Raw genomic sequence first — 57506 nt, 5'->3', positions numbered from 1 at the left:
GAAAGCCTGCCGAATTTCCCAATAAAACATAGCCATCGCCATAAAGCTGGTCGGTGGTAACACTGTATCCGCCAATGGCCGACAAGGGCCGGGTTTTTTCAGCCCGGCTTAAAAGTGGCCCCAGCCCGGTTTCGCCCACCAGCCGGTCAAACAAGGCAGTCTCATCGGTTTGCGGGGCGGTGGTGGCACCATCTTGCGGATAAACCACGCCAAGCGAAGATGTGCCATCGGCAAACGGGATCAGCCAATACCAGATGTCCTGGCGGGCCGGATGAACCGTGATCAGGATTTTTTCCCGGTCGTATGTGGCATCGGTAATATTGTCGCGCACATGGGTGAAAAGGGCGCGGCGCGACAGCATGGTGGCGTTATTTGGCTGCCCCAGCAATTTGGGAATAACCCGGCCATATCCACTGGCATCAATGACAAAGCCGGCATGGATTGTGCCGCAGGTGCCCGCGTCATTTTCATAATCGATCTGGCAGTCACCATCGGCGAGGCGGGCATTGATCACCCGGTGGCCAAATCGCACATCGACCCCGGCCTGTGTGACCGCATCCATCAGGATTTTGTCAAAGGCATCGCGTTTGACCTGAAAGGTCGTCCCCCAGCCATCATTTTCAAACCGGTCGCGAAAATCGATGCTGCAATGCTGATCGCCCCGGGCAAAGGCCGCACCATTTTTAAACTGGAAGGCGGCTTTTTCGGCCTGGTTGATCACGGTTTGCACCAGTCCGCATTTTTCCAGCACATTCATGCAAAAGGGCAGCAGGCTTTCGCCAATAACAAAACGCGGGAAATGTGTTGCCTCTAACACGATCACCGACAGCCCGGCATCGTGCAGGAATTTGGCGCTAACGGCCCCGGCGGGGCCTGCACCGATAATGGCGATATCAAATTTGGCCATGGTTGCTGCCATCCTTGTTTATGGGGGCACTATTGGCCGTTTGGGGGCTATCGTTTTGCGGTGCTGGCACAATACCAACCGGGTTTGCGCTGCGTCTTCCGGCCATGACCGGGGCCAAAATCCAGGCCGCGATCAGGCCGATGGCGATCACGGTGCCAATGTCGCTGACCAGGGGCACCGAACTGGTGGCGAGCAGACCAAAGGCCAAAACGCTGCTGATCAGTGATAACAACACCGCCAGGCTGGTATCCTGGTCGTGGCTGCTATGGCGGCTTTCGGCCAGAAACAGCACGTAATCGGCACCAATGGCAAAAACCAGAAACAGCGCCATGGTGGTGAAAAAGTTATGCGGTACGCCCAGGGCAAAACTGCCGACAAGCGCACATAAAACGGCCCCGGTCGGGGCGCCAAAAACGCAAATGCCATCGCGGAGCCCATAGCGGAAAATCGCCAGCACCAAGGCGGCAAACATGGCAACACCCAGTGCCAGATAAGCCCACTGCCGGTATTGCCCAAACAGGCTGGAAATGGCACTGGCCGGGTCAATCAGGGCGATGTTTTTCATGCCTGACAGGGCCGATTTCAGCGCACTGGCATCCTGCACGCCACGCAGGCGCACAATATCGCTATTGCCTGATTGTAACGTGGCCAGTTCGGGTAAAACATGCAGGCTGGTATCATCGGGCAACAATAATGGCGCTGTGGCCGCATCGGCAGCGGTGATATCGATGGGCAAAATTGACGCCAGTTTTTGCCCATAGGGGACATAAAGCTGTGTTTTCACCAGATCGATATTTTCAGACTGGCGTTTTTGCGACGGAATAATATCGGCCAGGGTCACCAGGCCATCAAGTGCGCCGCTGGCCAGTAGCGGCGACAGGCGGGGGCGCAGGGCTTCTTCGGTTTGCAGGCGGTCTTCGGCGGTGGCACCGTTAACGCGTAAAAACATCGGGCTGGCGCCCATGTCCAAAACCTGACGGATGGTGGTGGTTTGCGCAATCAGGTCGGTGTTGCCACGGCCAAGGTTACGAATATTGTCGTCGCCCTTAATAATAAAGGGGCTGGCACCAAATCCGGCCAGAATAACCGCAACCAGCAACAGCCGCCCCCATGTGGGCGGGGTCATGCGATATTGAACATATTGTAAAATTGCCACGCTGCGGCGGATCGGCAGGTAATTTCGTACCGGCTGCACGGGCAAAAACGGCAGCAGGAAAATCACTGTCAAATAGGCACCAATCAACCCGGACACCGAATAGATCGCAATCTGGGTCAGCAGCAGGGTCGGGCTGATGGACAGGGCGGCAAAGCCGACCACCGATGTGATCAGCCCCAGTGTCAGCCCCGGTAAAATCAGGCGCAACCGTTGCTGTGCGCTGCCTCGTTTCGGATCGATGCTGACATAATGCAGGGCATAATCAACCGCGATGCCAATCAGGCTGGAGCCAAAAACCATTGCAATCGCGTGGATCGTACCAAAAACAAGCGTAATGGCGGTAATGCCTGCCAAAATGCCGCTTGCCAGTGTAATCAGCGCGGCCAGTAACGGCCCCCACGAAAAAAACACCAGACCGACCATAAAGACAATGCCGGTGGTTGCCAAAAGCGCGATGCGCTGCACATCGGCCTTGGCGTGGCTGGCTTCCGCAGCGGCAAAAAACACCTGTCCGGTACGGGCAACGGAAATGTCGTTATCGCGGGTAACGATGTTTGCGGCACTGTTGGCATCGCGCACCCATTGGCCGTCCCGGTCGGCCCCGGCCAGCCGGGGATCAAGCGAAGCCACCACCGGCACGTAATATCGTCCGTTCTTTGATACCACGCCGCCACCTTCGCCCATATATCCGGCCAGAGCCCCCAGAAATTGCGGTAGCAGGGAAAACGGGTCCTGTTGCAGGGACCGGGCACTGACCGTGCTGGTGGGGGAATACAGGTTTTGCACCGCGCGTTGGTAAATTTGCGCGCCTTTGCCAGCCTGCAGGGCTTCACGGTCCTGCGGGGATAAAAGGGCGGCGGCATGGGGCTGCAAAAATGCAATGAGTTCGGGCAGGCGTCCGGCGCGATCATCGGGGGTGGTGACTTTTTCGGTGCCATTGATCCAGGACAGGCGCTGGGCAAGGTCATTTGCGCCATTGCTGGCATGGTCGCGGTTGGGGGCCGATACCATAAAAATTGCCTTGCGGGAATCTTGCGCCAAAATATGACGGACGGCGTTGATATTGTTAAACTCGCCCGTGTCACCGGGGTTTTCCTGGCCGATCAGCGATATGAAATCGGCATCAATGCGGGTGTGCCCGCCGCCAATTTGCCAGGCGCACCAGGTGGCCGCGATGACCAGACATATGATCCAGACTGTGGCGTGGCGGCCTGTCATTCGCCTGCTGCCTTTGGCAAAAGGGCTGCTTTGTCATCGGGCAGCGGCAGGTTTCGGGTTTGCTGTCGGCTTAGGCTGATGTCGTCAAAATCACCGCCGGGTTTGTTCAGGCGCACCTGTTGAACGAAGGTATCGCCGGTGGCGACAATATCGGTGATTTGCCCGCCAATCGCACTTTCACCAAACGGGGTCAGTTTGACCTGCCATGTGTCTTTGCCCGGCGGTGAAAATTCAACATGAAACCGGTTTTCAAGCGCGCTCCAGTTGCCTTCCAGCACCGATGAAATCAAATCGACAAAAATGCCAAACTGGGCTTCGCCAGTGCCCAGTTTGTTGCGGTCGCCATTGGCATCAATATTCACAATGCCGCCCGGTCCTAAAACCGTGGTGCCGGGAAAGGGGGCCGTGGTTTGCCAGATCAGCCCGGCACCGGGAACCAGCACAAAATCCCCCTGCGATTTCAGCCCTTTATCGAACCCGCTTAAATGCCGGTTCAAGGTGAAATCGCCTTGCAAATACTGGCTTTTTTCCAGAGCGACAACACCGGGACGGGCAAGGGCTGCATGGGGTGCGGCCAGGGCACAAAAAACCGACCCGGCCAAAAGCAGGGAACGCACAAAACGGGCAAGGGTCAATTCATCGCCTCCAGCTTGTCGATCAGGAAATCGGGGCTGCGAAACAGCATTTCGCCGCTGGCCTTTTCGACCGCTACCTGAATGGTGAAACCCTTGGTCAGCTTTTCGCTCGTTTGGGCATCGGTAATCAGGTAACCGATTTTCATCCTGTTTTCATATTCGATCAATGTGGCGGTGATTTGTATTTTTTGCCCAAATCGACAGGGCCGAACATATTTTACCCGCATATCGACAACCGGCCAAACATAGCCCGATGCATCCATTTGCGGATAATTGTAATCGATCAGATCCAGAAGCGCGCAGCGCGCCTGTTCAAAAAACTGCACATAATTACCATGCCAAACCACCTTCATCGGGTCGAGGTGATAAAACTGGATGGTTTGTGTCACACAGGCACTGATCATGAGGCGGCCCCATCCGGGGGGGATGTATAAAGCGGCCAGTGACGGGTCTGAATGCGCTCGATCAACTGGCGCAGGGTGCCCTCAAGCGGGCGGTCTTCATCGATAAAGGCAATGTCGTTGCCCAGATCATCGAGGAACGCGCTGACATCTTCGCCCAGTTGGGTGCGGTCAATACTGCCTTGTTGCAAACGCAATATCACGGCCTGACGGACGGTAATCAGCAAGGCCGATGCGACCTGTTCGGTTAATTGCAACACGCGCAAACAGTCGCGTGCGGCAATGGTGCCCATGCTGACCTTGTCCTGGTTGTGGCATTCGGTGGAACGTGAAAACACACTGGCGGGCATGGTGTTTTTAAGGGCCTCGGCCGTCCAGGCGGAAACGCCAATTTGAACAGCCTTCAAACCATGATTGATCGATGCACGTTCCGGTGCCGAGCCAGACAGGTTCGAGGGCAAACCATGATTGAATTTGGTATCGACCATCAGGGCCATTTGCCGGTCCATCAAATCGGCCAGATTGGCGATCAGGGTTTTCATGCCATCGGCAACAAAGGCCACATGTCCGCCGTAAAAATGCCCGCCATGCAAAATGGTTTGCTCATCAATATCAATCAACGGGTTGTCGTTGGCACTGTTTAGCTCGGTTTCCAGCGTGGTTCTGAACGTTGGCATCATATCGGCCAAAACCCCAATCACATGCGGCGCACAGCGAATGGAATAGCGGTCCTGCAAGCGGGCGGGCTGGTATGTTGCCCCCAGATCGGCCAGGTCGCTTGCGATATGGGCCGCAATTTTCGCCTGCCCCGGGTGGGGTTTGGCCGCAAACAGGCGGGCATCAAAATGGGCCGGGTTGCCATGCAAGGCAATGGTGGCAAGCGAGGTGATACGTGCAGTAAGCGCGCATAAATAATCCGCCCGGCGATAGGCCTGACACATAAGGGCTGTCATCACCGATGTGCCATTCATAATTGCCAGGGCTTCTTTGGGGCGCAGGGTTAACGGTGTTAATTTGGCTTTTTCAAGGGCGATGGCGGCAGGCAGGCGTTCACCGCGCATCATCACGTCACGCTCGCCCACCAGGGCGGCGGCAATATAGGAAAGCGGGGTTAAATCGCCACTGGCCCCAACAGATCCTTCTTCGGGAATGACCGGTGTGATGCCATGATCAAAAAAGGCGGTTAACAGTTCCAGCAATTCGGGGCTGACCCCGGAATAACCGCTGCACAGTGACGCCAGGCGCACCGCCAAAACTGCACGGCTGGCCGACGGCGATAATTCATTTCCCAGGCCGCAGCCATGAAAGCGACTAAGATGCAGGGGCAGTTCGCCAACCAGTTCGGGCGGAACACGGCGCAAAACAGAATCACCATATCCCGTCGTCACCCCGTAAATATGGCCATGTTCGCGCAATTCGCGATCCAGAAAATCCACCCCTTTTTGAATGCGGGCGCGAAAATCGGGGTCGGTGGACAAAACGGCATTTGCCCGCCCTTCGGCCAGATTAACAACATCTTCGATGGTCAGTTTCTGGCGGCCAAATTCAACATTCGAGACGGGATTATTATTGTTGTTCTTATTGGTCATCTTTATCCTTTGGGCGGGCCCAGAAATCGAAAAAATTGTACCACTGCATCGGATGGGCGCGGACCTTTGGTTCCAGCCAGGCCATATATTGGCTGGCATATGCCGTGATTGCTTCAACGCGGCCACCACGGGGCAGAACCAGTTTGTCGGTCAGTTTTTCCCACGCCACTTCAAACCGGCCGTTATTACGCCAGGCGGCGGCCATATAAACCGGGCATCCCAGCAAATGGGCCAAAATAAACGGCCCTTGTGGCAGGGGGGCCGGGTCGCCCAGAAACGGCACCATCACGGTTTTGTCGCGCGCGCCAATGGCCACGCGGTCGGCGGCAATCACCACCCATTCGCCCTGTTCTACCTTCTGGCTGAGCATCATGGCGGTGTCAGGGCCGATCTCGCTGACCTCGATCAGGTTAACCTGCGATTCCGGGGCCAGCTTTTGTAAAACCTTGCCAAAACGGGCGGCATTTTTTTGGTGCAGCAACACATTGACGCGAAAATTGCGTTCGCGGCTGGCAAGGGCGCGGATCATTTCAATATTGCCAAAATGCGACACCAGTAAAACAATTGCCTCGTCCCTGGGTAAATAGGAAAACACGCCGTTTTGCCCATTGGGAAAAACGACATCATCCATTTTTACATCGCCGGACCACCCGGCGATCTTGTCCAGGGCGGCCTCGCCGAAATGCCGGAAATGGCGAAAACTGTCGCGCCATGTCGGCGGGGCTGTGCCGTTTACCCGTGCCATTTTGCGCAAATATTTCCGCGATGCCTTGCGCGCGGTTTCGCCAGTTAAAAAGAAATAGACGATCACCGGCATCATCACGCCAAGGCATAAAAAACGGCCCCCGGTTTTATAAATCCAGCCTAAAAACCGCATGCCCCAATATATGCCGCGTTCGTCCATATCGGCCCAGTGCGGGGTGCCTCGGTTATGGGGGCCGTGCGATGCGGGTGCATGGGGGATGCCTGTTTTTGTATTTTCCCGGTCTGGGTGCCATTTGCCCCCCGCAATGACAAAGGCGGGCAGGCGGGCCAACATGCCAAAAACCAGCCGGGTATGCATCAGGGTAATCAGGACATTGTCGTCCCACAGGCGAAAATTGGATATATTGCCATCCGGGTAAATCACCCGAACGGGAATGCTGATAACATCCACCCCGCGCCAGAACAGCCGCACCAGGATTTCGGTGTCGAAATCCATTTTGGCACCCGCCCCTTCGCGTTTCCACACATCCAGGCAGGCATGAACCGGATAAACGCGAAACCCGCACATGCTGTCGCGAATGGTCAGCGACAGGGTTTCAATCCATACCCACACATGCGTTGCCCAGCGGCCAATTTTGCGCCCGGTCGGGATGCTGTCATCGTAAACGGGTTGGCCGGTAATGACGGCATCGGGGTGCTGGCGGGCAGCGGTTAACAGATCGGGAATGCGCTCAAGGTCGTGTTGGCCGTCGGCATCGACTTGCAGGACATGGCTGTAACCGTGGCGTTGGGCGATGGCCAACCCGGTTATCACGGCAATGCCTTTACCGCCATTTTCATCCAGCCGATGCACGAAAACATCGTTTTGCGGGGCATGAAGGGCGGCAATGGCATCGCGTGCCAGCACATCCGAGCCATCATCAACGATAATAACCGGCAGGCCGCAAACACGCACCGCAGCCACCACATCGGCCAGGGCCGTATGGTGATTATGGGTCGGGATAACCGCGCAAATCTGCATCAATCGGCCTTTGAAAACGTGATGATACCACTGGAATAATGGGTGTCCGTGCCAGCATAGCTGAATTTAATCTGGCCTCGAATGCGGTTGCATTCCAAAAGAAGGTGGATCTGGTCCTGCGGGGTTATGACGTTGCGGTATTTTAGCTGGGTTATCGTGTGGGGTGTGATCACAATGTTGAAAGCGATGCCGGCATAATGAACGGCCCAATGTAATTGTACAACACCGGGCAATACCGGCGATCCGTCAAAATGGCCCTGAAAATAAAGCAGACCGGGTTCCAGGCGCATGTCAATTCGCGCCTGATCCTTTTTTATTGATCGGGCGATAATAGTGGGGAATTGGGCCGGACTGCTTTCTGCGGGGGCTGTTATATGGGGCATTTGTGTTGTGGCTGTTTCCGGTACGTTTTTGTCAAACAGGGTGCGCAACAAATGAAGCGGCTTTTTACCCTGGCTATCGGTTGGCAGGGTGTTCACAAATCGCCAGCGATGAGGCAGGGCCGCGTCATCTTCGTGATGGGCAATATGATTGCGCAAAACACGCCCGGTTCGAAAGGCACCCGCTGATGCAAGCTGTGCCTTGCCCTGCGGGGTTAAAACCACAATTGCCGCCAATCTGCGATCGGCTTCATCGGGCAGCAGGGCCACGGCGTCGTCAACCCAGTCATGGCCTTTCAAATGCGTTTCAACCCGGCTGAGCGATATGCGCTTGCCTTCAATTTTCACCACCCGGTCGGCTCGGCCCCGCAGGCGAAACCGGCGTGATTCCGGCGTCGGGTCAAAGATAACGCGGTCTTCGGTATGGTGCCAGTTTGCCCCGTCAATATGCGGGGCGGCCACCATAAGGCAGCCCGCATCATTGATGGCGGCTTTTACATCGGGCAGCGGGGTCCAGGGGGCATCCGGTGTGGTTTGTTGGCGCCAGGCAATGCCGCCGGTTTCGGTGCTGCCCAGTATTTCGGTGGGCCAAACGCCAAATGCCGCGTGGCTGTGTGCCGCCGATGGCTGGTCCAGCGGCCCGCCGGAACAAAAAATACGGGCCGGGCGCTGTGCCTGTGCCAAATCGGGGTGCAGGCGTTGCAAATGGGCCGGGCTGGCAATGATGATGTCACCTTCTTCAAGGTCAACCATGATGTCTTCCCAGAACCGGGCCTGGGTTGCAACAAAGACCCGCCCGGTCATCACCGGCCAAATCACACGAAACAACAAACCGTATATATGTTGATGTGATACCAGCCCCAAAATGCGGGCATCATCGTGCAGGCCCGGTTGCCATAACGGGGTTTGCATTGCCATTTCGGCTTCAAGCTGGGCCAGGGTTTTGGCAATGGCCTTGGGCGCGCCGGTCGAACCGGATGTATAAAATGTTGCCCGGCAATTTTCCGCTGCGGGCAGGGTCGCATTATTGCCGGTTGGCACCGGGGCAATGGATGCCAGAATTTCTTCGAGTTTGGCATCGTCAAGAAACAGGTCAAACTGGTGGGCAATTTCGCCAAGATACCCGGCACGGTCGCTGGCGGGTAAAACAGCATGGCAACCGGCCTGCCAGATGGCGGCAAGTCCGGTTAAAAACAGTCGGGCTGAGCGGCAATGCAGGGCAATGTTTTTAGCCCCGCTTTGGCCGATATACTGACCAAGACGGCGAATATCGCCCGCAACCTGATCGCGGTGAAAGCAGGTTTCACCATCGATGCAAATGACGGTTTCCGGGGTGTTTTGTGTTATCAGGGCTGTTAAAAAGCCGGTCATTCGCCCGGTTTCCTGTTTTCATAGCGTTGACGCAGCCAATGGCGCACCGGCCATTCGCCGATAAACAGAATGCCAATCAACACATAGGAAACAATGCCATTATAAATGGTCCATTGTTCCAGGGTGCCCCATATAACAGTGGCGGCAGCGAGGGTGGCATTGCCGATAAAAAATGCAACCCAAACCTTGGTTAAGGCACGGGTATAAGCAACCCCGTAGGCATCAAGATCGGGGTGGCGCAGGCGGGCAAACCGTTCGATCATGGCGGGGGGATATTTAAGTGTGGCGGCAAATATCCCGGCTAGAACAAGGCTGATCAATACCGGATAGACCCGCAAGGCATGCAGTTCGGCGTAATAGCCTGTCACGCCAATAACCACGGCGATGGACAGGGCAACACTGGCCGCCCCCAACCGGGATGACGCCAGAAACAATGCCGCGCGCGCCAGGATTAATGCCAGCAAAATCCACAGCACATAACGGGCTGAAAAATGGGTCAGCCCGTAATAGGCCAATACCGGATAGGCAAAGCCGATCAATGCCAGTGCGATGGCAATGATCCGTTTAGGTATTGACCAGGGCATGGATTTTTTCGACCACGTCATCAACAGTGCGTACCGATTTAAATTCCATTGCCGGAATTTTCTTGCCAACCTTTTCCTGGAATTTGACGATCAGATCAACGGCATCAATGCTGTCAAGATCGAGATCTTCCATCAGGCGCGCTTCGGGTGTTATGGCCTCGCTTGGCACTTCAAACAGGTCGACCAGATAGTTATGCAGTTGCTGGTAAACGTCCTGACGCGATTTCAAATTTGCCACAGTCATGACGTGCTCCGCGACATTTCAATGAATTTTGCCAGGTTGTGAACCGATGCAAAATGGTTTTTGACATCATCACTTTTGGCATCAATTCGGACGTTATATTTTTTTTGCAGGGCAACACCCAGTTCCAGGGCATCGATTGAATCAAGGCCCAACCCTTCGATAAACAAGGCCTCGTTGCTGTCGATATCCTCGACATCGAGATCCTCAAGGTTGAGGGTCTCGATAATGAAAGATTTAAGCTCGGTCTCAAGCGTGGTCATGGTGTAGCCTGTCGCAGAAATAGTGTTTTATGACTGTCGTCAGGGCGCGCGACCGGCGGGCGCGCGCGTCTGACGGGTCACTTCCCCCCGTAGCGGATATGGTTGATCCGACACGAACATTATACTGTATTCTAGATGGTGGTATATTGTACCACGGCGTCCCCTTTTTGAGGGTATCGTGATTACAGCGCACGACCACAGGAATCAAGTCGGCAGGTGCACTGATTGCAATATTGGCAACACCGCGTTGCAGATGGCCCAGTTTTTCGCCGCTGGCGGTGCGTGTGCCTTCGGGGAAAATCATCACGCAATCGCCTGCGCGTAAATGCCGGGCGGCATCGGCAACCAGTTTTTCGGGGTCATCATCATTGCGGATAAACCCCGCTGCCCGCACGACCCCGGCCATAAACGGGTTGCGAAACAGTTGATGTTTGACCACGCACTGGCAACGATCCATCTGGGCAAGAATAATGACGACATCCAATAATGTCGGGTGATTGGCGATAATCAGTTTGCCCTTTGCAGCCAGCAGTTTTTCGCTTCCTTCAAACTGCACCGATGCCACACCGGCAATTTCAAGAATAAAGCAAAACAGCCGAAACCCGCGGCAGATAACAAACTGTGCGGCGTTGCGCCGTTTAACCCGGTTTTGCAACACCAGCATCAGCAGCGGAAACAATGTGACGGCCAGTAAAACCGCCCCCACGCCAAAGATGCAAAAGGCCATGCCCGTCGCCAACAGACGCCAGGCCTGGCTCGCCTTGCAGGCAAGGTGCGACATCAGTGGGCGTATTTTATTCATTGCGCAGCACGTTCCAGGCAAAGCTGCGCCCGGCTAAAAGGCATGTTGACGGGGCATTTTCTTTTTCGACCTTTAAAAAACGGGCCATCATGCAGGCATGGGTCCGGGCAAATGTTTCGGTTGTTTCCGTCACATCAGTGGGCGATACCGGACGGGGTTCAAAGGTAAAACCGGCATTTGTCGCAACGCTTTCATCCGTTTGCATCAGCATGGCAAAGGCGGTGCCGGTCATGTCTGCCGGGTCGTTGCGGGCATAAATATCGGGCAGGGGCAAATCAACATAAACAATCGCAACCGGGCTTTGTCGGTCATCGGTCAGTTGCGCCAGCGCTTCGGTCAGGGCGGCGATAAAGCTGTCATTTCCGGCAGAAATGGCACTGTGTGATTGCGTGATTGCCCAGTTGATCGAGGCAACCCCGACCAGCGCATTATGAACCGACATGCTAAAATCAGCTGGCGAAGGAATTTCCGCGCGGGCAATTTGGCCCAGAAGTTTCAGGGTCCGTTCGATATTGCCATGCCGCGAGGCAAAAATAACCCGTGTATTGCGAAGCTGATTTTCGGGTAACCCGACCAGAATTTGGCTTAAAACCTCGGCACTGGCGCGACCGAACAGATCCAGCCGCCGTCGCCAGACCGGGGCGATGTCGCGTGCCAGGTCTTTTGTGTCTATCCCGATTGGCCTGTTGCCAGACTGTTGCGTCATCAGGGTTGGCTGGGCAGCATGATCCTGCCACAGCGCCCATTTGGGGATAAAAACCGGGATAGACTGCATTTGGGACTGCTTTCCTTACGAAGACCGTGCCGCCTTGGCGGCAACTTCGCGCTGGATATCAACTTTCAGGTTATTGACCCAACGATTGTAATTTTTGTGAATGGTGCCGCTACTATATTTCAGGTTGGTGCTATCAACATACAGAATTGAAAAATCATGCCGGGTAAAATCAATTTCGACCTTGGCAACATGGTTGCGCGGGGCGTAGGTCGCGATCAGTTTGCCGGTGGCGAGTTTTGTTACCGTCCATTCACGCGCAGATGCCGCGGTGATGATGGCGTTTTCAATCTGGTCCATGCTCAGGTTTTGCGCATCGTCGGGAAACGGTTGCCGTTCGACCTGGGTAATCGGGGCTGTGCAGGCAACAACCAGCATCGTTAACATGCCAAGCAGGACAATTTTGAGTGAACGCATCATAAGGTATGGCTCCTTGATTGGAAACGTTTGAACATTGCATATAAAAATATGCGTTTGTACAGATGTGGTCACATCTATTTGATAACTTGTTGTAGAGCATTGAAACAGAACAGGTAAACAGGGCAGGCATGTGACCGGTTTGACAATTGGAAAAATGGAAGGCCGCAATGCAGATTGAAACCGCCTTTGATGGCAACGTTTTCTGGACATGGAAAAGGCTGGAAAATTTGCCGCCAGACCGGATTTTACGCCGCAAGATGATTTCAAATCAGGCGCGTTTGGCCTTGTGTGATCTGGCGGGAACCGTCACGGGTGAGCCCGGATTGACCTATATACGCGCAGATAGCGGAAAACCTGCCTTGCAGCGGTCAAACGGGGCGGGGCAATATGGCGCCAGTATTACCCATAGCGGTGATATTTTCGCTGTGGCCTTTTGCCCGATTGGCCAAATCGGCATTGATATTGAATATCGCGATCTTGCCCGCAACGTTGCCCGGCTGGAAAAATGGTTGTTTGGCGTCGAGCGGCGCGTTGACCCCAACCAGTTTGATCCGGATCGGATGCACCAGATTGAAAATGATCCGCGCCGGTTTGATTTTTACCAGCAATGGTGTGTGTATGAAGCCATTTTCAAATGTACTTCCATCAATGATCCGGCCTTAAGGCTGCCATCCGATACGTTTTATCTTGATAACTGGCCCGATTATGCCGGGGCACTGGTGTGGCAGTCGATGTTGACTTTATAACTGACCCGTTGTGGTGTGCCCGGCCTTGCCGATTTTATGTCGCCTTCTCAACCCGCAGGCCTTCGGCATCGAAAATGTGCCAGTTATCCGGCGTTGCAACCGACAGGTTTACGCGCTCGCCAATGCGGACCGGAACGATCCCGGCAAAGCGTACATTGATGTCGCTTTGCGCCGGGTCGCCAAATCCGCAGTGAAGCTGAACAAATGTATCCGAGCCCAGATGTTCGACCGATAAAACAGTGCCTTGCAAGGCCGACATGCCATCGTCGGCGGCCAAAACAAGATGTTCGGGGCGCACGCCAACCGTCACGGGCTGATGTGCGGCCAGTTTGCGCGGCAATGACAGGGCCGTGCCCGATGGCACCACCAGATCACCGTTTTCATCGGTTGTGGCCGACCAGAAATTCATTCTTGGCGAGCCAATAAAACCAGCCACAAACTGGTTAACCGGTGTCAGATAAAGCTCCAGCGGGGAGCCAACCTGTTCGACGATCCCGTCGCGCAGCACCACAATCCGGTCGGCCATGGTCATGGCTTCGACCTGGTCATGGGTGACGTAAATCATGGTGGCTTTCAGGTCACGATGCAGGCGGGCCAGTTCCATGCGCATGTCAACACGCAGGGCGGCATCAAGGTTTGACAAGGGTTCGTCTAGCAGAATAATTTGCGGATCGCGCGCCAGGGCCCGGCCAATGGCGACACGCTGGCGCTGCCCGCCCGACAATTGTTTGGGGGTTCGGTCAAACAGCGGCAGCAATTGCAGGATGGTGCCGATTTCGTGCGTTTTTGCCTGGATCTCGGCCCTGGATTTGCCCGCCATTTTAAGGGGGAAGCCAATATTTTCCGCTACCGTCATATGCGGATACAGCGCATAGGACTGAAACACCATGGCGATATCGCGGCTGGATGCGGAAAGGTGATCAACCCGCTTTTCATCCAGGTGAATTTGCCCGCTGGTTATTTCCTCCAGCCCGGAAATCAGGCGCAGCAATGTTGATTTCCCGCAGCCCGACGGTCCGACAAAAACAACCAGTTCCCCATCGTCGATAGACAGATTAACGCCTTTGATGATGTTGGCATCCCCAAAGGTCTTGGTGACATTTGACAATGATATTGATGACATCTCAGCCGTTCTCCACTTGATCGAAGGTCTTGTGATTGTTTGTTGGTCGGGGGTGAGGGGCCGATGTTAGCAATGTGCGAATGCGGGCATTTAAATCGGCAAGGGTTGGGTATCGGCGCGGATGGCTGGCAATGGCTTTGCCCGCCACGTCGATCCCGGTATGCAGACAATCAACCAGATCGACCCCGCGCTGAAATGCCAGCAGGAAGCCTGCGTTAAAACAGTCGCCCGCCCCAACTGTATCAATGACGTTGATTTTTTCAAAGGGGGCGGCATGAAGCACATGTTCACCCGTGCAGGCCGAGGCACCCTGGCTGCCGCGTTTGACAACAACAATCGCACCCGGTGCCAGTTTCGGACTGATCGCGCGCATATGGGCATCAACATTGGCGGTAAAATCATCACTGGTGATGCCCAGCAATCCGGCGGCTTCGGCCTCGTTGATCAAAAGGATATCAACTTGCGGCAACCAGTTTTGCAGATGGTCCTGAACGGTATCGGTCCAGCCGCCTGTGGGCCATGCGGTATCAAGGGCGACAATCGCACCTGCGTCGCGCAGATCGCATAACAGGGCCGTGCAATCGGGGACCAGACGTGGCATCAGAAAATTGCCCACCAAAAGGGCGATTGATCCGTCCAGCTTGGCATGTTTCAGCATTTTTCGCGCCATGTTGGCATCAAAAAGTGCGCTGTGCCCTTCGTTGGACAGAAATGTTCGTTCCTTGTCGGAATGGGTCAGGCCGATGGTCACTGATGTAACGGTCTTGCTGTGATGCCAGTGATCGGCAAGCGGGCCGAATTGCGATTTAAGCCACTGCCCCATTTCATCATTGCCAATATTGACCACCATGCGCTGATGGGCACCAAGGGCCAGCAGGGCCGCACCAAATATGCCGCCGCCGCCGCCAACCCGCATTTCGTAATCGGGGTAAACGGTTTCGGTGCCGCGATCGGGCCAATGGTCAACCGGGCCCAGCAATTGGTCGATATTGATTGTCCCGATTGAAATGATGTCGCGGGCCGGGTCGGGGTGAAGGGTTTTGGGTGTTTTAGGCATGACATTCATCCCTTGACACTGCCACTGGCCAGCCCTGAAACTAGGGTTTTTTGCATGAAAAAGGCCAAAATAACCGGCGGTACGGCGGCCAGAATACCGGCTGCGGAAATCAGGCCATAATCGGCAACGCGCCCGGCGGCCAGGTCGGCAATGGCGACCGTGATGGTTTTGGAACGGATGTCGTTGGTGAACAAAAGGCCATAGAAAAACTCGTCCCAGGCCAGCAGAACCGACATCATGACAGCGGCCCCCAATGCCGGGCGGGCGATGGGCAGGATGACATACCAGATCGCCTGTAACCGGTTGGCCCCGTCAATGATGGGGGCTTCGTCCAGATCGCCGGGGATCGCGTCGAAATTGCTTTTTAAAAGCCATGTGGCAAAGGGCAGCAGGATGGAGCAATACACAATGATCAATGCAAAATGCGTATTTAAAAGCCCCAAAGCATTCATCACCGTATAAAGCGGTAACACAAGGGCCACCGGGGGCAACATGAAGATGGCGATTACGGCATAAAGCAGGTTTTTGCGACGCGGGCCGGGCATACGCGAAAAGCTGTATGCGGCGGGAATGGCCGCACAAATGGATATCCCGGTTGCGGCAAGGGCGATGAAAATGCTGTTGCGGATCGCATAAAGGAAACTTTGCGACGGGCTGTTTTCCGCATAGATCAGCAAGCTGCGGTAATTTTCCAAAGTCGGGCTATCGGGCCACCATTGCAGGGGCAGCGTTGTCAGGTGGGTTGAGGAACTGATGCTCATGATAAACAGCCAAAGCACGGGCAGGGCAATGACCAGTGCCAGCAAGGCCGCGCCCAGATAGATGGATATTTTCCTGGCCAGGGATGTTTGCATGATCAGGCCTCTCCGTGTTTGCGGATCAGATACATGTAACCGGCAATCAGGCAGGCGCTGATCAGCACCACGATCAGGGCATAGGATGCCCCCGATCCGACCCGCATATAGGCGAAGGCCTCCTGATAGACGTAAAAACTGACGGTTTTTGTGCTGCTGGCCGGGCCGCCCCGCGTCATGATATAGATAATGTCAAAAACCTTGAAGGCCTCGATGGTGCGCAGCACCAGCGCCACGCTGAGCGGCCCCATAATGGCAGGCAGTGTTATGCGCCAGAACCGGTTCCACATCCCTGCACCGTCAAGGGTTGCGGCCTCGTATAGATCTTTGGGGACGGTTTGCAGGGCGGCCAGTGCGATCAGGGCGACCAGGGGGAAGTTTTTCCAGACATCGGCAACAACAACCATATCAAGGGCGGTTGCCGGATCGCCCAGCCAGGATCGGTAGGCATCAAGCACCCCGAATTGTACCAGCACGGCATTAAGGGTGCCGAAATCGGGGTTGTAGATGAGCCGCCACATCATGGCATTGACCACGGTGGGCAGGGCAAGAGGCAGGATCAGCATGGCACGCAGCATGGTGCGGCCAACAAACACCTCGTTTAGCAGCAAGGCCACCATCACGCCGATGATCATTTCCGCGCCGACCGAAATCACCGCAAAATAGGTGGTGTGCCAGATCGCCTCGCGGAAATTGGACGAAGACAAGGCCCGAACATAATTGTGAAACCAGACCCAGCTGTCGGTCAATTCCGGGGCAACCAGTTTGGCGCCCGTCATGCTGAAATAAATTGTTTTGATCAACGGGTATCCGCTGACCCCAAGGATGATCACAATCATCGGGGTCAGCAGCAGCCACGCCGTCACCGTTTTACGATAGGAAATCATAGCGGTGGTTTCGGCTCCGGTTGGAAGTCAGATAACGGCAGACGTGGTTACTGGATATCGGCGATGTTTTTTGCTGCATCATCAAGCGCGTCTGCCGGTGAAACCGTGCCCAGCATCGCATTTTGCAGGGCTTCTTGCAAAACAGCCGATGCTTCCTGATAGGCTGCCATGGTCGGGCGGGGGGCCATGACGGCAAGGCTGGTTTTAGCGGCGTTCACAAACGGTTCCTGGCCTTTGATCACGTCGGGGTCGCTATAGGATGCTTCCCAGATCGGCAGGCTCAGGCGGGCATATTTGTTCTGCACCTTTTCCGAGGTCAGGAACTTGATATATTTCCAGGCTTCTTCCTTGTGCGTGCTTTTGCCGGGAATACCAAGGCCCATCGACCCGTTCACAGCCGATGCCTTTGACATGCCAGCTTCGCCCGGTGCCGGGACAATGCCAACATGGCCCGCAACCTGGCTTTCCTTCGGGTCATTGGCAAGATTGTACATATAGCCCCAGTTAAGCGCGAAAGCAGCTTGCCCGCTTGAAAAGACACGACGCACATCTTCTTCGGCATATTCGCGTGAATTGGGGTTGGTGACACCATCGTTAAGGGTGCCAACCATGTATTGCAGGGCCTTAAGGCCGCCACCGGTGTTGAAAACCGGTTTGCCGTCGGCATCCAGGAACTTGCCGCCCATGGCGGACAGAATGGTGGTGTAATCGCAAATTGCGGCTTCGGATTGTGACCACGACCAGACCAGCGGATAATCGACAATCCCCTTGTCTTTGATGGCTTTTGCCTGGGTTTCAAGTTCTTCCCAGGTGGCTGGCGGATGATCAAACCCGGCCTTTTTCAGCATGTCCTTGTTGTAGAACAGGAACTTTGTGTCGGCAATCCAGGGCATACCATAATATTTGCCGTCATATTCCACCGTGGTCCAGGCACCGCTGAGAACGGCCTTGCGGGTTTTGTCGTCAATGCGGTCTGTTACGTCTTCAAGCAGTTTGTATTGGGCAAATTCTGCGGGCCAGATCACGTCATAAAGAACAACGTCATAGCCATTGGCACTTTGCGACAGAACAATCTTGTCGTGCAGGGCCTCATAGGGGACCAGCTCAACATTGACATCAATACCGGGATTGGCGGCCTTGAAGTCGGCCGTCATGTTGCGGATATCGTCTTCGCTATAAGCGGCCTGGGACATGAACAGCGCATTCAAGGTGACATCGGCGGCGTGCGCGGCCCCGGAAACGGCGAAGATACCGAAAACAGCGCCCTTGAGGACATTTTTGATCTTCATCTTTTTATCTCCCTGATAAATGAGATACGGAACGATTGAAATGTGATCTGTTGGATCACAGGCTTTATTATTAATTCAATTTGATGTAATTAATAATGGAAAAAATGGAGGAAGGCAATGGTGCCAAAAGAAAAACTGTCAGAAAGTGTCACGGGCACCAATCTTCTGCATGCCAAAAGTCATAACCGTCGTGCGATTCTCGATGCGGTTCGGCGCCGTGACGGGTTGTCTCGCGCCGATATTACCCGCATTACCAATCTGTCGGCCCAGGCCGTGTCAAACCTTGTCGCCGAGCTGGAAGAAGCCGGGCTTTTGCTGGCCGGGGAACCGGTGCGCCAAAAACGGGGTCAGCCCGCCCGGCCTTATCGTCTGAACCCGCAAGGCGGTTTTGCCATTGGCTTTCAGCTAAGTGGTACGCAGATAGATGCTGTTTTAGTGGACCTGCTTGGCGAAGAACGCGCCCGTTCCAGCCTGCAAATCAATCATCCCGACCCGCATCAGACCGTTGATCTTCTGGTTGCGGCCAGCCAGGACATTATTGTGACGTCCGGACTGGACCCGGATCGCAATATCGGAATAGGCATTGCCATGCCGGGCCCCGTTGGCATTGCCGGACCAACCGGTATCGCGCCGGGCTGGGAAAGTTTTGATCTTGCCAGCGCCATGACGGCCAAGGCGGGTTGCCCGGTTTTTGTTGAAAATGACGCCGACGCGGCAGCGATTTCGGAAAAGCTGTATGGCATCGCGCGCGAGCTTGATAATTTCGTTTATATCTTTATCGGTCATGGCCTTGGTGCCGGGCTGTTTTTAGACGGGCGGATCATTCGGGGGGCCCAGGGGGCGGCGGGTGAAATCGGCCATATCCCGATCAAGGCCAATGGCCGCAAATGTGGTTGTGGGCGCCAGGGGTGCCTTGAACGGTATGTATCGTTATTGGCGCTGTATGATGAATTTGACGCCGCCCATCGCGATGATCTGGTGCTTGATCACAAGCTAACCCGGCTTTCTGCCATGTCGCCCGATGACATTCCGGTTCGCAACTGGATCGATCAGGCAGCCCCACATCTGGCAACAACATTTCAGATCATTTCAAGCATGCTAAACCCGCAGGCGATTATATTGGGCGGGTTGCTGCCCGAACCGATTTTAACCGCCCTGTGGCGGGAAGTGACAAGATTGCAGGATGCTGGCGGCCCGGCGCCCACCGGCGCGCATGTGCCCGTTCATATTGGCGATGCCAGTACCTATTCGGCGGCACGCGGGGCGGCAGCCTTGCCGATTTATCAGGAAATGATCCCGGATTTCCACAATATGCTGAAAGTTCGCGATTAGGCGGGTTGCAATAAATCCCACTTGTTGCCGTATAAATCTTCAAACACGGCAACAATGCCATAGGGTTCGTGGCGTGGGGCTTCCAAAAAACGAACGCCGTTTTCAGCCATACGGGCATGATCTGTTTTAAAATCATCCGTCATCAGGAAGAAACCGACCCGCCCGCCAGTTTGCTGGCCGACAGCGCGTTTTTGAGTGTCGTTAACCGCCCGGGCCAGCAAAATCCGGGTTGCGTTTACGGGCGCACGTGGCGGTGCGATTAAAACCCAGCGTTTGCCATCGCCCATATCGGTATCTTCAATCAGGTCAAACCCGATCTTATTGCAATAAAAGGCAATTGCATCGTCATAATCATCGACGACAATTGAAAATTGACCAATGACAGGCATTACATAAGCCCCAGCGTTTTAAACGAATTATACCCCGCCTGGCTGATAATGATGTGATCATGTACATTTATATCCATGGCCTTTGCGGCTTCAACAATTTTGCGGGTCATCTCAATATCGCCACGGGATGGTGTGGCATCGCCGCTGGGGTGGTTATGCACCAGAATGAGGGCCGATGCGTGCAGTTCCAACGCGCGTTTGATCACTTCGCGCGGATAAACCGGGGTGTGGTCAACCGTGCCGGTCTGGTGGCATTCATCGGCAATCAGGCGGTTTTTACGATCTAGAAACAGCAAGTGCAATTCTTCGGTTTTGCGGTGGCCCAGCCTTACGCGGCAATAATCAATCAACTGTTCCCACGATGCAATCACCGGCAGTTCCATTGCCCGTTCGCGGGACAAAACCTGGGCGCTGGCCTCGGCAATTTTGATGGCGGCGATTGCAGCTTCGCCAATGCCTTTGCAGCTTGCCAGTTCGGTCTGATCGGCGGTTAGGACCCCGGCCAGATTACCAAAACGGTCAATCAGTGATTTCGCCAGCGGTTTAACATCGCCGCGCGGGATGGCCATGCACAGCAATAGTTCCAGCAATTCATATTCGGCCAGCGCGGCATTTCCGCCTTTTAAAAACCGTTCGCGCAGGCGTTGGCGGTGGCCAAAATAGTGCGGTTTTGGTGGTTTGGCGGGCAATTGCAATTGTGGTGATGCTGCCGCTGTTTCGTCATCGCGGGGATCAGGCGCGAGGCCATCGGTATCGGCCGTGCCAGTGCGGGCCGTGCGCTTTTTTGCCGGGACTTTTTTATCGGTTTTATCCGCAGGGGTGGCCCCTGGCGAGAATGCGCCAGGAGTTCGCGCGCCGTGTGTGGTGCTATCGGCCACTTGTTCCGCAGGATTAAAATAAACCCGGCTACCGTCATCGATGGTGGATTGGGCGGGTTGGCGGGGTTTGTCGGCACTCACGGCGGGCTCCTGCGTTGATGCAATTTGACGTTGCACCGACAGTTTGCGTCGCCCTGCCGTCGCTGTCCAGTGGGCAGCACGTGTTGACGGGGATGATTGCGCAAAATTCCGAATTTGTTTGACTTGTGTATATGCACAAGATAAGCAATCGGAATGATTATGCCATTGCCCGACACCCTGATTGATGAATGTTTGGTGTTAAAAAGCCGCAAGGCGGCGCGTGCAATTACGCGGCGCTATAACGTGTTGCTAAAACCCTATGGTTTGCAATGTACGCAGGCGTCCTTGCTGTTTTGCATCGCCAGGGGTGGTTTTCAATCTATTAGCAATCTTGCCCGTCAACTGGGGCTTGAAAGAAGTGCGTTGACGCGCAACCTTGCCGTATTGCAACGTGACGGTATGATTGCACCCGACCAAACCGGGCAGGGTAAAACGCAGGTTTTTTCTTTGACCGCACAAGGGGCGGAAAAGGTAAGACAAATTGTGCCGGTTTGGGAAAAATTGCAATCCACGACCTATCGCGAGATCGGGGCGGATAACTGGCATGCTACCCAGCAGGCATTGGCCTTAATCGCCAGCATCGGCGGATAATTTTGATCAACATTTTTTATATGAAGACGAGGGTATGATGACACAGCGGATCGTGGTCACAGGAATGGGCCTTGTAACGCCACTGGGATGTGGACTTGATGCTGTGTGGCAACGCCTGATTGCCGGTCAGTCGGGTGTTGTCACCCACAACCGGTTTGACAGCAGCGATTTGCCCACCCGGTTTGCCGGTCTGGTTCCCGATCATACGCAACACCCGGCGGGCTTGAACGAGGGCGAGGTTATTTCTAAAAAAGATCGCAAAAAGGTCGATCTGTTTACGATTTACGCCCTTAGTGCCGCCCGGCAGGCCCTGGCGCAAGCCGGTTGGACCGACCTTGATCAGGATGCAAAAGACCGCACCGCTACCGTGATTGGCACCGGGATTGGTGGTTTGCCGGTGATTACCCATGCCGAGGAAGTTTTGCTTGATCGGGGGCCGTCGCGAATTTCGCCGTTTGTTGTGCCGTCTTTTCTGGCCAATATGGCGGCGGGCAATGTGTCGATCCAGCATGGTTTTCGCGGGCCGATTGGCGCGCCGGTTACCGCCTGTGCTGCTGGCTTGCAGGCAATTGGCGATGGTGTGCGCATGATCAGGTCAGGCGAAGCCGATGTTGTGCTGGCGGGGGGCACCGAAGGCTGTGTTGATCGCCTGTCGATTGGTGGTTTTTCGGCCGTGCGCGCCCTGTCAACCCGCAACGACGCCCCCCAGGAAGCCTCCCGCCCGTTTGATCGCGACCGCGACGGGTTTGTGATGGGCGAGGGGGCCGGTCTGATGGTGATTGAAACGCTGGAACATGCCCGGGCTCGGGGGGCAACACCCCTGGTGGAAGTTACCGGCTATGGCACCAGTGCCGATGCTTATCATCTGACCGCAGGCCCCGAAGATGGATCGGGCTGTGCGCTTGCGATCCAGGCGGCGTTGCGCATGGCGGGGCTTGGCGGGGCCGATATTGGCTATGTTAATGCCCATGCGACATCCACCCCGGTTGGCGACCGGGCTGAAATTGCGGCTTTGCGCCGGGTTTTTGGCCAAGATTTGCCAAATATTCCTGTTTCATCAACCAAGTCGGCCATCGGGCATTTGCTGGGGGCTGCGGGCGGGGTCGAGGCGATCTTTACCGCACTTGCCCTGCGCGATGGCATTCTGCCGCCGACCCTTAACCTTCATCAGGTTGATGACGGCATGGAAGATCTGGATTTTGTGCCCAACCATGCCCGCAAGGCGGACCTGAAACATGCCCTTTGCAACGGGTTTGGTTTTGGCGGTGTGAACGCATCTTTGTTGTTAAGCGCAATTTAATGACACCTGTTTTATGGCGGCCAGCCTTTCGCTTTTGCGGGGCTGGCCGTTTTTATTGTGTTGTGCGCTATGGTTCAGAGCGTTTGGCGCGCTGGTTTTAATCTTTAAAATTGTTGTCGGGCGCGCTTGACAATCTTCGGGCTTGCTCTATTTTTGCTGGTATAGAAAGGTAAACTTGGTAGATTGCCTTTGTATATGAAAGCCACATCATGACAAACGCCGCTCACAAAGCCGACCATACCGCTTCGCCGTCGACGCTTGCCCTTGCCACGGAACTGCACGCCATTATTGGGACGTTGCGGCGCAAATTGCGGGCGCAGGCGCATTTGGGTGATTTGAACTGGACGCAAAAATCGGTATTGCGCCATCTGGAAAAGGATGGCCCGGCCACGGTTACCGTGCTGGCCCGGGCTGAAGGGGTGCGTCCGCAATCGATGGGCCCGCATATTGCCGCGTTGGTCGCCGCCGGGCTGGTTGTGGGCGAACCGGACCCGAATGACGGGCGGCAAACCCTGTTGTCGTTAACCCCGTCGTGTCGGGAATGGATGCAGGCCAGCCGCGCTGTGCGCGAAGACTGGCTGTATCACGCGATTTTGGAAAACTTTTCAAAGCAGGAGCAACAAACACTTTCCGATGCCACCAATCTTTTGCGCCGCATCGTCGATAGCTAGCGCCCCTGGCAAAGACAATGCTGTTTGACTTGCATCTGGTTGCACATTTCGAATTTTGAATGCGCCATGACCGGATCGCCACCGTCCAAAGATGGCTCGCGTCGTTCTTATCTTGCCGTCTCGTCGATCGACCTTACCGTTCCTGCATCCCCGCGATCTGAGTGTTCGATATGACCAGGGCCTCGTTGCGTCCTGTCAAGGTCCGAAATTTGCTCTCCCCGTCTTTCATATTTTACTTCCCCGCCTTCCACTTTCCATTCTCTGCCCGAATACCGTCTTTGTTTCGCCCCAAAAAAAGGATTGCGCCCCATGCCTGTTACCGTCCTTGATCCCCAAACCGCCCTGATCGTGATTGATTTGCAAAAGGGTATTATGGCTTATCCCACCGTTCATAACGTGGGGGGTGTTCTGGCAAAATCGCTAAAGCTGGCAGGTGCGTTTCGGGCGCGCAATTTGCCGGTGGTGTTGGTCAATGTTGCGGGCATGGCGCCGGGGCGAAATGAACAACCGGCCCGCACCGCAACCTTGCCGCCGGACTGGGCCGATCTGGCACCCGAGTTGGCGGGCTGTGCCAGCGACCATCTGGTGACCAAACGCACATGGGGCGCCTTTAGCAACACCGATCTGGCCGATTATCTGGCACAGCACGGCGTCACGCAGGTTGTGATTGCGGGTATCGCGACAAGCATCGGTGTGGAATCCACCGCACGGCAGGCCCATGAACGGGGCCTGAATGTGACGCTGGCAGTTGATGCGATGACCGACATGAACGAAGACGCCCATGTTAATAGTGTGACCCGCATTTTCCCGCGCCTGGGCGAAACCGGCACAGTTGAGGATATTTTGTCCTGTCTTGATGGGGAAGGTCCCCGCAAATGACAGGACAGAAAAAAGGGTCCCGGAAATTTCGGGCCAATCATTATTCCGCCCGATTATGGGGGGCGATGTGATGAAAAATCCGATGAAAGGCACGTTTCGGTCGCTCGCGATTTACAATTACCGGGTCTGGGCCGGTGGGGCGATTGTGTCGAATACGGGCACATGGATGCAGCGCACAGCCCAGGACTGGATCGTTCTGACCGAACTGACCAATCATAATTCAACCGCCGTCGGCATTGTCATGGGCCTGCAATTTGGCCCGCAGCTGTTGATGCTGCCTTTTACCGGCTTTGCGGCCGATTATTTTGACCGCCGCAAATTGCTGATGGTTACGCAATTTTTGATGGGGCTTTTGGGGCTGGGGCTGGGCATTCTAACGCTGACCGGGCTTGTCGCACTTTGGCATGTCTATGTGTTTGCGTTTTTGCTGGGCTGTGTTGCCGCCTTTGATGCTCCGGCCCGGCAAACCTTTGTGTCCGACCTGGTGCCCGAAAGCTATCTTTCCAATGCCATCGCACTCAATTCCACCTCCTTTAACGCCGCCCGCATGATTGGCCCGGCGGTGGCTGGCGTCCTGATTGCGGTGGTGGGAACGGGTTGGGTCTTTTTGCTCAATGCCGCCTCCTTTGCCGGTGTGCTGACCTCGCTTGTGATGATCCGCAAACAGGACCTTAAGGTAACCCGACGGCCTCTGCGCGGGCGCGGCAATCTGGTAAGCGGGTTTCGCTATGTGGCAGGGCGACCGGACCTTGTGGCGATCATGCTGATGCTGTTTTTGATCGGGACTTTCGGGCTGAATTTCCCCATTTTCATTTCGACAATGGCCGTGACGGTTTTTCATTCCGGTGCCGGGCAATTTGGCATGCTGTCCTCGCTCATGGCGGTGGGCACCGTGATGGGGTCGCTGTTTTCCGCGCAGCGGGCAACGCCGCAAATTGGCCTGTTGTTTTATGGGGCGCTGGTTTTCGGGCTGGGATGTATTCTGGCGGCCCTGATGCCCAGCTACGCCCTGTTCGGAGGCGCCCTGGTGGTGATCGGGGTGGCCGCACTGGTGTTTTTAAGTTCCAGCAACGGTTTGATCCAGCTTTCAACCGACCCGATGATGCGCGGACGGGTTATGGCGATTCGCATGGCGATTGTTATGGGCGGCACGCCGATTGGCGCGCCGATTGTGGGCTGGATTGCCGATTATTACGGGCCGCGCTGGGCGCTGGGTGTTGCCGCCCTTTCGGGAATTGCCGCAGCATTGGTGGCGTTGGTTTATCTGTTTAAATATCGCGAAATGCGTATTCGCCGTGTTGACGGGCGATGGCGCATTCTGGTTAACGAGGTCCCCAAGGTTACCCTTGCCGCCGAGTGATGTCAGCCAAACTGAACAAAAAAGGGCAGACCGAAATCAAGCCGGTCTACCCTTTTTGCGAATGAAGGCTGCGTAATTTATTATTCGGCAGCGTCACTGATTTCGTAGGGTGGCTTTTCAAGCCCGGCGGGGGAACGGGTGAAAATTTCGTACCCATCTTCGGTCACCGCCAGCGAATGTTCAAACTGTGCGGAAAGCTTGCGGTCGCGGGTAACGGCTGTCCAGCCATCGGACAGAACCTTGCATTCATAGGTGCCCTGGTTGATCATGGGTTCGATGGTGAAAATCATGCCCGGTTCCAAAACCAGCCCTTCGCCCGGTTTGCCATAATGCAGGATATTGGGCGCATCATGAAAAACCTGCCCCAGACCATGACCGCAAAAATCGCGGACGACCGAAAACCGTTCAGATTCGGCATAGGACTGAATAGCATGGCCAATATCGCCCAATGTCGCGCCGGGCTTTACCGCCCGAATACCGCGCCACAACGCTTCATAGGTCACATCCACTAAACGCTGCGCCATCACCTTGGGGGTGCCCGCAATATACATGCGGCTTGTATCGCCAAACCAGCCATCAAGAATAACGGTAACATCAATATTCATGATGTCGCCATTTTGCAGTTTTTTATCCCCGGGGATGCCGTGGCAAACCACATGATTGATCGATGTGCAGGTTGATTTGGGAAACCCGCGATAGCCAAGGCAGGCTGAAATAGCACCATGATCGCGAATATACTGATCGCACAAATCGTCAAGTTTGCCCGTGGTTACGCCGGGCACGACATAGGGGGTGATGAAGTCCAGTACTTCCGCAGCCAGCCGACCGGCGGCGCGCATGCCTTCAAAGGCTTCGGGGCCGTGAATCTTTACTTTTCCGTTTGCCAACCGAATTCTCCTTGTGTTGGCGGTCCGTATGGGGAAACCCCATGCTCATAAATGCTTGTTTGCAGCTTACTGAAATAATCGTTGTCCAGGCAAGACGCAAGGATTGGGCGCGCAATCATGCCCTAACAAGGGGTTATTGTGCCTTTTTAGGGGGTAAATGGCTTTGTTCTGCATCATGTTTACGGGAAATGGGGCAAAGGGCGAAAAGCGCGCCGTTATGAAGGGTAACTTGCCGATCATATCAAGGTCGGTTCGCGATATGAAAAAGCCCGCCAAAAAGGCGAGCTTAAGGTTATGTGTCCTGCACGAGAATGCAGATCATGCGTATATGGTTAGTTGGGCAGATTGGCGCTTTGCGCCTTTGCTTTTTCCATCACATAACCGATGTCGTCCGGGAGCATATATCCCTGCTTGATCAGGTTCTGTGATGCCGCGCGCACACTGTTTAAATAGTCGGCTTGATTTTGATAGTGTTGCGCAAGGCTTTTGCGGCCATCGCCAGATGCATTGTTTTCAAAAGGCACAAAAAGCCCGGTCAGGCTGCACAATTCGCCCGGGGCATAGCCATCATTGCGCAGGTTCCAGCCGGCATAGGTGCCCAAAGGTGCCGCGACATAGGGCAAGGCAACACCACCGGTCGGGTTGCCATTGGCATCAAGCGGCGGGACATAGGCCGGGTAAGTGGCACCGCGTTTGGGCGGGACGACCGAATGATCCATGACTTGCAGCACGTTATAGGCCGGTACGGGGGCCATGTCGCCAAACATGGGCATTTTGAAATCGGCCAATGGCGTCAATGTACCATCCTTAAGGTTCGGATAGCGGCTGGCAACGGGTGTTTTGCCCTGCGTAATCCAGTTTGCCATTTGTGCATATAAGGCCCGCATGACAGGGGCCGCACTGAGCGGGTTGGTGGGGTAAGCGCAAACCGGGTCCATTTTTGATGCAGTCGCCCAGCCATTGAAATGGGGGGAACCCTCAATAAAATAAAGCCGAACGTTTGCGGGCATATCAAGCGGTTTGCCGTCTGGCGATGTTGAGACCAATGACGCGCGGGCCTGCCAAAACTCGGTCGAGGTATCGGTATGCATGATCTTGGGGCAGGTGTTGGTTTTACCACAGGTTTCAAGAATGGAATCCTGTTTGCCCGTTAAGGGGTCGGTTGTTTTGGTGTAGGTAAAGGGAAACTGGTCGCCGGGATAATCGTGGTCTTCATGCTGGCGTGAATAACGGCCCGGTTGGGCAAAACGGTAATTGGTGTAGGTTTTGCGTGAACCGGCAATGTGGGGCATGGCACCGTCGAAAACCTTGGCGCCGGTTTCGTCGGCATTAAAGCCCTGATAAATAAAATCGCGCAGGAAACGTCCTGATTGCGAAATGCCCAGTCCCAAGGTGTGTTTGATGCCAGTGAGCGGGTCCTGGGCATCGTGGCCCGGATTGCCCCGCAGGAAAGAAACGACATCGCTGGTCGCAACGAAAGAAAGCCCCTGGGGGACCGGATCTTTGGCCGGGTAAACGAAATCGTAAATGGCACCGGCATCCATGCCCTCGGGGCGGGTAATTTCAATTTCGGTGGGGCTTATATATGTAAAAGAAAGCCCGGCGGGCGTTGTGCGGCGATCATTTTCGTTCTCGCGCACGGTTAGAATTGCTTTTGTCGGGTCAAGGTCGGCGGCGGGATAGGTCAGGGTGCCTGTGCCGGTTTTGCCCGGTTTGTCAAAAATGAACTGTTCGCGTGACGGGCCTGTTATGTCGTCAAGCACAGGAAGGTCAAGATTGAGGGCGGATGCGGGCAAATCGCTTTGCCACCCGGACCACACCACCGTATCGCCCCGCAACATCAAAAAGCCATCGCCCGCATCGCCTGCTTTTTGCGGGATATCTGAAGAGGCAGACCGGTTCAAAAGCATAAAGCTGAGATTACGCCCGCGGTTTGGGACCTCATAGAAAAGCAAACCGGATTTTTTAGCGGTGTCTGTCGGCTGTAGAATGGAAACCTCGGTCGAAAATACGATTTCGCCCTGTTTGTTCACCGGGACTTTGTCAATATCGACAATGTTGGCAACGCGCGGTGATTTTGGGTCGATGGCAAAGGTTGCCTTGGCATCAATGCGATCATAGGTGCCGATCTTGGGAAATGGCATGCCTTCAAAAGCAGTGCTTTTTGACGTGATTTCAAAACCGGTGACGCGGGCAAGGGCATCGCTTGACGCGCCGATATTCATAATGCCGAGTGCAAGCAGTGCGGGCAGTGTTATTTTTTTCTGCATTGTTTCCTCCCTTTTTGATTGAATTGTTTCTTGGGATATAAATCATTTGTTGTTTTTGTGTGCAGAGTCAACATTCTTGTATACAAGAGGTAAAAATACGTATGCGGTGTAAGGGTTTATGGGAAGCACATTTCACAAGCTGAGAGACGATATCGAGAACGGGATTCTTACAGGCGATTTTGCGCCCGGCGAACGACTGGACGAAACGCAGTTAGCGGCGCGGTTTGGCGTATCACGCACCCCGATCCGAGAAGCCCTTATGCAATTAAGTGCCATCGGTTTGATTGAGTTTCGACCGCGCCGGGGGGCCGTTGTGGCCGATCACGGCCCCAAATATGTCTTTGAGATGTTTGAGGTGATGGCGGAGCTTGAAGGGATGGCAGGTGCTTTGGCCGCGCGCAGGCATACGCCCGACGATAAGGACTTGCTTTTAAGCGCGCATGATCGATGCCAGGAAGCGGCCAATAACGAGGATACCGACGCCTATTATTATGAAAACGAGGCGTTTCACCATGCGATCTATTCCGCCAGCCAAAACAGCTTTTTGACGGAACAATGTGCGTTTTTGCATCGAAGGCTCAGGCCCTATCGTCGCCTCCAGCTTCGGGTTCGCAACCGGATGAAGGCATCGTTTGATGAACATCAGGCGATCATTGAAAATATTCTGGGCGGCGATGCCGAGGCGACACGCGCCCTTTTGCTGGCCCACGTCAAGGTGCAAGGCGACCGGTTTAGCGATCTGGTTGCCAATCTCGATCACATTCGGATCAAGGCAACAAAAGATCGCTAATGTGCCTGCCAGACCTTTCGCCTTAGCTGGTTGGCAAAACAGGCAGTTTATTGCGCACCGTGACCGATGATGGATCAATGGCGCAATCATAGGCAATGGCTTCAACCCCGCGTGCTGTGGCGGTCTTGAAACGGGCGGCATAATGCGGGTCAATGTCGGCAGCCAGGGTGAAGGCTGCGCAATCGGTGCGCTGGATCAGGTAAAACATCACCGCGCGGTGACCCTGGGCGACCATGTCGGCCATTTCATCAAGGTGCTTTGCCCCGCGTTTTGTGACCGCATCGGGAAATTCGGCAAGGCCGGGAATGGCATTATCGCGTTTTAAATGGACGTTTTTGATTTCGACGTAACACAGGCCTTTATCGGGGTCGGACAGCAAAATATCGATCCGCGAATTCTGCCCGTATTTCACTTCGCGCTTCAGGGTTTGATAGCCCGCCAGTTCGGGGATTTTGCCGCTTTCAATCGCTTCGGCAACGATGGCATTGGGGTGGGATGTGTTAATGCCCACCATCGCCTCGCCCACCTGGCATAATTCCCAGCTATGTTTCAGTTTGCGTTTGGGGTTGTCCGATATTGAAACCCACACTGGCATTCCGGCATCCTTTAGCCCGGTCATCGCACCGGGATTGGCACAATGCGCGGTGATAATATCGCCATTTTCCAGTTCAATATCGGCCAGAAAACGCTTGTATCGCTGGATCAGGCGGCCTCGCAAAAGCGGCTGGGGAAGGTCCATGAATTTAGCCCTGTTTTTCGTTATTGTTTTGGTAAGTCATCGCTCAAAAAATCCACCAGACTAACCTGTCCACTGCCCCGGCGCAGCGGTTTGGGCTGGCTTTCATCAGGTGCCCATGCGGTTAGATATACGACCTGAAAACGGGCATTGACCCGTCCATCGGGCCGGGCGTGGCGGTCGTGATAAATGGCAGCAGCACGGGCAAGGGTGCTGCGTTTGGTGAATTTCTTGCTGCGCTTTAAAATCAGGTTGCTTTCGCCCATACCCGAAAGGTCGCGCATCAGTTTTAGCGCGTCTTGGTAATCGACCGTGATGTCATCAATATCCACCACCGGCAGGGCAAAGCCGCTGCGTTGCAAAAGTGCGCCGGCATCGCGGACATCAATAAACGGCGAAATACGCGGCGATACCCCGCCTTCTTCTTCCGCCTCGGCGGTCATCAGGGCATCGCGCAAATCTTTTAGCGTTTCCCCGCCCAGCATCGATGCCAAAAAGAACCCGTCGGGTTTTAATGCCTGGCGGGCCTGAAGCAACATGCCGGGCAAATCATTCACCCAGTGCAACGACAGGTTCGACAGGATCAAATCTAACGAGCCGCGGGCAAAAGGCAAAAATTCCTCGTCCGCGACAAGGGTGGGGTGTTTGACGGCAGCATTTTGGGCGTTGCGGGCATAACCAGGCGAAATGTCCGATTGAAACAGGGTTTCAATACCGCCGCGTTTGCCAATGATCTGGCCCAGTTCGCCACTGTGACAGCCCAGATCAAGGGCGGTGGGAAAGCGGCGTGTGGTATCGTCCAGCCGGTCTGCCAGTCGTTCGGCGGTTTCGGCAAACAGGAAATTATAGTCCTGCGACCGGGCTGCTGCGCGGTCGCGGCGCATTTTCAGGATACGGCGATCAAACACCGTAATCGGATCGCTCATCAGAGGCTCCATTGTGCGGGAATTGGCAAGTTGGCCCATAAATAGACCGCACAGGGCAGGCGTGCAATGGATCATCGATTTTGGCTGTCTTGATCGGGCAACTGGCGACAAGGCAGGCATATTCAAATTTGTATCATTCAGATATCAAGCACCAGCCTGGTGTTGGCACCTGCGGCAGGCATGGCGCAGCATAAAAAGGCACTATTGGCGTCCCGGCTTGCTGAAGGCTGGCTGGCATAGGCAACATCGCCCTGCACGATCCCGACCTTGCAGCTTCCACAATTTCCACTGCGACACCCGTATTCCGGGCTCAGGCCTGCTGCCTCGGCCAGGTCCAGCAAGGTCTGGTTTTTGTCGGGGTGCCAGGGCGCGGTTTTACCGCTTCTGGCGAAATTAACTTCGACCGGCACATCGGAAATGGTGGCGGGTGGTTTGTCGCCCGAAACACTGTTTGCCGGGTTGGAATCAACGGTGCGGATCACACTGGCGGGGCCAAAGGCCTCGGCATGGATGCGGGCATCGGCAATGTTTTTGCCCCGTAACCCGTCATACATTGCCTGCATAAAACCGGGTGGGCCGCACAGGTAAAAGTCGTAGTCGTCAAACGGCAGGCGGGATTGCAAAAGATCCATATCGATGTGGCCGCTGGCATCATAGTCCTGCCTTGTCAGGGCGTTATCGGTATCGCTTAGAACCCGGATAATGTTAAACATGCCCTGCGATGCTTTTTCCAGATCGGCCAGTTCGCGATCAAAGGCGCGGTCTTCCTTGCTGCGTGCGGCATAAAACAGCCAGCAGGGACGAAAACGCCGGGCACGACGGGCTTCGTAAAGCATGTGGTGCAACATCGCGATCATGGGGGTAATGCCAATGCCGCCAGCCATCATGACGACGGGCCGGTTTGACAGGGCATCTGGCACAAAATTGCCCTGTGGCGCGCGGGCTTCGATGATGTCGCCAACGGCAATCGTCGCATGTAAATGACGCGATACAGTGGTCTGGCGGGCGACACTGATGCGATAATGTTGATCCACCGGTGAGGACGACAAGGTATAGGTGCGAACTGGTGTGCTGTTATCGGGCATCGTGATGCGGATGGGCAGGAACTGCCCGGCGTGCGGCGGAACAAGCCCGGCGGCATCGGTGTTTGTGATATCTTGCCGGTTTTGGGGCGGGGCAAGATAGAATGACCGCACAGAACGGCTTTCATCGACAATGCGGACCACTTCAAGCGGCCGCCACTCAGTTGCCAGCCGTGCCGCACGCGCGCGTTGTGCCGCCTCGTCCCAGTTGCCGGTTAACAGGCTGTTGGGGGATTGGCCTGCATCGCGCGGGTGCCAGCGCAGGGCCAGGGCCTTTTCGCGGATGACGACTTTGGCGGGTATGAAACGCCACAGGCGTTCCGCCCCTTGAAAATGGGCAGTTTCGGGGCTGTCAAGCAGGACTTCCGCCCGGCCTGTCATTTGTAAAACGGTGCCGGTTTCAAAATCGGCAAAAAGCAGCCCGGCACGGCCTGTTTGCAAGATATTGCCCAGCGTGTTGAAAAACAGGTTCCCGGCAAAGTCGGGGATGGTCAGGCCGCCATCATCATCAAGCCGGACAAAGCCGGGCTTGCCGCCCCGGTGCGAGACATCAATTTCGCGCCGCGTGTTCGGGGTGGATTGGGCCGTTGCAGGGCGCGGGGCAATGGCGCGGTCTGCATAGCTGGCGACAAAAAATGTATCGGCGTTTTTGATCAGGTTTTGGCCAAACGTATCGATATGGTCGATATGCCGGATGTTTTCATCAGCCGGATTTTCTGCAACGAAATAATGGTCGCGCAGGCGAATATATTGCGGGCAGTTGCCAAAGCTGTGATGGACAGAAATATCAAACCGGGCCTCGCCAGAATTGGCAATGCTGCCATTCATGCGGTTGCGACGCCGGGTTTCAGGTTCGATCCCCAAAATGCCGATTGCAGAGCCGCTGGAAAGGCCATTTTGCGCCGGGTCATTGCTGTTGGGGGCTACGCTGATTTGTAGTGTTTTGTCGTTTTTTGCCTGCATAAAACCGGGGTTTCCGGTACGGATTGTTGCCCAGGCATTATCCTGATTATCGACTGTTCCCAAAACCACAAAGGGCAGCCTGGCAAAGAAGGTGCGGTGCTGTTCGATCATGTGGTCGCGAATGGCACGTTGACCGATAGCGGCCATTTGCCCGGTAATTCCCATGTGCTGATGAAGGGCAAGCTCCCCTTCATGCCATGTTTCAGATGCGGGCGGAGAATATGACATCGACATGGGAATGACCTTTGTTGGGGATAAAGCACGCAAAAGGCAGCGGCGACCCTGAGAAAGAAGGTTGGGTCGCCTGCCGTGTCGGGCGTTTGAAATATCGGTTGTGAAGGGGGAGGATTAGCTGATCGCGCGCAAACCGGCTTTGCTTGTCGGGAAGGGGACGAAGCCCGGCAAAGCCTCGATCTGGCGGAGCCATTTGGCGACGTCGTGATAGAAGCTGATATCGACATTTCCTTCCGGTGCCTGAACGATATAGCTGTAAAGCGCGATATCGGCGATGGTGGCGCGGTTGGTCACCAGCCAGTCACGGTTGGCCAGTTCGGCGTCGATCAGTGTTAAAATACTGTGCGCCCGGGCAATGACTTCATTGGCGTTAAAATCGGCACCAAATACTGTGACCAGGCGTGCCGCACAGGGACCATAGGCGATTTGCCCGGCCGCAACCGATAACCAGCGCTGGATTTGGGCGGCCTGTTGCGGGTCTTCAGGCAGCCAGTCAGTTTTGCCGTATTTTTTGGCGACATACACCATGATGGCAATTGAATCGGGGACGATAAAACCGTCATCTTCAAGCACGGGCACCTGCCCGAACGGGTTTAGCGCCAGAAAGGGCGGCTTTTTGTGTTCGCCACTGGCAAGGTCGACGGCGACCAGTTCAAAATCCACATCAATCAGCGATAAAAACAGATGCGCACGGTGGGCATGGCCGGAAAGCGGGAAATCATAAAGCTTCATAACATGTGCCTTTGAAAAAGGGGATGGCAGCGGGTGACGAAGCGATTATGATTGTTTCAATGGCGATGATTAAGATAGAGTATTTGGAATTTACTGTTCCGTATGGCGGAATAATAAAAGGCCGTTTTCCGTCATGGTGCATAAAGGCAAATAATGGATCGCTGGCAGGCAATGAAGGTTTTTATCCGCGTGGCCGATTGTGGCAGTTTTGCCCAAGCCGGACGGGATTTGCGTATGAGCCCGCCTGCCGTTACCCGTGCCATTGCCTTTTTGGAAGAAATTACCGGCGCGCGGCTGTTAACCCGCACCACGCGCAGCGTAAAGCTGACCGAAGCCGGGGATCGTTACCTGCGCGATTGCCGCCGCATCCTTGATGATCTGGCCGAAGCGGAAGCCTCAGCGGGTGGTGCCTATGCCACCCCGACCGGCACCTTGACCATTACCGCCCCGGTCTTGTTTGGTAAAATGTTTGTCATGCCGATCCTGATGGCGTTTTTGGATGAAAATCCCGGTATGCGCGGGCAGGTCTTGTTGCTGGACCGGGTGGTAAATGTGGTTGAGGAAGGCATGGACCTGGCGGTGCGGATTGGCCATCTGGCGGATTCAGGCTTAAGTGCGGTGCGGGTTGGTGCGGTTAAACGACTGGTATGTGCGGCACCTGCCTATTTCGCGGCGCATGGCAGACCGGAAAAGCCGGGGGATTTGGCGACACATCGCATTATTGGCACCACCAACCCGCCAACAACGCAGGAATGGCGGTTTGGCCGGGCCGAAAAAATTGCGGTGGCAATACAGCCTACCTTGTTAACCAATGCCACCGATGCCGCCCTGCAAGCCGCGATGGATGGCTGGGGCATTGTCCGGCTGTTGTCCTATCAGGTCAGTCCGGCTTTGGCATCGGGCCAGCTTGAAACGGTGCTGGCGCAATATGACGAAAACCCGGTGCCCATTCATCTGGTTCATCCCGAAGGGCGACGGGCATCGGCCAAGGTGCGGGCCTTTATTGATTTTGCAACGGATCGTTTGCGGACCAATCCGGCGGTTCGCAAATACGAATAATTGTCGTGCCGGGTGGCAGGTGCTTAAATGCCGGGATGACAGGCCGTTTGCGGGTGGGCGCATATGCGGGGGCCGGGGGCAAAATGGATAATTCTGATCAACACGATGACATGCCGGGCTATCGGGCATCGGCGCAAAAGGTCGGTACGGCGATTTGGCAGGCCGTTTTGCGCGGTTTGTTGCCCGCACGGTGCGGCGGATGCGGCATGATCAGCGATGCCCCCCATGCCCTGTGTGCCAGTTGCTGGTCGGCCTTGCGGTTTGTGTCGCCGCCTTTTTGTGCCTGTTGTGGGTATCCGTTTGAATTAATGCCAGTGGAAATGCTGGCCCCGGCCGAGGATGTGGCGGCACAGGGGCGCATATTTGCCGGTGGCGTTTTATGCGGTCCGTGTTTGCGCCATGTACCGCCCTATGACCGGGCCCGGGCGGCCCTGATTTATGATGATGGCAGCCGGGATTATGTGCTGCGCTATAAACATGGTGACCGGACCGATCTAACCCCGCTTTTAACCCGCTGGATGATGCAGGCCGGGCAGGATTTTTGGCTCGATGCGACATTGCTTGTACCTGTCCCGCTGCATCGCAGCCGGTTATTGATGCGCCGTTATAATCAATCGGGGTTGCTGGCGGCGGCGTTATCAAAACAGACCGGCATTTTGTTTGCGCCCGATTTAATCACCCGCAAACGCAAAACCCGCAGCCTGGCCGGTTTGGGCCGATCCTCGCGCCTGCGCGAGGTACAAGGGGCCTTTGCCATATCGGCCAAAATGGCGGCGCGCTACGATGTGGCAGGCCGCAAAATTGTGCTGGTGGACGATGTTTTAACCACAGGGGCCACGGCGGCGGCCTGTGCGCATGTGTTAAAAAAAGCCGGAGCCATGCAGGTGGACCTGATCACAATTGCGCGGGTGGTACGCTGACGAACGGGAAATTATCTGCTATACAGGCCTGAACAAACAGATATTGCGGGTCAGAAGCCCGGGATAAAAGGAATTGAATTGATGGCGAAAATTGAAGTGTACGCAACCGACTGGTGCCCCTATTGCAAGCGGGCGCGCAAGTTGCTTGATGACAAGCACGCAGAATATAACGTGATTGACATCATGATGGAGCCGCGCCGCAAAAAGGAAATGATGGATCGTGCCGGTGGCAGGACCAGTGTGCCGCAGATCTTTATCAATGATCAGCATATTGGTGGCTGTGACGAGCTTATGGCCTTAAACGCCAGGGGCGGCCTGGATAAAATGCTGTCGGCATAATTGACACGCGCTTTTAAAAAGGGGCGGCTGCGCACAATGCGGGCCGTCCTTTTTTGTTTTTGACTTTTTCGCGCCGTTTTTCATGCTTTAAAGCACTTTTCCTTTAATATGACCCATTTTGCCAGCTCAGTCTGCCACCTGGCAAGAAGAAGTCCGCCGGGCGTAATGGGTTTACGGACAAGGATTTCGACGCAGCCAGGCGGCAGACTGAGCTGGCCCACAGGGTTTGTTTTTGGCGGTGTTTGGTGGCGTTACACCGCTCGCCCGATGCGCCGCAGCGCGCTGTGCCTTGCCAAACGACACGCCAAAAACAAACAAAATGGGCCATATTAAAGGAAACGTGCTTTATTGTTCAAAAGCAACAATGACCGGCTTTGTCGGACAAGGAGAATGCACCATGACCCGTTTTACTGCTGCCTGTGTTCAGGTAAACAGCCACGATGACATGCAGGGCAATCTGGCGCGTGCGGCTGTTTATGCGCGCGATGCCCATGCCGCCGGGGCCCGGTTGATCACGTTTCCCGAAAATGTATCGATGATGTCGTTTGGCGGTGAAAAGGTGCGTGCCGCAGCCTTTGCCGAAAAGGATCATCCGGCACTGGCGTTTTTCGTTGATTTGGCACGCGAACTTGAAAGCACGCTGATTGTCGGGTCTCTTCACGTTAGCGTGCCTGGTGAAGACCGCGTTGCCAACCGCTGTTATGCGATTGGCCCGGATGGTGCGGTTTTGGCATCCTATGACAAAATCCACATGTTTGATGTGGACCTTGCCAATGGCGAATCATACCGCGAAAGCAAAACCTTCCGCCCTGGCGATGCCGCCCGGCTGGTTAAAACCGACCAGGCCAATATCGGTTTGGCGATTTGTTATGATGTGCGCTTTCCACATTTGTTTCGCAACTATGCCAAGGCAGGCGCATCGGTGCTTACCGTGCCCGCCGCCTTTACCCGCACAACCGGGCAGGCGCATTGGCATACCTTATTGCGCGCGCGCGCCATTGAAACCGGTTGTTTTGTGATTGCAGCGGCCCAATGCGGCGATCATCCGGGCGGGCGGCAAACATTTGGCCATTCGCTGATGATTGATCCGTGGGGCGTTGTGCTGGCCGATGGCGGCACAGAGCCTGGCTTTATCACCGCCGAAATTGATCTGGAACGGGTGAACGAAGTCCGCGCGATGGTGCCATCCCTGCGCAATGATCATGCTTATCGCCCGGCTTGATCAAAGCCATCTCTAACAAAATAAAGGACCGGCTTTGGAGGCCGGTCCTTTGGTTTTCAGTGGCGTGAGGACATGCGGTTATGACCCGCGCAGGGCCTCGACCACGGGTTTGCGATACAGCATAAAGGCCGGGACCAGGGCCAGGGCAAAGCCGATAATGACAAAGCCAGCCGCAAGGCCAAGTTCCGGCCTGCCGATGGTGGCGGTCATGGACATGCCGGTTTCGGCGGTGAAAACCTGTGACACGGCCTGCGCCACCCCCCAGCCCAGTGCCAGCCCGATGGCCGCCCCGAATACCACCAATATTGCCACATACAACCAGATCGAGCCGAAAATATAGCTGCGTGGGGCACCAAGGGCGCGCAAAACGGCAAACTGTTTGCGGTAGATTTGCATCAAGGCCAGGACAGCGGCCAAAATGGCGGCAACCACCAGCGCCTGTGTGCCCAGCGCCATCCAGCGCATGACCGTGCCCGCATTGCCCAGCATCTGATACATTTCCACCAGCACTTCGGCAGGGAAAAACGCCGTGCTGTGGTCGGTGCGATAGCTGGACCGGATGCCATAGGCACCCGCAACAGATTTGGGGTGCACCACCATTGCCGGAACACCGGGCAGGTCCAGTCCGTCAAATGGCGGGCCAAGTTTTACGGTTTCTTGCTCGTGCTCATGATCTTCATGATCGGCATGTTCTGCGCTGCCGGTGGCGGCGTGATCATGGTCATCGTCATGGTCGTCTTCGGCGTGCCCGCTGGCAAGCGAATGAACTTCCCATACCTGTTCGACCGGCACGATAATGGCGCTGTCCCAAGGGGTGCCGGTGGCATTCATGCGGCCAACAACGGTGATGTTAACGCCGTGATGATGCTGTTCTTCGGCTTCCAAGCCGTGGCCGTGGGCGGGCTCGAATGTGTCGCCAATCTCAAGCGGCACGGCAGCGCCAATCACGGCTTCTTCGTGGTCGGCAAATATGGTGCCATCATGCAGGCCGCCAGAAAGATAGTCGATAAATTGGGCGGTGGAGCCAATGATGCTGTGATCGTGCCAGGAATCGCCAAAGGCCAGCGGCGCGGCAAAATCGACGCGGTCATCATCCAGCAATTTTGACCATATCGGCCCTTCAAGCAGATTGACCGCCGAGGGACGCAGGAAAATGGTGTTCATGACAATGTCGGTATGGCTGCCCGGGGCGGCCACCAGAATATCAAATTTGTCGGCGGCATGGGCGCTGCCCTGGCGCAGGGCGCGTTCCTGGGCGGTAATGCCAACACCAATCGCCACGGCAACGGCAATAAGGGCGATGAATAGTGTATTCATTATCCAATGGCGGCGCAGGCTGGCGAAAACGATGGGGAACGGGTTCATGCGGCCTCCGTTTTGGTTAAAAGTCGGCCTTTGTCAAAATGCAGAACACGGGCACATCGGTCGATCACGGTGTGATCATGGCTGACCACAATTAATGTGCGGTTGTTGTTGCGCGCATAGGTAAACAGGATGTCGGCGCAATTATCGGCGGCAACGGCATCAAGGCTGGCTGTGGGTTCATCGGCCAGCAAAATGGGCGGATCAAACAAAAGCGCGCGGGCAATGGCGACACGTTGCTGTTCGCCGCGCGATAAATCGACCACCGACCCGCGATTGGTGGGCACCCCGACCAGATCCAGCAGGGTGGTTGCGCGCGCGCGTAAATCGGCAGGGATGCGCCAGCCATGAAATCCGGCAGGCAGCAAAACATTTTCCAGCGGGGCCAGTTCGCCGATCAGATGGAAATCCTGAAAAATAAAACCGACATGCTGGCGCCGCCAGGCATCACATGCCCCTTCGGACAAGGATGTCAGGTCCGTATCGCCCCAATGAACCGATCCTTTGCCAGGGCGTAACAGGCCACTGAGCAAATAGAGCAGCGATGACTTCCCCGACCCTGATGGTCCGGCAATGCCCAACAACGTTCCCGGCGCAACCACAAGATGGGGCAAAGACAGGATCGGGGCGGCCTGTTTGCCAAAGCCAAGCGATAAATCGTTTATTTCAAGGGCCGGGCTTTTTCTGGTGTTGTTGTTATCGCCAGTGTCAGTTTTGGCGGCAGATGCGGTTTCAGACGAGGTCGAAGCTGGCATCGACAAGTCGGACGAGGCTGACAAATCCGGTCTCCTGATCTTTGGCAACGCCAAGTTCCAATACACCACGGGCGATGATGGGGCGGTTGAAACGAACGGCATCAAGTTTTTTGTGCATGCGGACAAAGACAATGTCGTTGGGCCAGTCCGCACTGGTTTCACAAAACGGGCACACCGACATCGGCCGTTTGGTCAGAACAAAGAAATTGGCATCAGCTTTAAGCGGAGGTGCCATAAAACCGGGAATTTCAATGTGCTTGCCTGCCAGACGTTTGGCGGTATCGGAAAATTCGTTCTGATTTTTGTAAATATCGCGAATTTTGATGGTTTCGGCGGCACGGGCGGGCAGGGTGCCTGCGGCCAGCCCTAAAAGGGCGGCACTGCTGCCAATAAGAAAGTTGCGACGATCAAGGATCATGGGGGAGCCTCCAAATGAGAAAACCGGCCGCAAAGATTTACGGCCGGTTTTACCTGTACGTGCCGTTACGGGCTTACTTTGCCAACTGGTCTTCAACTTTGGCGGCGTAATCCATGACGTGATAGATGAAGTTCTGTTCAACAACACCGTGGAACAGGTAGGCCGACGGGCCGGTTGCGAAAATCGCAACGTCGTCACCGGCGTGGGTTTCGCTGCTCATCGGTACCAAGGCCTGTTGCAGGAAGTCCGGGTCCTGGGTGTCAACATTGGTCAGATCGGCGCGCAGTTCGTCTTTCAGCGCACCCGGGCCGTTCATATAGCCAAGGGTGGTGTAAGGTTTGCCATCGTCGCCTTTTTCTTCGGACAGGCCCATGATCGGGTTGCCACGCTTGGAATAACCGGAAATGGTCATGGTGTGGCTGTGGTCGGCGGTAACGATCACCAGGGTGTCGTCGGTTTTAACTTTCGACAGGGCCATTTTAACAGCGTCGTTCAGGGCGACGGTATCTTGCAGGGCACGGTAGGCATTGCCTTCGTGATGGGCATGGTCGATACGACCGGCTTCAACCATCAGGAAGAAACCCTTGTCATTCTGCGACAGCATGTCGATGGCTTTGCCGGTCATTTCGGCCAGGCTGGGTTCGCCACCGGCATCCTTGGCGCGGTCGGTTTCATATTTCATGTGCGACCGTTCAAACAGGGCCAGAACGTGCTTGGTCTTGGTCGGGTCAATGGCCTTGAACTGTTCTTCGTTCCAGACAAATGCGCCGTCATTGCCATAGCGTTTGACCCATTCAGCGGTCAAATCGCGACCATCGGTACGTTGGCCGGTTTTGCCCGTGTCTTCCGGATCGGCCATGGTTTTGTCCATGAACATGCGGCGACCGCCGCCAAAGGCAACTTCAAAACCGTCGCCCGGTGCCCAGGCAACAAGCTGTGATGCAATATCGGGGCAGCCATTCTTTTTGGCATCTTCCGGCAGGTCGCCGTCGCTTTCCCAGTTGCGATCAGCGGTGTGGGCATAAACCGCGGCCGGGGTGGCATGGGTCAGGCGGGCGGTGGAAACGATACCGGTGGACATGCCCAGCAGTTCAGCGCGTTCGGCCAGCGAGACGGTCGGCATTTTAAGCTGTGCGGCACAGTCTTTGCGTTTAACGTCGCCGGAAACACCGATGGTGCCGTTATTGGATTTAACGCCACTCATCATGGCAGATGCCGTCGGTGCAGAATCGGCGATCTGGCCGTCATGGGTATAGGTTTTTGACAGGGCCACATTCGGGAACTGACCAAATACCAGGCTGTTGGTTTCTCCTTCAACACCGCGCTGCTGGCCTTCAAAAATGCGCGCTGCGGTGATGGTCGGAATGCTCATGCCATCGCCAACAAACAAAATGATGTTTTTGGCTTTGTTGGTGTTCGGTTTGTCGGCAAGTTTCAGCTGCAATTCCTGCTGAGCGGCCGTGTAATACGGATTTTCGGCCTGCGGCAATTTGTCGGCAGCGAAAGCTGCGGTAGAGCACATGCTGCTGGCAAGTGCGGTAGCCCAAAGAACGCGTTTCATCAATTTTACCCCCTTGTGAAACAATTAAGGGGGCAGGACCCCCTCGGTTCGCGACGGGATTATAGGTGGTATCTGCAACGGTTCTGTGACAGAAAAATGATTGCATGGTGACAATCGTTTTCGGAATTATTCAATCTGATAATGTATTGAAATTGTTGATATAATTTAAATGATCGCGGGTAAATGTGAACTGGTTCACAGTCGTGAAGAGGGCGAGTGATATTTCATCTTCGGTTGTTTTCGGTTTGGCGCTCTTCTTTTTAAAGATTAGGACCAGAACGTGGATAATCCTTGGGGAAATCGACTTGCTGCCATGATGGTGATGGCGCAATTTTATGGCCTTCGCCATAGCGGGTTTCCAATATGTTTAATCCAGGGTTGCGGTATGGGGACGTATGAACGGCCCACGTGTCCCCGTTGGTTTGTTTCAAAGGGCGCGTTTTGGGCGGAGCCTGTCAGCTGGTTGGATTGATTTGCCATGCTTAAACGAAATCATCTGTGAATCATTGCTTGTCGGCACGGTAGTGCTGGTCTTTTTCGATAAAATCGCCATATATCAACCACAGACTTTTCCGTTCACAAACTTTTAACACGACTTGACCAAACGCAATCATGATTCTGTTTCAGCTAAAATGTAACCATGACCACGAATTTGAAGGCTGGTTTCGCGACAGTGCGACATATGAGGCGCAATCGACCAGTGGCGAGCTTTCGTGTCCAATGTGCGGGTCTGACCAGGTGAGCAAGGCCCTGATGGCGCCGCGCCTTAGGACTTCGCGACAAAAGGAAACGGCGGCGGAAAACCGCAAAAAGGCCACCATCGCCGAAGCAACCCACAAAGTTCTGGCCGAATTGCGCCAGCAGGTTGAAAGCAACTGCGAAAATGTCGGTGCCGGCTTTGCCGAGGAAGCCCGCAAGATCTATTATGGCGAAACCGAAAAACGCGGCATCTATGGCGAAGCAACCATTAAGGAAGCTGTCGAACTGGTTGATGAGGGCATTGATGTTCATGCCTTGCCATGGGTCGATGACAAGAGCGAAAAGAACTGAATACCTGGCCCGGTTGATCGGCATCGTATGGGGCGATCAGGGACAAGCTCATTTTTGAGCCGGTCTTGGGTTTTGTCTATTTATGCCTGCGCGGCCATATCGCCGGACCAGTTTTCAAGGCTCAGTCGAACCAGCGGTGTGCCTGATGCGTGATAGGCGGTTGTTGTGCCATCATCGCGCAAGCCGCATTTTGTTAAAACGTGGCGCGACGCGTCATTTTCGGCATCGAATGTTGCCACGATGCTGGGCAGTTTCAGGGTTTCAAAACCATAATTGATCAGACCGGCGGCAATTTCGGTGGCATAGCCCTTGCCCCAGTGCGGCACCAAAAGGCGGTAGCCGACTTCGATGTCGCTGCCATCGGGCAGCGGGCGCAAAATGCCCAGACCGATGACCTGGCTGGTATCGCGCAAACGCACCCCCCAAACCCCTTGCGGGCCATCATCGCGCATCAGGATTTCGCGAATGCGGTTTTTGGCTGATTCGTAATCGGGGCTGGGTTCGCGAATATAGCGCATGACCCGCGCATCCATGTCGGCGCGCGCCAGTGCGGGCACGTGGGCCTCGCCAAAGGGTTCAAGTAACAAGCGTTCGGTGGTAAGGGTCGGTTGCTGGGTCATTATCGGTTTTTCCTGATCCGTGTTGCTTGTATCAGGCAAACGTTTTTGTTGGCCCGTTCTTCCAGTCACTGGCGGTTATCGCCATGACCGGTTTGGCGCTTCCGCCGTGGACAGATGTAGTTCCGGCATCGGACATACCACATTTTTCCAAAACCCGGCGCGAGGCCCGATTGCCCGGCTGGTAAACCCCGCATATCATTGCCAGGTTCAGGGTGTCAAAACCATGGGCAACAATTCTGTGTGCCAGTTCCGATGCATATCCTTTGCCCCAACAGGTGCGGCTTAATCGATAGCCAATTTCAACACCGCGATCATCTGCCAGCCAGCGTAACAGGGCCCGGCCAATAATGATGTTGCTTTCTTTTTCGCGCACTCCCCAATTACCCACAATCTGCGTGCCTGCGGTATCGGCCTGTGCCAGCCGGGCGCGTGCACTGGCCATATCGGGGCTGGGCGGGCGAATGTGGCGCATAACTTCGGCATCCATATCCATGTCGCACCACACCTTTATATGTTCTGGCAACCCGAACGGTTCGAGAACAAGGCGGGGTGTTTCAAGCCGGACCGTGGTTGCAGTATTGGAAATGCATGTGGGCATGGCGGTTGCTGCGGCTGTTTTGTGATTAATCGACGGTCGGTTTTATGGCCATCGCCAGATAATTGATATCCAGATCCCGGGGGGCGGGCAGCCATTTATCCTGGATCGGGTTATAGGAAATGCCGGTAATGTCGGTTAGTTGCAGGCCACAATCGCGAATATAGCGCGACAATTCGGCCGGTTTGACAAATTTGCGCCAGTCATGCGTTCCCGCCGGAACCCAGCGCAAAACATATTCCGCACCGATTTTGGCCAAAGCCAGCGATTTAAGGGTGCGGTTCAAAGTGGCAATAAACATGATGCCACCTGGCTTAAGCAAGGCGGCACAGGCCTGCATGAAAAAGGCCGGATCATCGACATGTTCGATGACTTCCATATTCAACACCACATCAAACTGGCGGCCTTCATCGACCATCGCCTCGGGTGTGCCCAGGCGGTAATCAATGGTCAGTCCGGCTTGCCCAGCATGAATGCGGGCGACATTGATGTTGTTTTCAGCGGCATCAAGGGCGGTTATGTTCGCCCCTAACCGCGCCATCGGTTCAGATAGCAACCCTGCACCGCAGCCAATATCAATAATGTCCAGCCCTTTGAGGACATGGATGTCATTGGCATCGCGGCCAAAATGGGCGGCGATGTGATCGCGCAGCAACTGTAAACGGACCGGGTTGAACTTGTGCAGCGGTTTCATCACCCCTTCCGGGTTCCACCATTCATCCGCCATGGCAGAAAAACGTGAAATTTCGTCAGGGTTGGCAGTGCGATTGGGATGGGCTGACATTGCAGGGCTCCGGCGGCGCGTAACAGGGGGATGTTTTATATCCTTGCCCTGTTTACGCGGGCCGACGGTCTGGCGCAACCATATGCTTGCGCGTGATGTGCTGTTTTGTCGTCGTGGCACGTTTAAAGGGCCGTTATGGCACCTGTTTTTACCCCGGGACAATGGCCGCGCATGGGGCGCTTGGCGGGTTGTTGACGTTTTGCGGGTTATTACGCATGATCATTTCGCAGTTGTCGCAAATTTATGCTCAGATTACGCAGTATTTCAGATTTGGCGACAGATCGACGGTTAAAAATAGCTACAAGGTGGATTAACATTGCCTTCATGCTTGTTTCGCGGCCCTTATGGCAGTATTGATATCGCCGCTCTGATCAGGGGGCTTGCAACCTTGCAGGTCTGTGACCCGAAAACTGGCGGAAACACAAGACCTGGCATTTCGGCTGGCGAGATGTACAGGCAAGCATAACGGGGAATTTTCATGGCCCGTATTGTCATGAAGTTCGGTGGCACATCTGTCGCCGATGTAGAAAAGATCAAAAACGTTGCCCGTCGCGTCAAAAGCGAAGTGGATGCAGGGAACCAGGTTGCGGTTGTTGTTTCGGCGATGTCGGGCAAAACCAACGAACTGGTTGGCTGGGCCGATACCATATCGCCGCTTTATGATGCACGCGAATATGACGTGATTGTTTCGTCGGGTGAACAGGTAACGGTGGGCTTGCTGGCGATGGCCCTGCAAAGCATCGATGTTCCTGCACGTTCGTGGCTGGGGTGGCAAATTCCGATCAAGACCGACGGCGCGCACGCCAAGGCCCGGATCAAATCGATTGACACAACCGAACTTGACAAGCGCCTTGATGGCGGCGAAGTGGTCTGTGTTGCCGGTTTCCAGGGCATTGCGCCAGATAACCGTATTACCACGCTGGGGCGTGGCGGGTCCGATACCTCGGCGGTTGCACTGGCTGCAGCCCTTCGGGCCGACCGGTGCGATATTTATACCGATGTCGAGGGTGTTTACACCACCGACCCGCGGATTGTGCCCAAGGCACGCAAGATTGAAAAAATTACCTACGAAGAAATGCTGGAACTGGCATCGTTAGGGGCAAAGGTTCTGCAAACCCGTTCTGTCGAGATGGCCATGAACCATCGCGTCCGGGTGCAGGTCCGTTCAACCTTTAGTGACGCACCAGGTACACTTGTTGTAGACGAGGATGAAATCGTGGAACAGGAAGTCGTTAGCGGAATTGCCTATAGCCGGGACGAAGCCAAGATCACGCTGGTCAAGGTTGCCGACAAGCCGGGTACGGCAGCAACCATTTTTGGCCCGCTGGCCGAAGCCAATATCAATGTCGATATGATCGTTCAGAACATATCGGAAAATGGCAACAGCACGGACATGACCTTTACCGTACCGCGCGGCGAATTCAAACGCGCGCTTCAGGTGATTGAAGGCAACCGTGAAAAGATTGCCTATCAGGAACTGTTAAGCACCTCGGATGTGACCAAAGTGTCGATCATTGGTGTTGGCATGCGCTCCCATGTCGGGGTGGCGCGGAAAATGTTTGAAACCCTGTCTGACAAGGGCATCAACATTCAGGTTATTTCGACATCGGAAATCAAGGTCAGTGTCCTGATTGCCGAAGAATATACCGAGCTTGCCGTTCGTGCCCTGCACACGGCCTATGGGCTGGATGCCGATTAAAGGAAAAGTGCTTTAGGCCGCACGGGCAAGGTTCTTGCACTGCCTGATTGTTTTGTGCAGTTAAGGTGGTATTAAAGGGCCATTATTTAATACATATCTGGTCTGGAACATTTTGTTTCGACCATTATGATGAAATAGCAGGGACCATGCGGTACCCTGCATTTCTGCATTGGGGTACAACTATATGAACGATCCGAAATTTGCGGCAGCGCGCAACCGTCTGGAAAAATTGTGGGCGCCCGGCAAGGAATTCCTGGGCACTGAATACGCCATTTTGGCCGGTGCGATGTCGTGGGTTTCCGAACGTCACCTTGTTGCTGCGGTATCAAATGCCGGTGGCTTTGGGGTAATTGCCTGCGGGTCGATGGGGCCTGAACTTTTGGCCGCTGAAATTGCCGCGACCAAGGAAATGACACAAAAGCCGTTTGGCGTTAACCTGATCACCATGCACCCCCAACTTGAAGAACTGATTGCGGTGTGCCGGGAACAGAATGTCGGCCATGTTGTGCTGGCCGGTGGCCTTCCGTCGTCCAATTCGATCAAGGCGGTCAAGGAATTTGCCAAGGTTATCTGTTTTGCCCCGGCACTGGTGCTGGCGAAAAAACTGACGCGCTCCGGTGCGGATGCTTTGGTGATTGAAGGCAGCGAAGCGGGCGGGCATGTTGGCCCGGTCTCGCTGAACGTGCTGGCGCAGGAAATTTTGCCCGAGATTCGCGATGTGCCGATTTTCTGTGCAGGCGGCATTGGCCGTGGCGAAGCGATTTCATCGTTTCTGGAAATGGGGGCTTCTGGCGTGCAGGTTGGTACCCGTCTGGTTTGTGCGACCGAATGTATTGCCCATCCGGCCTTTAAAAAGGCGTTTATGCGGGCCAGTGCACGCGAAGCAGTTACAACGGTGCAGCTTGATGGCCGTTTCCCGGTTATTCCTGTTCGGGCCTTGAATAACAAGGGGACCGAGGCATTTATGAATGTACAGCGTGAAGTGATTGAAAAGTTCCGCTCCGGTCAGTTAGAACAGGGGGAAGCGCAGCTTGAAATCGAACATTTCTGGGCTGGTGCCTTGCGGCGTGCGGTGGTTGACGGAGACGTTGAAAACGGATCAGTCATGGCGGGGCAGTCGGTTGGTATGGTAAAGAAAGAACAGCCGACTTCTGAAATTCTGGCAGAACTGGTCGATCAGGCCGTTCAGTCCTTCGTACAAAGAGACATATAAATCTGATGAGCATATCGCCCGCCGCAGTGACTGGTCCGCGCCGCCTGTTAAAACGGGTGCGCGACGTTATGGCCGGACCGGGTACCGCTGAAGAACGCCTAGGCAAGATCGTTACCATTATCGCCGCCGACATGGTTGCGGAAGTGTGTTCGGTCTATGTCATGCGGGCGGGCGAGGTGCTTGAACTTTTTGCCACATGTGGCCTGGCTGCCGAGGCGGTGCATCGCACGCGCCTGCGCACCGGCGAGGGTATTGTCGGTTACGTTGCCGCCCATGCACGGCCGCTTAATTTGCGCGATGCGCAATCGCACCCCAATTTTGCCTATCGCCCGGAAACCGGTGAAGAAATCTATCATTCCATGATCGGCGTGCCGATCTTGCGCGGGGGCCGGATTATTGGTGTGTTGGCGGTGCAGAATCGCACCGAACGCCAATATACCGAAGACGAACAGGAAGCCCTTGAAAACGTCGCCATGGTGCTGGCCGAAATGGTTGCCGGTGGTGAGTTGGTTAACCGCGACGAACTGATCCCGGCTGATGGCATTGCCCTGTTGCCATTGCGCCTGTCTGGTGCCCGTCTGGCACCGGGCATTGGCAAGGGTATTGCGGTTTTGCATGCGCCACGCATTGTCATTGATCGCATGGTGGCCGAAGACCCGGAAGAAGAACTTGCCCGCTTGCGCGAAGCAATGCGGGGCCTGCAAAAGTACCTGGATCGCATGGTCGAGGCGGTGGGCGAATTTGATGTGGGCGGCGGCGATGACCCGGGCGACATCCTTGATGCCTATCGTATGATTGCCAAGGATACCGGCTGGTTAAACCGCATTACCGAAGCGGTGAATACCGGCCTCACGGCTGAAGCCGCCGTGCAAAAGGTGCATGATGATACCCGTGCGCGTATGGCGCAGGTAACGGACCCTTATTTGCGCGAACGCTTGCACGACCTTGAAGATTTGGCCAATCGGCTGTTGCAACATTTGTCCGGACAGTTTCAGTCTCCGGCATTTGGTAATTTGCCCGATGATATTATTCTGGTGGCGCGCAATATCGGCCCGGCAGAACTTCTCGATTATGATCACACCCGTCTGCGCGGCCTTGCTTTGGAAGAAGGATCGCATACATCGCATGTGGCGATTGTGGCGCGTGCCCTTGATATTCCGGTGCTAGGTGGGGTAAAAGGGGTTCTTGACAAGGTTGAGGGGGGGGACCCGTTAATTGTCGATGCCGACAACGCCCAGTTGTTTGTGCGCCCCAGCGAGGATGTGCGCGCTGTTATTGACGGGGCGTTAAAGGCGCGGGCGGAACGCAAGGCGCTTTATGCGCAAATGCGCGATTTGCCAGCACAAACCCGCGACGACATTAACATTTCACTAAACATCAATGCCGGTTTGCTGATTGATGTGCCCCACGTCATTGAAAGCGGGGCCGATGGCATTGGCCTGTACCGGACGGAAATACCGTTCATGGTGCGATCTGCCATGCCCGATATCGAAGATCAGACCCGGCTTTATAACCGTATCTTCGAGCAGGCCGAGGGCCGCCCGGTGGTTTTTCGCACCCTTGATGTTGGCGGTGACAAATTATTGCCCTATTGGCAGGATATGACAGAAGAGAATCCTGCGATGGGGTGGCGGTCGATCCGGATTACACTGGATCGTCCTGCGGTTCTGGTGCACCAGTTGCGTGCCCTGATCCGCGCAGCCCATGATCGGGATTTGCATGTCATGTTCCCGATGATAGCAGAGGTGGCCGAATTTGTGGCCGCCAAAGATCTGCTTGACCGGCAGCTTGAACGCGAAGCATTACGGGGGTTCGTGCCCCGTACGGTCAAGGTTGGTGCGATGCTGGAAGTTCCGGCTTTGGTGTGGCAGGCGAACAGTCTGTTAAGCCGGGTCGACTTTCTGTCGGTAGGAACCAACGACCTGCTTCAGTTCATGTTTGCAGCAGATCGCGGAAATCCGCGCATTGAGGGCCGCTATGATACATTGTCGCCAAGTGTCTTTACCTTTTTAAGGCATCTTGTGCAGTTGTGTGACGACCGCAATGTGCGGTTGACCATTTGCGGCGAAATGGCCGGACGTCCGTTAGAGGCGATGGCTTTGATTGGTCTTGGGATACGGCGCCTGTCAATGGCACCTGCCTCGGTTGGACCGGTCAAGGAAATGGTCAGAAGCATGAACGCGAAGAGTGTTGAACAATATGTTCTCTCGCTCCTCGACAGCCCCAGAAAAAGTCTTAGGTCCCGTCTTAAGGCTTTCGCAATAGATCATGGTGTAAAACTTTAAAAAAAATCGCTTTTGGTTGAGGTATTTGCTAGTTTGTTGCTGGATCGTAACGTGGGGGTGCGGGAGTTGGCGATCGGAAAGCGAAAGGAAGATCATTTGGGAGTGCCACCAAAAGGGCGTCTGCGGTTCAAGCCGCTGCCTGGCAGTGCACCGTCAAATGATATGAGTATGGAACCACAGGTTAATTTTAACGCTGAAGCGGCGAATGTCGGGCGGTTGTTGCGCCATACCCGGACCTCTTATGGGCAAACCATTGAAGGGGTTTCACAGCTTTTGCGGATTCGGAAAGTCTACATCGAAGCCATTGAAAACAGCCAATATGACCTGCTTCCGGGCGGTCCGTATGGCTTGGGCTTTGTCAAGGGCTATGCCGAACATCTGGGGTTGGATGGCAAGGAAATTGTCCGTCGTTTCAGGGAAGAAAGCAACGCGCCGACAGCACGCAGCGAGTTGACGTTTCCCAAGCCGGTGCAGGAAAGCCGGGTGCCTGGTGGCGCCATGATGCTGATCGCGGCGGTTTTGGGTATTGTTGCCTATGGTGGCTGGTATTATCTGTCGAGTCAGGGCAAGACAATTGCCGATCTGGTCGAGCCATTACCTGAGGGAATGAAGGGCTATGCCGCCATTCCCGCTGCGGGTGGGGCCGATAACCAAACCACGCCGGAACGGGAACGAACCCTTGAAAATGCCGCCGAAGCGCACGCTGCCGAGGTTGGGCCGTCTTCCGGTCGGCAAATGGGCGCGTCTCCTTCGGCACAGGCATCTGAAAGCATGACTTCCGCCCCGAATGGCACGGTTGATGGCATGTTTGCCGAACCGGGATTTGATGCCGATATGCAAACCGGAAATGGCCCGGTGGCCAATGGTGATGTAACCGTTGATGGCGTACCGGGCGCGGCATCGGTTGATGGCAATGCCAATGTCGCATTGGCACCCGCACCGGCACCGGCACCGACGACCCAAAATACCGCCCGGTCAAATACGGCTGGTAATGCAGGAACTGATGGCAACGCGACCGTTCCGGCAGGGCAGAGCGCGGCCGTAATGCCCAACAAAGGCAATATTCCGCTGCCGCCGCGGGCCCCCAATGCGTCGCAAACCGCAGGGACGCCAGAAGTGGCGTCGGTTCCGGCAGCACCCGAGGTTGGTGATGCTGGCGGCGGGCGTGTTTTTGGTGCCGTTAATGCCGATAGCCGCGTGACCATTTCGGCCAATGAAACCAGTTGGGTGCGCATCCGCGAGGATGACGGCAATATTTTGCTGACCCGGATGTTAAGTGCGGGGGATGTCTATCGCGTTCCCAATCGCCCGGGGCTTAAACTTGAAGTTGGCAATGCGGGTGCCTTGTCGGTCAGCGTTGATGCCACCAAAAACATCCCGGTTGGCGGCTATGGCCAGGTGATTTCGAATTATTCCCTGAATCCGGATGATGTTTTGGCTTCTGTGGCAGAAAAAAAGACACAATAACAAGCCGTTAAATGGTTTTTGTTCTTTAAGGCGGCCAAACCCCAGGCCGCCTTTTTTCTTGCTGTCATAAAAACACCGCGAAAAACCTGTGTGCGATGGTTTCTTCCGGGCCAGTGATAAGCTATATACAGGCCTACAGTTCACTGTGTTGCAACAAAGGTTACGGATCCGCAAATGAGTGTCCGCCCCTATCGTGATATCGAGCGCCGCAAAAGCCGGAAAATTCGTGTAGGTTCTGTCGAGGTTGGCGGCGATGCGCCGATTACCGTGCAGTCCATGACCAACACGCTGACCACGGATGTCGCGGGTACAGTCGCACAAATTCACCGCCTTGAAGAAGCCGGTGCCGACATTGTGCGTGTTTCCTGCCCGGATCAGGAATCGTCACTGGCCCTGAAAGACATTGTCAAACAGGTGAGCGTGCCGATTGTTGCCGATATTCACTTCCATTATAAACGCGCGATCGAAGCCGCCGAAAGCGGTGCTGCCTGCCTGCGGATCAATCCGGGCAATATCGGGTCAACCGAACGCGTGCGTGAAGTGGTCAAGGCGGCCAAGGATCATGGCTGTTCGATGCGCATTGGGGTCAATGCCGGGTCGCTGGAACGCGAATTGCTGGAAAAATACGGCGAACCTTGCCCCGAGGCGATGGTTGAAAGTGCCATGAACCATGCGCGGATTCTGGAAGATCAGGATTTCCGCGAGTTCAAAATTTCGGTCAAGGCATCGGATGTTTTTCTGGCGGTTGCGGCCTATTATGGCCTTGCCGAGGCCTGCGATTATCCGTTGCATCTGGGTATTACCGAGGCCGGAGGTTTGCGCGGTGGTACGGTAAAATCATCAATTGGCATGGGAAACCTTCTGTGGGCCGGTGTTGGCGATACCTTGCGGGTGTCGCTGTCGGCCGACCCGGTGGAAGAAATCCATGTTGGCTATGACATGTTAAAGTCGCTGGGCTTGCGGACGCGTGGCGTGCAGATCATTTCCTGCCCGTCCTGTGCGCGACAGGGTTTTAATGTGGTCGATACCGTGGCCGAACTTGAAAAACGGCTGGCCCATATTGCAACGCCGATTTCCCTGTCGATCATTGGCTGCATTGTCAATGGACCGGGGGAAGCGCGCGAAACCGATATCGGGCTTACCGGTGGTGGTGGCGGCAACCACAAAATGTATATTTCGGGCAAGCCGGACCATAATATCAGCAGCGAAAAGATGGTCGACCATATCGTGGATCTGGTCGAAGAACGGGCTGCAAAAATTGAAGCCGCCAAGGCTGCGGCAGAATAGCGTGATATTTGCCGAATTAAGGCTTTCCGCCACCCCGGCGGGAGGCTATTTTCGTGCGTATATGACGATCCCTTTATAGAAAAACAGCAAGAATATCGGAGACCAAACGTGGCATCGCTTCAACCCGTCCGTGGCACACATGACCTTTTACCTGACGAAAACCGGGTACAGGACCATATCGCGGAAACCGCCCGCGCCATTGGCGAGCTGTATGGTTATCATCGCATGACCACGCCGATCTTTGAATTTACCGACGTTTTTGCCCGCACCCTGGGCGATACATCCGATGTCGTGACCAAGGAAATGTATACGTTTGAAGATCGCGGGGGCGAAAAAATCACCCTGCGCCCCGAAAACACCGCCGGTATTGCGCGCGCCTATATTTCCAACGGCATGCAGCAAATGTCGCCGGTGAAGGTGTGTTATTACGGGCCGATGTTCCGTTATGAACGCCCGCAAAAAGGCCGTCAGCGCCAGTTCCACCAGATCGGTGTTGAATTGCTTGGCGTTGAACAGGTGGGCGGCGATATCGAGGTGATTGCCTATGGCGCGCATATTCTAAAGGCGCTGGGCCTGTGGGAGAATATCACGCTGGAGCTTAACACCCTTGGCGACCCCGACAGCCGGGCGGCGTATCGCGATGTGCTGGTGGATTATTTCAAAGGCCATTTTGAAAAACTGTCGGAAGACAGCCGCAATCGTCTGGATAAGAACCCGCTACGCATTCTGGATTCCAAAGATGAAGGCGACCGCGAACTGGTGGCAAATGCGCCGTTATTCGCCGAATATCTGAACGAACATTCACAGACCTTTTTCAAACAGCTGACCGACGGGCTGGGCGATATTGGTATTGATTACCAGCTTAATCCGCGTTTGGTGCGCGGGCTGGATTATTATTGCCATACCTGTTTTGAATTTGTCACCAGCACGCTGGGCGCACAGGGCACCGTTATGGCCGGTGGCCGTTATGACGGGCTGATTTCAACCATGGGCGGGCCGCAAACCGCAGGTGTGGGCTGGGCTGCCGGTGTTGAACGTTTGGCCATGATGGTGGGCAATGCCCCGGCGGCAGTAAGACCGGTTGCCTTGATTCCAATGGGCGATGCGGCCGAAAGCCGTTGCCGCACATTGGCGCAGCAATTGCGTGAAGCCGGTATTGCCGTTGAGCTGGGCTATGCGGGCAACATGAAAAAACGCATGAAACGTGCCGATAAGGCCAAGGCCCGCATGGCTGTCATCATTGGCGATGACGAATTGGCAAAAGGTGTTGCCATGGTGCGTGATCTTGATGCAGGTGAGCAGCATGAAGTTGCCATCGACAGCCTGATCGGTGTGATTGGCGAAAGGTAAGTGCCGGGTGAGTGAGGCGGCGGGACGCGACGAAGCCGGAGACTGGCCGCTGGACCGTTTGATGGTGGTTGGGACCAACCACCGGCGATCCAGTGAGGAAACGCGCGACCGCCTTTTTATCGATGAAACCCGTTTGCCCCAGTTCCTTGGCGTGATTGATCAGGCCCGGCTGGGGCAGGCGGTGGTTGTTTCAACCTGCAACCGCACCGAAATTCATTTACTGGCATTTGAGGCCGAGCGGGGCCGCGAACGCGTGATTGATCTTCTGGCCCTGTGGGCCGATCTGGACCGGGACCAGCTGGCAAGCGAACTTTATATTCGGTCCGGGCGAGAAGCCCTAAGGCATGTTTTTGCCGTGGCCGCGTCGCTTGATAGCCTGGTCATTGGCGAACCCGAGGTTTTTGGCCAGATCAAGGAAGCCCATAAAATTGCCCGGATGCATGGGCTGGTGGGCCGGGAACTTGAACAGGTTTATCAAACTGCCTATGCCATTTCCAAACGGGTCCGCAGCCAGACCGGGATCGGGCAGGGGGCTGTTTCGATTGCCGCTGCTGCGCAATCGGTGGCGCGCGACCTGCACGGGGATATTGCCAATTGCACCTTGCTGTTGGCCGGTGCGGGCGATATGGGCGAGTTGATTGCCGCGTCGCTTGCCGAACGCGGCATGGGCCGCATTATGGTGGTGGACCGTTTGGCCGCCCGTGCGCGCCTGGTGGCCAAGCGACTGGAATGCCACTGGTCGGATATGGGGGATCTGGACCGTTTGCTGGCCGAGGCCGATATTGTGCTAACGGCGGGGGGATCGCGGCGCTATCTGATTAATCATGACATTGCGCTGGCGGCGGTTAAACGTCGGCGCTATCGCCCGGTTCTGATGATTGATACCGCGGTTCCCGGCGACATTGACCCGCAGGTTGATGATATTTCCGAGGTGTTTTTTTACCGCCTGGAAGATTTGGAAAATATTGCCGCACAGGGTCGTGGCGGGCGCGAGGAAAAAGCCGACGAAGCCTGGGCCATGGTCGAGGCGGAAGTTGACCATTTTGTGCGCGTGCGCGCCGAACGGGCCGCCGTGCCAGCCCTGGCCGAATTACGCCAGCATTTTGATGCGGTGCGGGCGGCGGCCCTGGCCGAAAGCCACGGCGATGCGGAAAAGGCAACGCGGCTTTTGGTTAATCGCCTGTTGCATGCACCTACACAAGCCCTTAAAGACCTAGCAGCCACCACCGGTGGTGCCGGAACGATGGAATGGGTCAAAGCGCAAAAATTGTTGGGGCGGCTTTTTCCGCTTCAGCCCAATGACGATGATCGTTCTGAGCCGACAGATAAAAATCAGGAGACGAAAGAGTGAGTTTGGACCCAGGTAAACTGCATGGTGTTGTTCGCCGGTTTGACGAGCTTAAATCCCTGTTGTCGGGCGGGGCAGGCGACAATGACAGTTTTGCCAAACTGTCGCGCGAATACGCCGAATTATTGCCCGTTGTTGAAAAAATCGAAGCTTTTCAGCGCTTGCATGATGACATGGCCGGGGTGAAGGAATTGCTGGCTGATCCGCAATCCGACCGCGATATGCGCGAGATGGCCGAGGCGGAACGCCAGGAATTGCTAGAGCAACTGCCGGTGGCCGAACATGCCGTAAAGTTGATGCTTTTGCCCAAGGATTCGGCGGATGAAAAGAACGCCATTCTGGAAATTCGTGCGGGTACCGGCGGCGAGGAAGCGGCCCTGTTTGCCGCCGATCTGTATCGCATGTATCAGCGTTATGCCGAAAACAAAGGCTGGCGGTTCGAATTGATGGACGCCAATGAAAACGACCTTGGCGGGTTTAAGGAAGTTGTCGTCAATGTGTCAGGCGTTGGGGTTTTTGCGCGGTTGAAATATGAAAGCGGTGTGCATCGGGTACAGCGTGTGCCGGTGACCGAAACGGGCGGGCGTATTCATACATCGGCTGCCACGGTTGCCGTTTTGCCCGAAGCCGAAGACGTTGATGTGCATATCGACCCCAAGGATTTACGCATTGACACCTATCGGTCCCAGGGGGCCGGTGGGCAGCATGTGAATACCACCGACAGTGCCGTGCGCGTGACCCATATTCCAAGTGGGGTTGTCGCGGCCTGCCAGGAAGAAAAATCGCAGCATAAGAACAAGGCCAAGGCCATGAAGATGCTGATGACGCGTTTGTATGATCACGAACGCGAAACCAAAGATGCCGCCCGTGCGGCAGATCGCAAGTCGCAGGTGGGCTCGGGGGATCGGTCCGAACGCATTCGGACCTATAACTTCCCGCAAGGTCGGATATCGGATCATCGTATTAACCTGACCCTGTACCGCCTCGATGATTTTTTGACCGGCGGTCCGTCGGTAGATGACATGATTGATGCGCTGATTTCCGAAGATCAGGCCCAAAAACTGGCTGAAATTGAAGGTTGAGCCCAGGGATGAACCCGCAGGATCAACCAACATTAGGGGCGCTGATGGCGTTGGCTACGGCGCAGTTAAAACAGGTCGGGTGCGATACCGCCCGGCTTGATGCCCGCCTTTTGCTGGCAAATGCGTGTCATGTTGACGCCAGTCGCATTATGGCCTGGCCTGAAGACCCGGTTGATTCCGTAAAGGCCGCCGCTTTTCTTGAAATGATTCATCGCCGGGCCTTGCGAGAGCCGGTGTCGCGGATTTTGGGGCAGCGCGATTTTTGGCGCCATTCATTCAAGATTACAGCCGACACCCTGGACCCAAGGCCCGATAGTGAAACGCTGGTTGAATGGGCGATTGCCCAGGCGGGCAATTTTACTCGGCCCGATCTGGTGGATTTTGGCACGGGCACGGGATGTTTGTTATTGTCGGTTCTGGGCGACGTGGCCGACAGTTTTGGGCTCGGCGTCGATATCAGCGCCGGTGCCGTGCAATGTGCCACCGGGAATGCCGTGGCACTGGGCCTTGATCAGCGCTGCCAATTTGTGGTGTCGGACTGGGATCGCGACCTTGATGCGCAGACAAA

General features: G+C 55.3%; 55 protein-coding genes (2 of these 55 cut by a window edge). 22 read left to right on the top strand and 33 right to left on the bottom strand.

The features are described from left to right. The 13 genes in view from AAC086_RS14650 to AAC086_RS14590 are tightly spaced (at most 15 nt apart) and all read right to left on the bottom strand, a layout consistent with a single transcriptional unit that may run on beyond the window. Positions 1–907, bottom strand: partial view of an NAD(P)/FAD-dependent oxidoreductase gene (locus AAC086_RS14650; protein ID WP_339779671.1) — the 5' portion only. The gene continues 332 nt to the left of window position 1, outside the view; only the first 907 of its 1239 coding nucleotides appear in the window; its start codon is at positions 905–907; its stop codon lies off the left edge, out of view. Continuing rightward, positions 894–3281 (bottom strand): hypothetical protein, encoded by a 2388-nt coding sequence (locus tag AAC086_RS14645; protein ID WP_339779669.1) that lies wholly within the window; start codon positions 3279–3281, stop codon positions 894–896. Before AAC086_RS14645 ends, AAC086_RS14650 begins: the two co-directional genes overlap by 14 nt. Continuing rightward, on the bottom strand, positions 3278–3916 hold the full coding sequence (locus AAC086_RS14640) for an outer membrane lipoprotein carrier protein LolA (RefSeq protein ID WP_339779667.1): 639 nt from the start codon (positions 3914–3916) through the stop codon (positions 3278–3280). Before AAC086_RS14640 ends, AAC086_RS14645 begins: the two co-directional genes overlap by 4 nt. Then, complete coding sequence (locus AAC086_RS14635; protein WP_339779665.1) at positions 3913–4320, bottom strand: thioesterase family protein; 408 nt, start codon at positions 4318–4320, stop codon at positions 3913–3915. Before AAC086_RS14635 ends, AAC086_RS14640 begins: the two co-directional genes overlap by 4 nt. Beyond that, positions 4317–5906, bottom strand: a complete 1590-nt coding sequence (locus AAC086_RS14630; RefSeq protein WP_339779663.1) for an aromatic amino acid ammonia-lyase — start codon at positions 5904–5906, stop codon at positions 4317–4319. Before AAC086_RS14630 ends, AAC086_RS14635 begins: the two co-directional genes overlap by 4 nt. Beyond that, positions 5896–7632 carry a glycosyltransferase gene (locus AAC086_RS14625; RefSeq protein ID WP_339779661.1) on the bottom strand — a complete coding sequence of 579 codons (1737 nt, stop codon included), beginning with the start codon at positions 7630–7632 and terminating at the stop codon, positions 5896–5898. Before AAC086_RS14625 ends, AAC086_RS14630 begins: the two co-directional genes overlap by 11 nt. Then, complete coding sequence (locus AAC086_RS14620) at positions 7632–9383, bottom strand: AMP-binding protein (RefSeq protein ID WP_339779659.1); 1752 nt, start codon at positions 9381–9383, stop codon at positions 7632–7634. Before AAC086_RS14620 ends, AAC086_RS14625 begins: the two co-directional genes overlap by 1 nt. Continuing rightward, positions 9380–9967, bottom strand: coding sequence for a hypothetical protein (locus AAC086_RS14615; protein ID WP_339779657.1), 588 nt, complete (start codon positions 9965–9967; stop codon positions 9380–9382). The genes AAC086_RS14620 and AAC086_RS14615 overlap by 4 nt, the downstream gene beginning before the upstream one ends. After that, complete coding sequence (locus AAC086_RS14610; protein ID WP_339779655.1) at positions 9948–10211, bottom strand: acyl carrier protein; 264 nt, start codon at positions 10209–10211, stop codon at positions 9948–9950. Before AAC086_RS14610 ends, AAC086_RS14615 begins: the two co-directional genes overlap by 20 nt. Beyond that, positions 10208–10471: a phosphopantetheine-binding protein gene (locus AAC086_RS14605; RefSeq protein ID WP_339779653.1), complete on the bottom strand. Its 264-nt coding sequence runs from the start codon at positions 10469–10471 to the stop codon at positions 10208–10210. The genes AAC086_RS14610 and AAC086_RS14605 overlap by 4 nt, the downstream gene beginning before the upstream one ends. Further along, the gene (locus tag AAC086_RS14600) at positions 10458–11273 is read right to left on the bottom strand and encodes a lysophospholipid acyltransferase family protein (RefSeq protein WP_339779651.1); all 816 of its coding nucleotides are present in this window, start codon (positions 11271–11273) and stop codon (positions 10458–10460) included. Before AAC086_RS14600 ends, AAC086_RS14605 begins: the two co-directional genes overlap by 14 nt. Then, positions 11266–12048 carry a beta-ketoacyl synthase chain length factor gene (locus AAC086_RS14595; RefSeq protein WP_339779649.1) on the bottom strand — a complete coding sequence of 261 codons (783 nt, stop codon included), beginning with the start codon at positions 12046–12048 and terminating at the stop codon, positions 11266–11268. The genes AAC086_RS14600 and AAC086_RS14595 overlap by 8 nt, the downstream gene beginning before the upstream one ends. A gap of 15 nt (positions 12049–12063) precedes the next feature. After that, entirely contained in the window at positions 12064–12465 is a 402-nt protein-coding gene (locus AAC086_RS14590; RefSeq protein WP_339779648.1) for a hypothetical protein, read from the bottom strand. Between the two features lie 167 nt (positions 12466–12632). Here AAC086_RS14590 and AAC086_RS14585 point away from each other — a divergent pair, with 167 nt between their 5' ends. Further along, the gene (locus tag AAC086_RS14585) at positions 12633–13211 is read left to right on the top strand and encodes a hypothetical protein (RefSeq protein WP_339779646.1); all 579 of its coding nucleotides are present in this window, start codon (positions 12633–12635) and stop codon (positions 13209–13211) included. Positions 13212–13245: 34 nt separating this feature from the next. On the opposite strand, the gene AAC086_RS14580 is transcribed toward AAC086_RS14585, so the two are convergent. From AAC086_RS14580 to AAC086_RS14560, 5 genes are read right to left on the bottom strand one after another with little or no spacing between them, the layout of a single operon-like run. Beyond that, entirely contained in the window at positions 13246–14334 is a 1089-nt protein-coding gene (locus AAC086_RS14580) for an ABC transporter ATP-binding protein (protein ID WP_339779644.1), read from the bottom strand. Between the two features lies 1 nt (position 14335). Further along, positions 14336–15391, bottom strand: coding sequence for a carbohydrate kinase family protein (locus tag AAC086_RS14575; RefSeq protein WP_339779642.1), 1056 nt, complete (start codon positions 15389–15391; stop codon positions 14336–14338). A gap of 5 nt (positions 15392–15396) precedes the next feature. Then, positions 15397–16245 carry a carbohydrate ABC transporter permease gene (locus AAC086_RS14570; protein ID WP_339779640.1) on the bottom strand — a complete coding sequence of 283 codons (849 nt, stop codon included), beginning with the start codon at positions 16243–16245 and terminating at the stop codon, positions 15397–15399. 2 nt (positions 16246–16247) lie between these two features. Continuing rightward, complete coding sequence (locus tag AAC086_RS14565) at positions 16248–17132, bottom strand: sugar ABC transporter permease (RefSeq protein ID WP_339779638.1); 885 nt, start codon at positions 17130–17132, stop codon at positions 16248–16250. Between the two features lie 47 nt (positions 17133–17179). Next, positions 17180–18421 carry an extracellular solute-binding protein gene (locus AAC086_RS14560; protein WP_339779637.1) on the bottom strand — a complete coding sequence of 414 codons (1242 nt, stop codon included), beginning with the start codon at positions 18419–18421 and terminating at the stop codon, positions 17180–17182. A 117-nt stretch (positions 18422–18538) separates the two neighbouring features. On the opposite strand from AAC086_RS14560, the gene AAC086_RS14555 reads away from it, so the two are divergent. After that, positions 18539–19753, top strand: coding sequence for an ROK family transcriptional regulator (locus AAC086_RS14555; RefSeq protein WP_339779636.1), 1215 nt, complete (start codon positions 18539–18541; stop codon positions 19751–19753). Here the strand turns inward: AAC086_RS14555 and AAC086_RS14550 are convergent. Both AAC086_RS14550 and radC read right to left on the bottom strand, forming a co-directional pair. Then, positions 19750–20142: a VOC family protein gene (locus tag AAC086_RS14550; protein WP_339779635.1), complete on the bottom strand. Its 393-nt coding sequence runs from the start codon at positions 20140–20142 to the stop codon at positions 19750–19752. The two genes, AAC086_RS14555 and AAC086_RS14550, sit on opposite strands and share 4 nt — an antisense overlap. Further along, complete coding sequence (gene radC, locus AAC086_RS14545; protein WP_339779634.1) at positions 20142–21101, bottom strand: DNA repair protein RadC; 960 nt, start codon at positions 21099–21101, stop codon at positions 20142–20144. Before radC ends, AAC086_RS14550 begins: the two co-directional genes overlap by 1 nt. A gap of 159 nt (positions 21102–21260) precedes the next feature. Between radC and AAC086_RS14540 the strand changes: the two genes are divergently transcribed. The 5 genes from AAC086_RS14540 (at position 21261) to AAC086_RS14520 (ending at position 25902) form a co-directional block, all read left to right on the top strand. Beyond that, positions 21261–21692: a MarR family winged helix-turn-helix transcriptional regulator gene (locus AAC086_RS14540; RefSeq protein WP_339779633.1), complete on the top strand. Its 432-nt coding sequence runs from the start codon at positions 21261–21263 to the stop codon at positions 21690–21692. A gap of 34 nt (positions 21693–21726) precedes the next feature. Beyond that, positions 21727–22992: a beta-ketoacyl-ACP synthase II gene (gene fabF, locus AAC086_RS14535; protein ID WP_339779632.1), complete on the top strand. Its 1266-nt coding sequence runs from the start codon at positions 21727–21729 to the stop codon at positions 22990–22992. 209 nt (positions 22993–23201) lie between these two features. Then, complete coding sequence (locus tag AAC086_RS14530; RefSeq protein WP_339779631.1) at positions 23202–23663, top strand: MarR family transcriptional regulator; 462 nt, start codon at positions 23202–23204, stop codon at positions 23661–23663. A 309-nt stretch (positions 23664–23972) separates the two neighbouring features. Continuing rightward, a complete protein-coding gene (locus AAC086_RS14525; RefSeq protein WP_339779630.1) occupies positions 23973–24542 on the top strand; it encodes an isochorismatase family protein in 570 nt (189 codons plus the stop codon). Positions 24543–24612: 70 nt separating this feature from the next. Then, positions 24613–25902: an MFS transporter gene (locus AAC086_RS14520; protein ID WP_339779628.1), complete on the top strand. Its 1290-nt coding sequence runs from the start codon at positions 24613–24615 to the stop codon at positions 25900–25902. An 80-nt stretch (positions 25903–25982) separates the two neighbouring features. Here the strand turns inward: AAC086_RS14520 and map are convergent, their stop codons facing one another. Both map and AAC086_RS14510 read right to left on the bottom strand, forming a co-directional pair. Then, positions 25983–26789 (bottom strand): type I methionyl aminopeptidase, encoded by an 807-nt coding sequence (gene map, locus AAC086_RS14515; protein WP_339779627.1) that lies wholly within the window; start codon positions 26787–26789, stop codon positions 25983–25985. A 332-nt stretch (positions 26790–27121) separates the two neighbouring features. Continuing rightward, positions 27122–29059: an alpha/beta hydrolase domain-containing protein gene (locus AAC086_RS14510; RefSeq protein ID WP_339779626.1), complete on the bottom strand. Its 1938-nt coding sequence runs from the start codon at positions 29057–29059 to the stop codon at positions 27122–27124. Positions 29060–29177: 118 nt separating this feature from the next. Between AAC086_RS14510 and AAC086_RS14505 the strand changes: the two genes are divergently transcribed. Beyond that, a complete protein-coding gene (locus tag AAC086_RS14505) occupies positions 29178–29849 on the top strand; it encodes a GntR family transcriptional regulator (protein WP_339779625.1) in 672 nt (223 codons plus the stop codon). A gap of 22 nt (positions 29850–29871) precedes the next feature. On the opposite strand, the gene sfsA is transcribed toward AAC086_RS14505, so the two are convergent. The 4 genes from sfsA to AAC086_RS14485 all read right to left on the bottom strand — a co-directional run bounded on the left by sfsA (position 29872) and on the right by AAC086_RS14485 (position 34522). Next, on the bottom strand, positions 29872–30588 hold the full coding sequence (sfsA, locus tag AAC086_RS14500; RefSeq protein WP_339779623.1) for a DNA/RNA nuclease SfsA: 717 nt from the start codon (positions 30586–30588) through the stop codon (positions 29872–29874). 20 nt (positions 30589–30608) lie between these two features. Further along, positions 30609–31511 (bottom strand): methyltransferase domain-containing protein, encoded by a 903-nt coding sequence (locus AAC086_RS14495; protein WP_339779621.1) that lies wholly within the window; start codon positions 31509–31511, stop codon positions 30609–30611. A 137-nt stretch (positions 31512–31648) separates the two neighbouring features. Then, entirely contained in the window at positions 31649–33790 is a 2142-nt protein-coding gene (locus AAC086_RS14490; protein ID WP_339779619.1) for a pyridoxamine 5'-phosphate oxidase family protein, read from the bottom strand. Between the two features lie 114 nt (positions 33791–33904). Then, positions 33905–34522 carry a glutathione S-transferase gene (locus tag AAC086_RS14485; protein WP_339779617.1) on the bottom strand — a complete coding sequence of 206 codons (618 nt, stop codon included), beginning with the start codon at positions 34520–34522 and terminating at the stop codon, positions 33905–33907. 153 nt (positions 34523–34675) lie between these two features. On the opposite strand from AAC086_RS14485, the gene AAC086_RS14480 reads away from it, so the two are divergent. The 4 genes from AAC086_RS14480 (at position 34676) to AAC086_RS14465 (ending at position 38062) form a co-directional block, all read left to right on the top strand. Further along, the gene (locus tag AAC086_RS14480; protein WP_339779616.1) at positions 34676–35581 is read left to right on the top strand and encodes a LysR family transcriptional regulator; all 906 of its coding nucleotides are present in this window, start codon (positions 34676–34678) and stop codon (positions 35579–35581) included. An 83-nt stretch (positions 35582–35664) separates the two neighbouring features. Beyond that, positions 35665–36501 carry a ComF family protein gene (locus AAC086_RS14475; protein ID WP_339779614.1) on the top strand — a complete coding sequence of 279 codons (837 nt, stop codon included), beginning with the start codon at positions 35665–35667 and terminating at the stop codon, positions 36499–36501. Positions 36502–36582: 81 nt separating this feature from the next. Next, positions 36583–36840, top strand: coding sequence for a glutaredoxin 3 (grxC, locus tag AAC086_RS14470; RefSeq protein WP_339779613.1), 258 nt, complete (start codon positions 36583–36585; stop codon positions 36838–36840). Between the two features lie 397 nt (positions 36841–37237). Continuing rightward, entirely contained in the window at positions 37238–38062 is an 825-nt protein-coding gene (locus AAC086_RS14465; protein ID WP_339779611.1) for a carbon-nitrogen hydrolase family protein, read from the top strand. A 78-nt stretch (positions 38063–38140) separates the two neighbouring features. Here AAC086_RS14465 and AAC086_RS14460 read toward each other — a convergent pair whose 3' ends face one another. From AAC086_RS14460 to AAC086_RS14445, 4 genes are all read right to left on the bottom strand, one after another. Further along, positions 38141–39427 carry an ABC transporter permease gene (locus tag AAC086_RS14460; protein ID WP_339779609.1) on the bottom strand — a complete coding sequence of 429 codons (1287 nt, stop codon included), beginning with the start codon at positions 39425–39427 and terminating at the stop codon, positions 38141–38143. After that, on the bottom strand, positions 39424–40203 hold the full coding sequence (locus tag AAC086_RS14455) for an ATP-binding cassette domain-containing protein (RefSeq protein WP_339779608.1): 780 nt from the start codon (positions 40201–40203) through the stop codon (positions 39424–39426). Before AAC086_RS14455 ends, AAC086_RS14460 begins: the two co-directional genes overlap by 4 nt. Then, on the bottom strand, positions 40157–40597 hold the full coding sequence (locus AAC086_RS14450) for a hypothetical protein (RefSeq protein WP_339779606.1): 441 nt from the start codon (positions 40595–40597) through the stop codon (positions 40157–40159). Before AAC086_RS14450 ends, AAC086_RS14455 begins: the two co-directional genes overlap by 47 nt. A gap of 73 nt (positions 40598–40670) precedes the next feature. Next, positions 40671–42158 carry an alkaline phosphatase gene (locus AAC086_RS14445; protein ID WP_339779604.1) on the bottom strand — a complete coding sequence of 496 codons (1488 nt, stop codon included), beginning with the start codon at positions 42156–42158 and terminating at the stop codon, positions 40671–40673. Positions 42159–42770: 612 nt separating this feature from the next. Between AAC086_RS14445 and AAC086_RS14440 the strand changes: the two genes are divergently transcribed. Beyond that, positions 42771–43208, top strand: a complete 438-nt coding sequence (locus AAC086_RS14440) for a DUF1178 family protein (protein ID WP_339779602.1) — start codon at positions 42771–42773, stop codon at positions 43206–43208. Positions 43209–43288: 80 nt separating this feature from the next. On the opposite strand, the gene AAC086_RS14435 is transcribed toward AAC086_RS14440, so the two are convergent. Genes AAC086_RS14435 through ubiG form a run of 3 tightly spaced genes read right to left on the bottom strand, consistent with a single transcriptional unit; the run spans position 43289 to position 45207 of the window. Further along, a complete protein-coding gene (locus tag AAC086_RS14435; protein WP_339779600.1) occupies positions 43289–43828 on the bottom strand; it encodes a GNAT family N-acetyltransferase in 540 nt (179 codons plus the stop codon). A 31-nt stretch (positions 43829–43859) separates the two neighbouring features. Then, complete coding sequence (locus AAC086_RS14430) at positions 43860–44426, bottom strand: GNAT family N-acetyltransferase (RefSeq protein WP_339779598.1); 567 nt, start codon at positions 44424–44426, stop codon at positions 43860–43862. Positions 44427–44451: 25 nt separating this feature from the next. Beyond that, the gene (gene ubiG / locus AAC086_RS14425; RefSeq protein ID WP_339779597.1) at positions 44452–45207 is read right to left on the bottom strand and encodes a bifunctional 2-polyprenyl-6-hydroxyphenol methylase/3-demethylubiquinol 3-O-methyltransferase UbiG; all 756 of its coding nucleotides are present in this window, start codon (positions 45205–45207) and stop codon (positions 44452–44454) included. A gap of 478 nt (positions 45208–45685) precedes the next feature. Between ubiG and AAC086_RS14420 the strand changes: the two genes are divergently transcribed. The 9 genes from AAC086_RS14420 to prmC form a co-directional block, all read left to right on the top strand. Then, the gene (locus AAC086_RS14420; protein WP_339779596.1) at positions 45686–46906 is read left to right on the top strand and encodes an aspartate kinase; all 1221 of its coding nucleotides are present in this window, start codon (positions 45686–45688) and stop codon (positions 46904–46906) included. Between the two features lie 184 nt (positions 46907–47090). Then, entirely contained in the window at positions 47091–48119 is a 1029-nt protein-coding gene (locus AAC086_RS14415) for a nitronate monooxygenase (RefSeq protein ID WP_339779595.1), read from the top strand. A gap of 5 nt (positions 48120–48124) precedes the next feature. Beyond that, positions 48125–50404 (top strand): phosphoenolpyruvate--protein phosphotransferase, encoded by a 2280-nt coding sequence (gene ptsP / locus AAC086_RS14410; RefSeq protein ID WP_339779593.1) that lies wholly within the window; start codon positions 48125–48127, stop codon positions 50402–50404. A gap of 168 nt (positions 50405–50572) precedes the next feature. Next, positions 50573–51871 (top strand): RodZ domain-containing protein, encoded by a 1299-nt coding sequence (locus tag AAC086_RS14405; protein ID WP_339779591.1) that lies wholly within the window; start codon positions 50573–50575, stop codon positions 51869–51871. Between the two features lie 174 nt (positions 51872–52045). Beyond that, a complete protein-coding gene (gene ispG, locus AAC086_RS14400) occupies positions 52046–53158 on the top strand; it encodes a flavodoxin-dependent (E)-4-hydroxy-3-methylbut-2-enyl-diphosphate synthase (protein WP_339779589.1) in 1113 nt (370 codons plus the stop codon). Between the two features lie 108 nt (positions 53159–53266). Next, positions 53267–54508 carry a histidine--tRNA ligase gene (gene hisS / locus AAC086_RS14395; RefSeq protein ID WP_339779586.1) on the top strand — a complete coding sequence of 414 codons (1242 nt, stop codon included), beginning with the start codon at positions 53267–53269 and terminating at the stop codon, positions 54506–54508. Positions 54509–54515: 7 nt separating this feature from the next. Then, complete coding sequence (gene hemA, locus AAC086_RS14390) at positions 54516–55859, top strand: glutamyl-tRNA reductase (protein ID WP_339779584.1); 1344 nt, start codon at positions 54516–54518, stop codon at positions 55857–55859. Next, on the top strand, positions 55856–56938 hold the full coding sequence (gene prfA, locus AAC086_RS14385; protein ID WP_339779582.1) for a peptide chain release factor 1: 1083 nt from the start codon (positions 55856–55858) through the stop codon (positions 56936–56938). Before hemA ends, prfA begins: the two co-directional genes overlap by 4 nt. Positions 56939–56982: 44 nt before the next feature. Further along, positions 56983–57506 carry the 5' portion of a peptide chain release factor N(5)-glutamine methyltransferase gene (prmC, locus tag AAC086_RS14380; RefSeq protein WP_339779580.1) on the top strand. The gene runs 352 nt beyond the window's last position, so the window shows 524 of its 876 coding nt (coding positions 1–524); its start codon is at positions 56983–56985; its stop codon lies off the right edge, out of view.

Source organism: uncultured Thalassospira sp., assembly GCF_963976115.1.
Lineage (GTDB): Bacteria > Pseudomonadota > Alphaproteobacteria > Rhodospirillales > Thalassospiraceae > Thalassospira.
This window is presented reverse-complemented; position numbering and strand designations above follow the sequence as displayed.

Bases quoted from the DNA above. Each gene is read 5' to 3' on its own strand.
- AAC086_RS14645 (WP_339779669.1), bottom strand. From the start codon at position 3,281: ATGACAGGCCGCCACGCCACAGTCTGGATCATATGTCTGGTCATCGCG.
- AAC086_RS14635 (WP_339779665.1), bottom strand. From the start codon at position 4,320: ATGATCAGTGCCTGTGTGACACAAACCATCCAGTTTTATCACCTCGAC.
- AAC086_RS14630 (WP_339779663.1), bottom strand. From the start codon at position 5,906: ATGACCAATAAGAACAACAATAATAATCCCGTCTCGAATGTTGAATTT.
- AAC086_RS14625 (WP_339779661.1), bottom strand. From the start codon at position 7,632: ATGCAGATTTGCGCGGTTATCCCGACCCATAATCACCATACGGCCCTG.
- AAC086_RS14620 (WP_339779659.1), bottom strand. From the start codon at position 9,383: ATGACCGGCTTTTTAACAGCCCTGATAACACAAAACACCCCGGAAACC.
- AAC086_RS14615 (WP_339779657.1), bottom strand. From the start codon at position 9,967: ATGCCCTGGTCAATACCTAAACGGATCATTGCCATCGCACTGGCATTG.
- AAC086_RS14610 (WP_339779655.1), bottom strand. From the start codon at position 10,211: ATGACTGTGGCAAATTTGAAATCGCGTCAGGACGTTTACCAGCAACTG.
- AAC086_RS14605 (WP_339779653.1), bottom strand. From the start codon at position 10,471: ATGACCACGCTTGAGACCGAGCTTAAATCTTTCATTATCGAGACCCTC.
- AAC086_RS14600 (WP_339779651.1), bottom strand. From the start codon at position 11,273: ATGAATAAAATACGCCCACTGATGTCGCACCTTGCCTGCAAGGCGAGC.
- AAC086_RS14595 (WP_339779649.1), bottom strand. From the start codon at position 12,048: ATGCAGTCTATCCCGGTTTTTATCCCCAAATGGGCGCTGTGGCAGGAT.
- AAC086_RS14590 (WP_339779648.1), bottom strand. From the start codon at position 12,465: ATGATGCGTTCACTCAAAATTGTCCTGCTTGGCATGTTAACGATGCTG.
- AAC086_RS14585 (WP_339779646.1), top strand. From the start codon at position 12,633: ATGCAGATTGAAACCGCCTTTGATGGCAACGTTTTCTGGACATGGAAA.
- AAC086_RS14580 (WP_339779644.1), bottom strand. From the start codon at position 14,334: ATGTCATCAATATCATTGTCAAATGTCACCAAGACCTTTGGGGATGCC.
- AAC086_RS14575 (WP_339779642.1), bottom strand. From the start codon at position 15,391: ATGCCTAAAACACCCAAAACCCTTCACCCCGACCCGGCCCGCGACATC.
- AAC086_RS14570 (WP_339779640.1), bottom strand. From the start codon at position 16,245: ATGCAAACATCCCTGGCCAGGAAAATATCCATCTATCTGGGCGCGGCC.
- AAC086_RS14565 (WP_339779638.1), bottom strand. From the start codon at position 17,132: ATGATTTCCTATCGTAAAACGGTGACGGCGTGGCTGCTGCTGACCCCG.
- AAC086_RS14560 (WP_339779637.1), bottom strand. From the start codon at position 18,421: ATGAAGATCAAAAATGTCCTCAAGGGCGCTGTTTTCGGTATCTTCGCC.
- AAC086_RS14555 (WP_339779636.1), top strand. From the start codon at position 18,539: ATGGTGCCAAAAGAAAAACTGTCAGAAAGTGTCACGGGCACCAATCTT.
- AAC086_RS14550 (WP_339779635.1), bottom strand. From the start codon at position 20,142: ATGCCTGTCATTGGTCAATTTTCAATTGTCGTCGATGATTATGACGAT.
- AAC086_RS14540 (WP_339779633.1), top strand. From the start codon at position 21,261: ATGCCATTGCCCGACACCCTGATTGATGAATGTTTGGTGTTAAAAAGC.
- fabF (WP_339779632.1), top strand. From the start codon at position 21,727: ATGATGACACAGCGGATCGTGGTCACAGGAATGGGCCTTGTAACGCCA.
- AAC086_RS14530 (WP_339779631.1), top strand. From the start codon at position 23,202: ATGACAAACGCCGCTCACAAAGCCGACCATACCGCTTCGCCGTCGACG.
- AAC086_RS14525 (WP_339779630.1), top strand. From the start codon at position 23,973: ATGCCTGTTACCGTCCTTGATCCCCAAACCGCCCTGATCGTGATTGAT.
- AAC086_RS14520 (WP_339779628.1), top strand. From the start codon at position 24,613: ATGAAAAATCCGATGAAAGGCACGTTTCGGTCGCTCGCGATTTACAAT.
- AAC086_RS14510 (WP_339779626.1), bottom strand. From the start codon at position 29,059: ATGCAGAAAAAAATAACACTGCCCGCACTGCTTGCACTCGGCATTATG.
- AAC086_RS14505 (WP_339779625.1), top strand. From the start codon at position 29,178: ATGGGAAGCACATTTCACAAGCTGAGAGACGATATCGAGAACGGGATT.
- sfsA (WP_339779623.1), bottom strand. From the start codon at position 30,588: ATGGACCTTCCCCAGCCGCTTTTGCGAGGCCGCCTGATCCAGCGATAC.
- AAC086_RS14495 (WP_339779621.1), bottom strand. From the start codon at position 31,511: ATGAGCGATCCGATTACGGTGTTTGATCGCCGTATCCTGAAAATGCGC.
- AAC086_RS14490 (WP_339779619.1), bottom strand. From the start codon at position 33,790: ATGTCGATGTCATATTCTCCGCCCGCATCTGAAACATGGCATGAAGGG.
- AAC086_RS14485 (WP_339779617.1), bottom strand. From the start codon at position 34,522: ATGAAGCTTTATGATTTCCCGCTTTCCGGCCATGCCCACCGTGCGCAT.
- AAC086_RS14480 (WP_339779616.1), top strand. From the start codon at position 34,676: ATGGATCGCTGGCAGGCAATGAAGGTTTTTATCCGCGTGGCCGATTGT.
- AAC086_RS14475 (WP_339779614.1), top strand. From the start codon at position 35,665: ATGGATAATTCTGATCAACACGATGACATGCCGGGCTATCGGGCATCG.
- grxC (WP_339779613.1), top strand. From the start codon at position 36,583: ATGGCGAAAATTGAAGTGTACGCAACCGACTGGTGCCCCTATTGCAAG.
- AAC086_RS14465 (WP_339779611.1), top strand. From the start codon at position 37,238: ATGACCCGTTTTACTGCTGCCTGTGTTCAGGTAAACAGCCACGATGAC.
- AAC086_RS14460 (WP_339779609.1), bottom strand. From the start codon at position 39,427: ATGAACCCGTTCCCCATCGTTTTCGCCAGCCTGCGCCGCCATTGGATA.
- AAC086_RS14450 (WP_339779606.1), bottom strand. From the start codon at position 40,597: ATGATCCTTGATCGTCGCAACTTTCTTATTGGCAGCAGTGCCGCCCTT.
- AAC086_RS14445 (WP_339779604.1), bottom strand. From the start codon at position 42,158: ATGAAACGCGTTCTTTGGGCTACCGCACTTGCCAGCAGCATGTGCTCT.
- AAC086_RS14440 (WP_339779602.1), top strand. From the start codon at position 42,771: ATGATTCTGTTTCAGCTAAAATGTAACCATGACCACGAATTTGAAGGC.
- AAC086_RS14435 (WP_339779600.1), bottom strand. From the start codon at position 43,828: ATGACCCAGCAACCGACCCTTACCACCGAACGCTTGTTACTTGAACCC.
- AAC086_RS14430 (WP_339779598.1), bottom strand. From the start codon at position 44,426: ATGCCCACATGCATTTCCAATACTGCAACCACGGTCCGGCTTGAAACA.
- ubiG (WP_339779597.1), bottom strand. From the start codon at position 45,207: ATGTCAGCCCATCCCAATCGCACTGCCAACCCTGACGAAATTTCACGT.
- AAC086_RS14420 (WP_339779596.1), top strand. From the start codon at position 45,686: ATGGCCCGTATTGTCATGAAGTTCGGTGGCACATCTGTCGCCGATGTA.
- AAC086_RS14415 (WP_339779595.1), top strand. From the start codon at position 47,091: ATGAACGATCCGAAATTTGCGGCAGCGCGCAACCGTCTGGAAAAATTG.
- ptsP (WP_339779593.1), top strand. From the start codon at position 48,125: ATGAGCATATCGCCCGCCGCAGTGACTGGTCCGCGCCGCCTGTTAAAA.
- AAC086_RS14405 (WP_339779591.1), top strand. From the start codon at position 50,573: ATGGAACCACAGGTTAATTTTAACGCTGAAGCGGCGAATGTCGGGCGG.
- ispG (WP_339779589.1), top strand. From the start codon at position 52,046: ATGAGTGTCCGCCCCTATCGTGATATCGAGCGCCGCAAAAGCCGGAAA.